At 61.7% G+C, this 56,362-nt stretch carries 56 protein-coding genes and 4 pseudogenes (1 of these 60 cut by a window edge); 40 read left to right on the top strand and 20 right to left on the bottom strand.

Annotated elements, in window-relative coordinates; translation table 11 throughout:
* Positions 1-139, bottom strand: the start of a protein-coding gene (locus ADT71_RS12440) for a hypothetical protein (protein ID WP_054437262.1). 275 nt of this gene lie to the left of the window's left edge; 139 of the gene's 414 nt are visible here — the first part of the coding sequence; its start codon is at positions 137-139; its stop codon lies beyond the left edge, outside the window.
* Positions 140-701: 562 nt separating this feature from the next.
* Here ADT71_RS12440 and ADT71_RS12435 point away from each other — a divergent pair.
* Both ADT71_RS12435 and ADT71_RS30305 read left to right on the top strand, forming a co-directional pair.
* Positions 702-1,901 (top strand): hypothetical protein, encoded by a 1,200-nt coding sequence (locus ADT71_RS12435; RefSeq protein ID WP_132469797.1) that lies wholly within the window; start codon positions 702-704, stop codon positions 1,899-1,901.
* A gap of 12 nt (positions 1,902-1,913) precedes the next feature.
* Complete coding sequence (locus ADT71_RS30305) at positions 1,914-2,219, top strand: excalibur calcium-binding domain-containing protein (protein WP_132469798.1); 306 nt, start codon at positions 1,914-1,916, stop codon at positions 2,217-2,219.
* Positions 2,220-2,318: 99 nt separating this feature from the next.
* Here ADT71_RS30305 and ADT71_RS12430 read toward each other — a convergent pair whose 3' ends face one another.
* Positions 2,319-2,789, bottom strand: a complete 471-nt coding sequence (locus ADT71_RS12430; RefSeq protein ID WP_132469799.1) for a hypothetical protein — start codon at positions 2,787-2,789, stop codon at positions 2,319-2,321.
* A 642-nt stretch (positions 2,790-3,431) separates the two neighbouring features.
* Between ADT71_RS12430 and ADT71_RS12425 the strand changes: the two genes are divergently transcribed.
* The gene (locus ADT71_RS12425; protein WP_054437258.1) at positions 3,432-4,364 is read left to right on the top strand and encodes a VacJ family lipoprotein; all 933 of its coding nucleotides are present in this window, start codon (positions 3,432-3,434) and stop codon (positions 4,362-4,364) included.
* A gap of 151 nt (positions 4,365-4,515) precedes the next feature.
* On the opposite strand, the gene ADT71_RS12420 is transcribed toward ADT71_RS12425, so the two are convergent.
* Positions 4,516-5,433, bottom strand: a complete 918-nt coding sequence (locus ADT71_RS12420; protein ID WP_054437257.1) for a LysR family transcriptional regulator — start codon at positions 5,431-5,433, stop codon at positions 4,516-4,518.
* A 284-nt stretch (positions 5,434-5,717) separates the two neighbouring features.
* Here ADT71_RS12420 and ADT71_RS12415 point away from each other — a divergent pair, with 284 nt between their 5' ends.
* From ADT71_RS12415 to ADT71_RS12390, 7 genes are all read left to right on the top strand, one after another.
* Complete coding sequence (locus ADT71_RS12415) at positions 5,718-6,299, top strand: flavin reductase family protein (RefSeq protein WP_165913325.1); 582 nt, start codon at positions 5,718-5,720, stop codon at positions 6,297-6,299.
* Positions 6,296-6,709 carry a nuclear transport factor 2 family protein gene (locus ADT71_RS12410; protein ID WP_054437255.1) on the top strand — a complete coding sequence of 138 codons (414 nt, stop codon included), beginning with the start codon at positions 6,296-6,298 and terminating at the stop codon, positions 6,707-6,709. Before ADT71_RS12415 ends, ADT71_RS12410 begins: the two co-directional genes overlap by 4 nt.
* A gap of 1 nt (position 6,710) precedes the next feature.
* Positions 6,711-8,306, top strand: coding sequence for a 4-hydroxyphenylacetate 3-hydroxylase family protein (locus ADT71_RS12405; protein WP_054437254.1), 1,596 nt, complete (start codon positions 6,711-6,713; stop codon positions 8,304-8,306).
* Positions 8,307-8,380: 74 nt separating this feature from the next.
* Complete coding sequence (locus tag ADT71_RS35680; protein ID WP_369818240.1) at positions 8,381-8,788, top strand: hypothetical protein; 408 nt, start codon at positions 8,381-8,383, stop codon at positions 8,786-8,788.
* Entirely contained in the window at positions 8,695-9,510 is an 816-nt protein-coding gene (locus ADT71_RS12400) for a maleylacetate reductase (RefSeq protein WP_369818241.1), read from the top strand. The genes ADT71_RS35680 and ADT71_RS12400 overlap by 94 nt, the downstream gene beginning before the upstream one ends.
* Before the next feature lie 10 nt (positions 9,511-9,520).
* Positions 9,521-10,429 (top strand): intradiol ring-cleavage dioxygenase, encoded by a 909-nt coding sequence (locus ADT71_RS12395; RefSeq protein ID WP_054437253.1) that lies wholly within the window; start codon positions 9,521-9,523, stop codon positions 10,427-10,429.
* A 1-nt stretch (position 10,430) separates the two neighbouring features.
* Positions 10,431-11,291: a hypothetical protein gene (locus ADT71_RS12390; protein ID WP_054437252.1), complete on the top strand. Its 861-nt coding sequence runs from the start codon at positions 10,431-10,433 to the stop codon at positions 11,289-11,291.
* 382 nt (positions 11,292-11,673) lie between these two features.
* Here the strand turns inward: ADT71_RS12390 and ADT71_RS12385 are convergent, their stop codons facing one another.
* Together ADT71_RS12385 and ADT71_RS12380 are read right to left on the bottom strand one after the other, a co-directional pair.
* A complete protein-coding gene (locus tag ADT71_RS12385; RefSeq protein WP_054437251.1) occupies positions 11,674-12,312 on the bottom strand; it encodes a 3-oxoacid CoA-transferase subunit B in 639 nt (212 codons plus the stop codon).
* Positions 12,312-13,031 carry a CoA transferase subunit A gene (locus ADT71_RS12380; RefSeq protein WP_082370316.1) on the bottom strand — a complete coding sequence of 240 codons (720 nt, stop codon included), beginning with the start codon at positions 13,029-13,031 and terminating at the stop codon, positions 12,312-12,314. Before ADT71_RS12380 ends, ADT71_RS12385 begins: the two co-directional genes overlap by 1 nt.
* 64 nt (positions 13,032-13,095) lie before the next feature.
* Here ADT71_RS12380 and ADT71_RS12375 point away from each other — a divergent pair, with 64 nt between their 5' ends.
* Together ADT71_RS12375 and ADT71_RS12370 are read left to right on the top strand one after the other, a co-directional pair.
* Entirely contained in the window at positions 13,096-13,878 is a 783-nt protein-coding gene (locus ADT71_RS12375; protein ID WP_197283001.1) for an IclR family transcriptional regulator C-terminal domain-containing protein, read from the top strand.
* A gap of 26 nt (positions 13,879-13,904) precedes the next feature.
* Complete coding sequence (locus ADT71_RS12370; RefSeq protein WP_054437250.1) at positions 13,905-15,113, top strand: acetyl-CoA C-acetyltransferase; 1,209 nt, start codon at positions 13,905-13,907, stop codon at positions 15,111-15,113.
* A 190-nt stretch (positions 15,114-15,303) separates the two neighbouring features.
* Here the strand turns inward: ADT71_RS12370 and ADT71_RS12365 are convergent, their stop codons facing one another.
* From ADT71_RS12365 to ADT71_RS12355, 4 genes are all read right to left on the bottom strand, one after another.
* Positions 15,304-15,771, bottom strand: a complete 468-nt coding sequence (locus ADT71_RS12365) for a LysR substrate-binding domain-containing protein (protein WP_054437249.1) — start codon at positions 15,769-15,771, stop codon at positions 15,304-15,306.
* Positions 15,717-16,199, bottom strand: a complete 483-nt coding sequence (locus tag ADT71_RS12360) for a LysR family transcriptional regulator (protein ID WP_054437248.1) — start codon at positions 16,197-16,199, stop codon at positions 15,717-15,719. Before ADT71_RS12360 ends, ADT71_RS12365 begins: the two co-directional genes overlap by 55 nt.
* A 111-nt stretch (positions 16,200-16,310) precedes the next feature.
* On the bottom strand, positions 16,311-16,490 hold the full coding sequence (locus ADT71_RS34985; RefSeq protein WP_197283000.1) for an SDR family oxidoreductase: 180 nt from the start codon (positions 16,488-16,490) through the stop codon (positions 16,311-16,313).
* Entirely contained in the window at positions 16,469-17,062 is a 594-nt protein-coding gene (locus tag ADT71_RS12355) for an SDR family NAD(P)-dependent oxidoreductase (RefSeq protein WP_255351636.1), read from the bottom strand. The genes ADT71_RS34985 and ADT71_RS12355 overlap by 22 nt, the downstream gene beginning before the upstream one ends.
* A gap of 291 nt (positions 17,063-17,353) precedes the next feature.
* Here ADT71_RS12355 and ADT71_RS12350 point away from each other — a divergent pair, with 291 nt between their 5' ends.
* The 5 genes and pseudogenes from ADT71_RS12350 to ADT71_RS12330 form a co-directional block, all read left to right on the top strand.
* On the top strand, positions 17,354-17,977 hold the full coding sequence (locus tag ADT71_RS12350) for a glutathione S-transferase N-terminal domain-containing protein (RefSeq protein ID WP_082370315.1): 624 nt from the start codon (positions 17,354-17,356) through the stop codon (positions 17,975-17,977).
* A gap of 82 nt (positions 17,978-18,059) precedes the next feature.
* A complete protein-coding gene (locus ADT71_RS32095; protein ID WP_165913326.1) occupies positions 18,060-18,380 on the top strand; it encodes a DUF423 domain-containing protein in 321 nt (106 codons plus the stop codon).
* Between the two features lie 82 nt (positions 18,381-18,462).
* Positions 18,463-18,732, top strand: a pseudogene (locus ADT71_RS35675) (alkene reductase); the annotation flags it as partial.
* Between the two features lie 116 nt (positions 18,733-18,848).
* A complete protein-coding gene (locus ADT71_RS12335; protein ID WP_054437244.1) occupies positions 18,849-19,598 on the top strand; it encodes a hypothetical protein in 750 nt (249 codons plus the stop codon).
* Between the two features lie 493 nt (positions 19,599-20,091).
* A pseudogene (locus tag ADT71_RS12330) lies at positions 20,092-20,289 on the top strand (cysteine--tRNA ligase); the annotation flags it as partial.
* 799 nt (positions 20,290-21,088) lie between these two features.
* On the opposite strand, the gene ADT71_RS33590 reads toward ADT71_RS12330, so the two are convergent.
* The 4 genes and pseudogenes from ADT71_RS33590 to ADT71_RS12305 form a co-directional block, all read right to left on the bottom strand.
* Positions 21,089-21,520: a DUF6438 domain-containing protein gene (locus ADT71_RS33590; protein WP_231635842.1), complete on the bottom strand. Its 432-nt coding sequence runs from the start codon at positions 21,518-21,520 to the stop codon at positions 21,089-21,091.
* 779 nt (positions 21,521-22,299) lie between these two features.
* On the bottom strand, positions 22,300-23,040 hold the full coding sequence (locus tag ADT71_RS12315; RefSeq protein WP_054437240.1) for an SDR family NAD(P)-dependent oxidoreductase: 741 nt from the start codon (positions 23,038-23,040) through the stop codon (positions 22,300-22,302).
* A 66-nt stretch (positions 23,041-23,106) separates the two neighbouring features.
* Positions 23,107-23,552: pseudogene (locus ADT71_RS30290) on the bottom strand (nuclear transport factor 2 family protein).
* A 21-nt stretch (positions 23,553-23,573) separates the two neighbouring features.
* On the bottom strand, positions 23,574-24,326 hold the full coding sequence (locus ADT71_RS12305; protein WP_054437238.1) for an SDR family NAD(P)-dependent oxidoreductase: 753 nt from the start codon (positions 24,324-24,326) through the stop codon (positions 23,574-23,576).
* 307 nt (positions 24,327-24,633) lie between these two features.
* Here ADT71_RS12305 and ADT71_RS12300 point away from each other — a divergent pair, with 307 nt between their 5' ends.
* The 9 genes from ADT71_RS12300 (at position 24,634) to ADT71_RS33585 (ending at position 33,271) form a co-directional block, all read left to right on the top strand.
* On the top strand, positions 24,634-27,126 hold the full coding sequence (locus ADT71_RS12300; protein ID WP_054437237.1) for a TonB-dependent receptor: 2,493 nt from the start codon (positions 24,634-24,636) through the stop codon (positions 27,124-27,126).
* Between the two features lie 150 nt (positions 27,127-27,276).
* Entirely contained in the window at positions 27,277-28,059 is a 783-nt protein-coding gene (locus ADT71_RS12295) for a coniferyl-alcohol dehydrogenase (RefSeq protein ID WP_054437236.1), read from the top strand.
* The gene (locus ADT71_RS12290) at positions 28,056-28,916 is read left to right on the top strand and encodes an MBL fold metallo-hydrolase (RefSeq protein WP_054437235.1); all 861 of its coding nucleotides are present in this window, start codon (positions 28,056-28,058) and stop codon (positions 28,914-28,916) included. The genes ADT71_RS12295 and ADT71_RS12290 overlap by 4 nt, the downstream gene beginning before the upstream one ends.
* A 10-nt stretch (positions 28,917-28,926) precedes the next feature.
* A complete protein-coding gene (locus ADT71_RS12285) occupies positions 28,927-29,670 on the top strand; it encodes a 2-oxo acid dehydrogenase subunit E2 (RefSeq protein ID WP_054437234.1) in 744 nt (247 codons plus the stop codon).
* A gap of 27 nt (positions 29,671-29,697) precedes the next feature.
* Positions 29,698-30,906: an NAD(P)/FAD-dependent oxidoreductase gene (locus ADT71_RS12280; RefSeq protein WP_054437233.1), complete on the top strand. Its 1,209-nt coding sequence runs from the start codon at positions 29,698-29,700 to the stop codon at positions 30,904-30,906.
* Positions 30,907-30,941: 35 nt separating this feature from the next.
* Positions 30,942-31,691 (top strand): SDR family NAD(P)-dependent oxidoreductase, encoded by a 750-nt coding sequence (locus tag ADT71_RS12275; RefSeq protein ID WP_082370310.1) that lies wholly within the window; start codon positions 30,942-30,944, stop codon positions 31,689-31,691.
* A 271-nt stretch (positions 31,692-31,962) separates the two neighbouring features.
* Entirely contained in the window at positions 31,963-32,091 is a 129-nt protein-coding gene (locus ADT71_RS34980) for a hypothetical protein (RefSeq protein WP_255351635.1), read from the top strand.
* A gap of 20 nt (positions 32,092-32,111) precedes the next feature.
* Entirely contained in the window at positions 32,112-32,975 is an 864-nt protein-coding gene (locus tag ADT71_RS12270) for an epoxide hydrolase family protein (RefSeq protein ID WP_231635841.1), read from the top strand.
* Positions 32,969-33,271 carry a hypothetical protein gene (locus ADT71_RS33585; RefSeq protein ID WP_231635840.1) on the top strand — a complete coding sequence of 101 codons (303 nt, stop codon included), beginning with the start codon at positions 32,969-32,971 and terminating at the stop codon, positions 33,269-33,271. Before ADT71_RS12270 ends, ADT71_RS33585 begins: the two co-directional genes overlap by 7 nt.
* 27 nt (positions 33,272-33,298) lie before the next feature.
* On the opposite strand, the gene ADT71_RS12265 is transcribed toward ADT71_RS33585, so the two are convergent.
* A complete protein-coding gene (locus ADT71_RS12265; protein WP_054437232.1) occupies positions 33,299-34,204 on the bottom strand; it encodes a LysR family transcriptional regulator in 906 nt (301 codons plus the stop codon).
* Between the two features lie 133 nt (positions 34,205-34,337).
* Here ADT71_RS12265 and ADT71_RS12260 point away from each other — a divergent pair, with 133 nt between their 5' ends.
* The 7 genes and pseudogenes from ADT71_RS12260 to ADT71_RS12225 all read left to right on the top strand — a co-directional run bounded on the left by ADT71_RS12260 (position 34,338) and on the right by ADT71_RS12225 (position 44,093).
* Positions 34,338-35,213, top strand: coding sequence for a sugar phosphate isomerase/epimerase (locus ADT71_RS12260; protein WP_054437230.1), 876 nt, complete (start codon positions 34,338-34,340; stop codon positions 35,211-35,213).
* A gap of 48 nt (positions 35,214-35,261) precedes the next feature.
* Positions 35,262-36,323: a maleylacetate reductase gene (locus ADT71_RS12255; protein WP_054437228.1), complete on the top strand. Its 1,062-nt coding sequence runs from the start codon at positions 35,262-35,264 to the stop codon at positions 36,321-36,323.
* 43 nt (positions 36,324-36,366) lie between these two features.
* Positions 36,367-37,248 carry a dioxygenase gene (locus tag ADT71_RS12250; RefSeq protein ID WP_054437227.1) on the top strand — a complete coding sequence of 294 codons (882 nt, stop codon included), beginning with the start codon at positions 36,367-36,369 and terminating at the stop codon, positions 37,246-37,248.
* Between the two features lie 75 nt (positions 37,249-37,323).
* A complete protein-coding gene (locus ADT71_RS12245; RefSeq protein ID WP_054437226.1) occupies positions 37,324-38,370 on the top strand; it encodes a helix-turn-helix domain-containing protein in 1,047 nt (348 codons plus the stop codon).
* A 424-nt stretch (positions 38,371-38,794) separates the two neighbouring features.
* On the top strand, positions 38,795-41,386 hold the full coding sequence (gluP, locus tag ADT71_RS31345; protein ID WP_132469811.1) for a glucose/galactose MFS transporter: 2,592 nt from the start codon (positions 38,795-38,797) through the stop codon (positions 41,384-41,386).
* Positions 41,387-41,426: 40 nt separating this feature from the next.
* Positions 41,427-42,388 (top strand): annotated as a pseudogene (locus ADT71_RS12230) (glucokinase); the annotation flags it as partial.
* A gap of 52 nt (positions 42,389-42,440) precedes the next feature.
* Complete coding sequence (locus ADT71_RS12225) at positions 42,441-44,093, top strand: FAD-dependent oxidoreductase (protein ID WP_082370309.1); 1,653 nt, start codon at positions 42,441-42,443, stop codon at positions 44,091-44,093.
* A 150-nt stretch (positions 44,094-44,243) separates the two neighbouring features.
* Here the strand turns inward: ADT71_RS12225 and ADT71_RS12220 are convergent, their stop codons facing one another.
* On the bottom strand, positions 44,244-45,524 hold the full coding sequence (locus ADT71_RS12220) for an MFS transporter (RefSeq protein WP_082370308.1): 1,281 nt from the start codon (positions 45,522-45,524) through the stop codon (positions 44,244-44,246).
* 92 nt (positions 45,525-45,616) lie between these two features.
* Here ADT71_RS12220 and ADT71_RS12215 point away from each other — a divergent pair, with 92 nt between their 5' ends.
* The 3 genes from ADT71_RS12215 to ADT71_RS12205 all read left to right on the top strand — a co-directional run bounded on the left by ADT71_RS12215 (position 45,617) and on the right by ADT71_RS12205 (position 47,837).
* Entirely contained in the window at positions 45,617-46,387 is a 771-nt protein-coding gene (locus tag ADT71_RS12215) for a helix-turn-helix domain-containing protein (RefSeq protein WP_054437223.1), read from the top strand.
* A 61-nt stretch (positions 46,388-46,448) separates the two neighbouring features.
* A complete protein-coding gene (locus ADT71_RS12210; protein ID WP_165913330.1) occupies positions 46,449-47,150 on the top strand; it encodes a DUF4190 domain-containing protein in 702 nt (233 codons plus the stop codon).
* 111 nt (positions 47,151-47,261) lie between these two features.
* Positions 47,262-47,837, top strand: a complete 576-nt coding sequence (locus tag ADT71_RS12205) for a hypothetical protein (protein ID WP_132469813.1) — start codon at positions 47,262-47,264, stop codon at positions 47,835-47,837.
* Between the two features lie 78 nt (positions 47,838-47,915).
* On the opposite strand, the gene ADT71_RS12200 is transcribed toward ADT71_RS12205, so the two are convergent.
* On the bottom strand, positions 47,916-48,137 hold the full coding sequence (locus tag ADT71_RS12200; RefSeq protein ID WP_132469814.1) for a hypothetical protein: 222 nt from the start codon (positions 48,135-48,137) through the stop codon (positions 47,916-47,918).
* A gap of 80 nt (positions 48,138-48,217) precedes the next feature.
* Here ADT71_RS12200 and ADT71_RS12195 point away from each other — a divergent pair, with 80 nt between their 5' ends.
* The 3 genes from ADT71_RS12195 (at position 48,218) to ADT71_RS31340 (ending at position 50,659) form a co-directional block, all read left to right on the top strand.
* Positions 48,218-49,636, top strand: coding sequence for a condensation domain-containing protein (locus ADT71_RS12195; protein ID WP_054437214.1), 1,419 nt, complete (start codon positions 48,218-48,220; stop codon positions 49,634-49,636).
* A 216-nt stretch (positions 49,637-49,852) separates the two neighbouring features.
* Positions 49,853-50,134 (top strand): hypothetical protein, encoded by a 282-nt coding sequence (locus tag ADT71_RS12190; RefSeq protein ID WP_082370307.1) that lies wholly within the window; start codon positions 49,853-49,855, stop codon positions 50,132-50,134.
* 192 nt (positions 50,135-50,326) lie between these two features.
* Positions 50,327-50,659 carry a hypothetical protein gene (locus ADT71_RS31340; RefSeq protein ID WP_132469816.1) on the top strand — a complete coding sequence of 111 codons (333 nt, stop codon included), beginning with the start codon at positions 50,327-50,329 and terminating at the stop codon, positions 50,657-50,659.
* Positions 50,660-51,378: 719 nt separating this feature from the next.
* Here ADT71_RS31340 and ADT71_RS12185 read toward each other — a convergent pair.
* The 4 genes from ADT71_RS12185 to ADT71_RS31335 all read right to left on the bottom strand — a co-directional run bounded on the left by ADT71_RS12185 (position 51,379) and on the right by ADT71_RS31335 (position 54,484).
* Positions 51,379-52,272 (bottom strand): NAD(+)/NADH kinase, encoded by an 894-nt coding sequence (locus ADT71_RS12185; protein WP_054437211.1) that lies wholly within the window; start codon positions 52,270-52,272, stop codon positions 51,379-51,381.
* Positions 52,226-53,269, bottom strand: a complete 1,044-nt coding sequence (locus ADT71_RS12180) for an SPFH domain-containing protein (protein ID WP_054437209.1) — start codon at positions 53,267-53,269, stop codon at positions 52,226-52,228. Before ADT71_RS12180 ends, ADT71_RS12185 begins: the two co-directional genes overlap by 47 nt.
* A gap of 11 nt (positions 53,270-53,280) precedes the next feature.
* Positions 53,281-54,006 carry an NUDIX domain-containing protein gene (locus tag ADT71_RS12175; protein ID WP_054437208.1) on the bottom strand — a complete coding sequence of 242 codons (726 nt, stop codon included), beginning with the start codon at positions 54,004-54,006 and terminating at the stop codon, positions 53,281-53,283.
* Between the two features lie 250 nt (positions 54,007-54,256).
* Complete coding sequence (locus ADT71_RS31335; RefSeq protein ID WP_156336572.1) at positions 54,257-54,484, bottom strand: hypothetical protein; 228 nt, start codon at positions 54,482-54,484, stop codon at positions 54,257-54,259.
* A gap of 711 nt (positions 54,485-55,195) precedes the next feature.
* Here ADT71_RS31335 and ADT71_RS12170 point away from each other — a divergent pair.
* Positions 55,196-55,486 carry a helix-turn-helix transcriptional regulator gene (locus ADT71_RS12170; RefSeq protein ID WP_054437206.1) on the top strand — a complete coding sequence of 97 codons (291 nt, stop codon included), beginning with the start codon at positions 55,196-55,198 and terminating at the stop codon, positions 55,484-55,486.
* Positions 55,487-56,362 lie beyond the last annotated feature (876 nt).

Raw genomic sequence — 56,362 nt, 5'->3', positions numbered from 1 at the left:
CGAGCGGCGTGAAGAGCCGGTGGAGCAGGGGTATGCATGTAAGACCCCGGCATTGCGCCCGGCTCCACCGGCATGTTGCGCGAATGATCAAATCGGCGGAAAGCTTTTCGGGCCAAGCTGCGAGCGTCGAGACGACCATCAGTTTGCGAGCGCGCCGCGGGTGCCAACGACGATATACCGGCCCGCAAGCAGTCGCGCGGCGGCGGCGGGCGGTGCTATCCAACCGGCTGTATGCGTTAGACAAATTGAAATTCTACCCAGCATCCGAAATCTCCAAGATGATCCGGAAACTGTAGTATCGCCCGATCATCGTCGCTACCGATCGCCGAGGCTAAACGGATATTCCCTTAGGATAGGTATGGGCAGCGAGGACTCGCGTGTCGGCTGGTTCTGCGACCGGTTGGTGACGCGGGCGAGGGGGAGGCGGGGCTGGCCAAGTCGCCAGGTTGCTGCTGTGGGCTCTGTGCGTCCGGCTGACCGTTTCGGTCCTTTGGTCAGCTGCGGCGCCTGTTCCTTCCCGCAAACCAGACTGGCGAGCACAATTTCTAGGGCGTAGGCGGTGGATCCCGAAAATATCGAGCCGTCGATCGACTGCGGTTTGCACCAAATCGGATCAATTGTCCGGTGGAACGGAGATTCGATTTAAGTTCCTGCTAACGACTTGAGAATATCAGCGCCCGACATTTTGTCGGGGGCGAACAATGAAACGGCTTGTATTTGCAGTAGTGACGCTTGGATTGTCGAGCGGTGCAGCACAAGATGTGAAGGCGAAAGAGAAGTTTCTCATTCAGCCTGTGCAGGTTGGTAGTGAAACCTTGCGCTACGATCAGGGCGTCGCGACGGTCGAACTGTTCAACCGGCAGGGATCGGTACAAATTCAGCCAATGCCGGTCGATCACGGGAGCTTGGCCTTCTTCGTCGGCGTCTACAACGCAGGGCAGTTGCCTGCCAACATCGATATCACAAACTTTTCCGTCCAGGCTGGCGAGCAAAGCCTGGCTGTATTTTCAAGGCACGATCTGGAGAAAAAGGCAAAGAACCGCGCGATGTGGACGCAGATCGGCATCGCCGCGCTCGGCGGCCTTGCGGCCGCCGGCGCCGCCAGCCAGCGAGACACATATCGCAGCAGTTTCTACACGCCGCGCGGATCCTTCCATGGCTATTATAGCGCGCCGAGTGCGATCGGCCAGATACAGGCCGCGGCCATTACTGCCGGCACCGGCTACGCCATCTACAATGTCCAGCAGCGTCTCGATCAGACGCGCCGCGACCTCGCTGACACGGTGGTGCAGCTTTCGACCGTCGACCCGGACCGGAGTTACGGCGGCAAGATCGTGCTTGCGAAAATCATGGACAAGAAGCTTCCCAAGATAGTGACGATCAATCTCGACTGGAACGGCGAGCGTTATCCCTTTTCCTTTCGCCTCGTAAAGCCTGGGACGCCGGCTCCGGTCTACACCAACCTTGCAGCCGTGACGCCGCAGACGCCGGATGCTGGAATGGTGGTCGGTGCTGCCGATGCCGCAGCAGCTGGTGCACCGGGTTCTCCGGCGTCTGCGACGGAAGCCGAATGGTCGCCGCAGGCTGTCCCTGTCGCGCTCGACGCAGAATTGGCGAGCGCGGCACAGAGCTTCAAGGCCCCGATGGCATTTATGGAAAAGACCACCGTTTCGAAGGTTCGCGCCGACGGCAAAAGTCTCGTCATGACGGCGCTGGTCGACCAGGAGGGCGCGGTCGTAACCGAAAACGGCCGCCGGCAGATCATCCGGAAGATTTGTGAAACGAACCCCGCCCTTCTCAAAGCTGGCGCTACGGTCCGCGTCGATCTGTTCGAAGGCGCCTCGGCGCGGGGACAGGCCTTCGATACCGTCGCGGCGACGCGCAAAGATTGCGCGATCTGACGGGGACGGTCCATGCGCGCTACGGCACTCATGATCGCGGCTCTTTTGCCGCTCACCGCCGCAGCGCACCCTGGTGGCCTTGCAGCCGATGGATGTCACAACGACCGCAAAAACGGTGGCCGGCATTGCCATCGGCCGCCGGGGGTCAGCGCGCCCCCCGCCGAACGCCCGCAACGCCAGCAACGTTTGTCCGGGGCGGGGTCCTATTTTGCAAATTGCTCCGCGGCGCGCGCGGCCGGGGCCGCACCGGTAAGGCGCGGTGACCCGGGCTATGCCCGCCATCTCGATCGTGATGGAGATGATGTGGGCTGCGAATAAGAGTCGGTCCCGAAATGCGGGCGATAAGGAGTAGGGGTTCCAGGAGCGCAATCTGAGCTTTCGCGGCAAAAGCGGGCCGCCGGCCGGCGCTGGCTGTTGTCATGCTCCGTGATATCCTCGCAATGCGTCGTCGAAATCATCGATCGACCCTACATGGTCGCGCGTCCGGTCGCCTGGAATGGAGGGAAAAGCTGCGTCAATCCGGCCACGCAACGTCTCGTCGAAATTGGACTGCCGGGCAACGCGTTCCCGCTTCCCGACTGTGAGCTCCGTGAAAATGGCATCTTTGATGCGGTCGAGCCCCTCCACGCCCAGAACGCCAGAATTCAGCAGCTCCTCGCATAGCTGAATAAGGCCAACGGTCGTTGCGTGTGCGCGCAGCCCGATGAGATCGAGCGTCTGATGACGGTCACGCGCCGCGGAGTCGGCTCTGGGGGGCATATTCGTCGGCATCCTTTTCCCTTTCCTGCGGTGCGATTTTCGCTTTTCCTCAAGGAGCATGCCGATGGGAGAGGGGATCGGCAAGTTGATGGCGCTGAAACCGGCGATCTCGCGCGATGAAACCGGCAATCGCGCGCTGTACGGAATGGTCTTGCCACCTTCGGCCGGTGTCGGCCAGGCTGCGTCGATCCTTCATAGGGGCCGCGTTGCTGCGGCTTGAACGACTTTCGTCCCCGGCCGCTGGATAGTCCGCCGGCAAATATTGACATGAACCTTGAGCTATCTTGCCATGTTCGATCGCCGCTATCGCGGCTCGAGACCAAGTCCCTAGTCGAGTGGCCGCGCGCTTTCGTCTTACTATAATGGAGCGGGCCCGTCATTGGCGACGAACCGCGACGAATGTCGACGATCTGAACCAGGAATTGGCAGCGACAGGTCGCGAAACGAGCGGGCGGCAACATTGCCCCGCATTTCGGTTCGGCGGGTGGGACGTGCGAAATCTGCCCGGTTCACCGGAGCGGGCGAGGGAGCGCTGGGAACCGCGTCCCTGATTTTTATTCGGGTCGAGCCCCGAAGGTGGAGTTTGAAAGATGCCGTTGATGCCGAAGAATGTCTCCATAACGGGACCAAGCGCAATATGAGCGTCTCAGCCCTCGCCGCGCTCCTTTTGCTGTCCGGATCGTCAGATACTCTTGCCGGCGCTTCGCCCGTACATTTCGCATTGTCTGAACCGCGAGGCGAGGCCGATCCGACGCCGCCCGCCGTGTGCCGATGATCATCGAGGTTCCTTCTGTCTCACCGGATGCGCTCGAAATGTCGAACGGCGGGCCGCCTTCGGACGTGGTGCCCTCGAACGTGGCGCCGTCTGACGTTGCGCCCTCGGACTTGGCCCCCGCGCCCGACGAGATTGTGGTGACGGCACGCGAGGCGCCGCCGCCGGGCGATCCGCTGCAAGAGGCCAACATCAAATCCTATCGCGTGATCCAGTCGGTCGACAAAGCGCTCGTGGCGCCGGTTGCCACAGGCTATCAGCGCGTCTTGCCGGAACCGGTTCGCGACGGGCTTGGCAATGCGCTGCGGAATATCAGCGAGCCCGTCAATTTCTTGAACTTCCTGTTACAGTTCAAGATCGGCAAGGCCGCCGAGACGCTCGGGCGTTTTGTCGTCAACACGACCTTCGGCGTTGGCGGACTGGTCGATGTCGCGAAGACGAAGCCTTTCAACCTGCCGTACCGGCGCAACGGATTTGCCAACACATTGGGCTTTTACGGCGTGGAGCCCGGCCCCTATTTTTACCTCCCGCTAGTCGGGCCGACGACGCTGCGAGACATGGCCGGCAACGGCATCGCTCTGCTCGTCCTGCCGACCACTGTCGGCGCGCCTTTCAACCGTCCCGCCTATGCGGTTCCGACAACGGTCATCAAGCAGCTTAACGATCGCATCGAAGGCGACGCAGAAATCACGCGCCTGCAAGAAGAAAGCCTCGATCCCTATGTCGAGACGCGCACCCTCTGTCTCGAAAAGCGCCAGCGCGAAATCGACGCGCTGAAGGGGAGGAGCAACGATGTCGCTGCGATCCCTGCTACGGAAACGGTTCGCGAAACCGGGACGTCCGTTAATTCCGAGGCTTCTGTTGGTGAAGAACTTCGTGCGAGCCCGCCGCCGTCGGCAGGCGATCCGCTCCCGTCCGGTGAGCACCCATGATACCGCGTCCGGTATGAGGTCCGAGCGGTATCTGGGCGGCATTCTATGGTCCGTTCGTTCTGTCTCGCGATGGGCGGACATTGGGGCGCGCCGCAGAGGCGGCTTTACTCCAGTAGCGGGCTTCGGCCGCTTCCACTCAACTCGACACGCGCTACGGATCGAGTTCCGCCGCAATCGCGATAAGTCGCTCGCGCAGCCAGCGATGGCCTGGGTCCGCGTCGTTGCGGTTGTGCCAGTACATCATCTCTTTAATATCCGGCAGCGGGTAGGGGGGCTGAACTGTACTGATCGCTGCATGACCAGCGAGCAGTTTGGCAGCCCGCTCGAGGACCAGGGTGGTAAGCCGCGTCCCTTGAATCAGGAACGGTACGAGCAGAAAGCTTTCGACGGTGACTTCGATCCGCCGCGTAACTCCAAGCTTCGCTAGATGGCGATCGGCGAGACTCAGCTGCCGATCTGCTCCGAGACCATATACGGCATGCGGCAAATCGAGGAACTCGCGCTTCGAGATCTTCTCCTGCGAGGCATGCGGACTTGCGGAATCGACGGCGCAAAGCCAGCGATCCGAAATCAAATGCTGTGACGGGAAATCGCCTTCACCGAACAAACCTTCGGGCTCAATGACAATATCTGCGCGATTGGTGGTGAGCATTTCTTTCGATGCCTTGGAGCGTGGCAGCAGGTGGACGGTCACGTTGGGCGCTTCCACCGAAAGCGCCCGCACGAATGGCGAAAGCAAAACCAGCACCGCATAGTCCGACGCGGCAATCGAAAATGTCATGGCATCTTGCGAGGGGTCGAAGCCGCGGTTCTGAGCAAGCGTATGTTCGACCGCCGCCAGCGCCTCCCGCAAAGGTAAGGCCAGAGCCTCGGCCTTACGCGTCAACTCCAGACCCCGCCCGACCCGAATCAAGAGCGGGTCATCGAACATCAATCTCAGCCTCCCCAGCGCCGCGCTCATTGCCGGTTGGGTCAATCCGATCTGTTCACCGGCGCGGCTCACGCTGCGTTCGCTCAGCAATGCCTCAAGGACGACAAGCAAGTTGAGGTCGATGTTGCGAAGATTCATTTTGCGTCTCTTTTCAATTGCGTTCGCTCAAACCTCGGGAAAATTCTCGATGGAGAACCATGATCCCGTCGCATCGATTCAAGCGTAGAACCTAGTTTTAAGCATCCATCAAATCAATATCTAATATATCTTATATCGATTAGACCGATGGATATCGGAGGCATAATCCCGCCCTATGACGGAAAGACAGACCGTCGAGAAAGAGCTCCAAGCCGCTCCCCGAGACGGGCCCTTACAACAGTTGGGCCGCTTCCCGAGGCGCGATGGGCCGAGAGGATTGCTACATGTCAAAAGACATTTCAAAAGCACAATTGCCCCTTAGCGGGGCGTCTGACCCAGTCAGCATCGATCCCGATGTCGACGGCTTTCGTGAAGCGATGCGCCGCGCCGTCACCGGCGTTACGATCATCACGACATATCATGAGGGTCGCCCTTGGGGCATGACCGTCAGCGCCTTCGCACCAGTGTGTATGAAGCCGCCAACCTTGCTGGTCTGCGTCAACGAAGCGACGGTCACCGCTGAACATATCCAACGCGACCGGCGCTTTTGCGTCAACCTCCTCAGCGAACGGCAGATCGCTGTGTCGCAGCTTTGCTCCCGCGGCAACGCCCCGAAATTCATCGACGAAGCGTTTCTCGAGCGCACGGCGCTTCCCGGCGGCGTCATCATGCCGGTGCTGCGGGAGTCGATCGCGAGCTTCGAGTGCCGGGCCGCGACGATCACCACGAGCGGAACGCACCTGATCGTCATCGGCGCGATCGAAGCGACGATCGCGTCGCCAACGCTCGAGCCGCTATTGTATGGCCAAGGCCGCTATCTTCAGGGCGTCGACATCGAGCCGGCGTTCGAAGGGGCAGGCTCGTGAACCTGACCGGAACCACGGGCGCGCTGCTGGACGCGTACAACCGCCACGATGTCGAGACGGTCGCGTCGCTCTACACCGCAGACGGAACGCACGAAGACATGGCCCCGAACAAGAGCAAGGTCGGCGCAGCCGCCATTGCCGCCGGGCTCAGCACCTTCTTCGGCTGGTTTCCCGACGCGCATTGGACGCCTCGAAAGCTGATCGACGGCAGGACCGCCTCGGCGCTGACCTATTTGCTCGAGGCCACCCTCACCACCGACATGTTCGGCGTGAAGGCCCATGGCCAAAAGATCCACCTCCAGGGAGCTCTCATCTTGCACTTTAGCGGCAAGCTGATCCGTCGCAGCGAAGACTATTGGGATGCTGCAACCTTCAAACGTCAAGTTGACGCAATTAGAGAGGATATTTGAAATGAGAACTGGCAAACAATATCTGGAATCTCTCCGGGACGGACGAAAGGTCTATGTCGGCGGCGAGATCATCGAGGACGTCACGACGCACCCGATGACCAAGGGTTACGCGAACGCCATCGCAGAATATTATGACCTTCACCTCAAGCCCGAGAATGAAGAGATCTGCACGTTCATCGACGACAAGGGCAACCGCCAGTCCATGCACTGGTTCATCCCGAAGTCGAAAGAAGACGTGATCAAGCGCCGGAAATATACCGAATTCCTGTGTCGGCACTTCAAAGGCGGCATCTTCACGCGTCCGCCTGCCGGCATGAACGTGGTGATGATCACCCAGGTCGACGACCAGGAACCCTGGGCGAAGAATTCACGCTTCAAAAACGGCGAGCGCGACCTGTCGGGCAACATCCAGCGGCAGTGGGAAGAAGTGACGACGAACGACTGGGCGATCACCCCCATGTTCCTCGACGTGCAATATGACCGCGGACGCACCGACGCGATGGCGGAAACGCCGATGCTCAGCATCACAGAAGAACGCGAAGACGGTATCGTTGTACGCGGATGGAAGGCAATCGGTACCGCCGTCCCCTTCGCGAACCATATTCTGGTCGGCAATCTGTGGCGCCCTGGGCAGACGCCCGATCAGACGATCTACGCGCTCGTTCCGATCGCCACTCCCGGCGTGACCGTCGTCGCGCGCAAGTCCAATGCTGAGCCCGACGCCGATCCTTATGACCGGCCGCTCGCCACGATCGGCGACGAACTCGATGCGATGGCCTATTTCGACGATGTGTTCATTCCCTGGGGCCAGGTCCAGCATGTCGGCAATCCCGATCATGCAAAATGGTATCCTCAGCGCCAGTTCGACTGGGTGCATCTCGAAACCCAGATCCGCCACTGCGTCCACGCCGAACTGATGGTCGGTCTCGGGCTTCTGCTCACGCAGGCGCTCGGCACCAGCACCAACCCGATCGTCCAGACGCAGCTTGCCGAACTCATCCGCTTCCGCGAGACCTGCCGCGCCTTCATGATCGCAGCTGAGGAAACGGGCTTCGCAACCCCGGGCGGGCTATTCAAGCCGAACAACATCTACATCGACTTCGGTCGTGCCCATTATCTCGAAAACCAGCACAAGATGGTGAACACGCTGATCGACTTCTGCGGTCGCGGCGCGGTGATCCAGCCCACCAAGCGCGAACTGGACGATCCTTATATCGGTCCGAAGCTCGCCGAGGCACTGCGCGGCTCCGAGATCAGCGCCCATGATCGCATCAAGATCTTCCGTCAAATCAGCGAGCGCTTCCTGACTCAGTGGGGCACCCGCCACGAGATGTTCGAAAAGTTCAACGGAACCCCGTTGTATCTTGTGAACATGCTCACCGTTCAGCGGACCGAATATCAGGTCGACGGCCCGCTCACTGAACTTGCCCGCGAAGTCCTCGGCTTCGGCGACACCGCCGACCTGGGCAAGCGCGCCAAAGAGGCCGAACAGGCATCGCATTATGCGAGCGTCCGGTTCCAGCCGGACTATGCCCGAGCTCAAGACGTGCGCGACGGTTATATCGGCGAAGACCGGGAAACCGAAGCGGCGGAGTAAGGCGAGGCCCCGGGGGCGTGACGCCCCCGGGGCCTCGCCGACCAGGCTCTCCCGCCTGACCCGGACCGATTTCCTTGCGCGCCTTCGGTCCGGGTCTTCTTTCTTCTGTTTTCTCGCAGCAGCGAAGTGAGGAGGCCGCCATGCGTCCCTTTGATTATATGATGCACCCCGCTCGCTACATCTTCGGATCGGGGACCCTTGGACGGCTCGGCGAAATCCTCGAAGAAAATGGCTGGACGCGCGCGCTCATCCTCTCCACGGCCGGCCAGGCCGAGACGGCTCTCGCCCTCCAGGCTCAGGTACCGCACCGCACCGCGGGAACCTTCGCGCACGCGGCGATGCATACGCCCGTCGAAGTGTCGGACCGCGCGGTTGCCTATGCGACGCGATCGAGGCCGACTGTCTCGTCGCGATCGGAGGCGGATCGACGACCGGGCTCGGCAAGGCGATTGCTCTTAGGACCGACCTGCCGCAAATCGTGATACCCACGACCTACGCCGGATCCGAGGCGACCCCGATCCTCGGCGAGACCGTCGAGGGACGAAAAACGACGCAACGTTCTCCCCGAATATTGCCGGAGATCGTTCTCTACGACATCGACCTCACGCTGACCCTCCCCGTCGAACTGTCGATCACATCCGGATTCAATGCGATCGCCCATGCCGCGGAAGCTCTGTATGCACCCAATGGCAATCCCCTGATCGACGGCCTCGCCGAACAGGGAATTACAGCAATGTGCCGCGCGCTGCCTCTTCTACGGAGGCAGCCGGTCGATGCTTCGGCGCGATCGGACGCGCTCTACGGCGCTTGGGCGTGCGGCATGTGTCTCGGTGCGACCGACATGGGTCTGCATCATAAACTTTGCCACACGCTCGGAGGAGCGTTCGACCTCCCGCACGCGGAGATGCACACCGTCCTGCTGCCGCATACTCTCGCCTATAATTCGTCGGCGGTGCCGGACGCCATGCGCCGCATCGCGGCCGCAGCCAGCGTAGCCGACGCTCCGCAAGGGCTGTTCGACCTTCAGCGAAAACTGGGGGCCCCGCAGTCGCTCGAGGCCCTCGGCATGCCCTTCGATGGCATCGCCGAGGCTGCGCGGCTTGCGACCGAGAATGCCTACCGCAACCCCCGCGAAATCACCTCGGCAGGAATTGAAAAACTGCTCTCCCGCGCCTTCGCGGGCAACCGGCCCCTCAGTGAATAAGGATTGAAAGATGCGAGATTTCGACGAACACACGATCACCGAAGCGGTCGTAAAAAGCTTTCAGTCGACCCCCGACCCACGGCTTCAGCAACTCTTGTCGAGCCTCACCCGGCACCTGCACGCCTATGTAAAGGAGGTCGAACCTACGATCGAGGAATGGGATTATGCGATCGATTATCTGACCCGCACGGGACAAATCTGCGACGACAAGAGGCAGGAATATATTCTGCTGTCGGATGTCCTCGGCGTCAGCATGCTCGTCGACTCGATCAACCACCGCATGCCCGAAGGCGTGACCGAGACGACCGTACTTGGGCCCTTCTTCGTCGCCGATGCGCCGGAGATGAAATCGGGCGCGAATATCACCAATGGTATGGAGGGCCAGCCGCTCTATGTCATGGGCAGGGTCATCGCCCCCACCGGTGAGCCGCTGGCCGATGCCCTTGTCGATGTATGGCAGTCCGACGGCGATGGCTATTACGACGTGCAAATGGCGGACCGCGACGATGCAGCGCTTCGTGCGAGGTTCCGGACCGACAAGGAAGGGCGCTTCAGCTTCTGGTCCGTCGTTCCGTCGGACTATCCCATCCCGGACGACGGCCCGGTGGGCGAGATGCTCGCGGCGACGAAACGGCACCCCTATCGTCCCGCGCATGTTCACTTCATGATCGCTAAGGAAGGCTTCGAAGGCCTGACCACCCATATCTTCTCGTCCGAAAGCCCCTATCTCGACGCCGACACCGTGTTCGGGGTGAAGGAATCGCTCATCGCCGATCTGACGCACGAGGAGCCGGGCATCGCGCCGGACGGCAGCCAGGTCGACGAAGAATGGCGCAAGCTCGTCTACGATTTCATGCTCAAGCCCACCAACAGTGCAGCCAAGCCGAACAGCTTGAGTCCGGTTAAGGCAAAGGACTGACATGCTGACGCAATTCCCGCTCGCACCATCGATGCGCGGCGCCGTCTTGGCGCTTGGGAATTTCGACGGTTTTCACGTCGGCCACCAGGCTGTCGTGAGCCACGCGTCGACCCTTGCGCGCCGCGAGGGTCGGCTCTTGCTGGTGGCAACCTTCGATCCGCATCCTGTGCGCTACTTCAATCCGGCGGCAGAGCCGTTTCTCCTTTCGAGCCTTGTCCAGCGGCACCGGCTTTTCCGGGAGTTCGGCGCCGACGACACGGTGGCAATCCCGTTTGACGCTGCGATCGCCGCACTCCCGGCGGACGCGTTTGTCGAGCAGTGGCTCGGCGACAAGCTTGGCATCAGCTGCGTCGTTACCGGCGCGGACTTCTGCTTCGGCAAGAGACGCAGCGGCGACGTCTCGGTCCTGGGACAGGCCGGTTCTCGTTTCGGAATTGAAGCTAGCCCGGTCGAGCTCATGATCAGCGATGGCGAAATTGCGTCATCTACTCGCATCAGGGCGCTTCTGCTCGCGGGAGACGTCGAGGGCGCCAGCGCGCTGTTGGGAAGGCCGTTCCGCGTCCAAGGTCCGCTTGAGCATCGCTGGGAGGCTGGACGCCTCGTGCCGGCGCTCGTGCTCCACGACCAGATATGCCCGCGTCCCGGCGGCTACCGGGTCCAGGTCGAATTTGACGGCGAGCCGCCTGTCGAGGGCTTCGCGCTCGTCCGGCTTGTCCGCGGCGTTGCAGCGATCGATCTCAGCGATATCGATGGTTTCACTCAGGTTCGGGCCAAGCACGCGAGCGTGGACATGCTCGCCCCCGCGCATGGCGTACCGATCGCCGACAGACCGGGGTTTGGCGAAGTTCCGACCTGGAATTGATGCAACCGGGATAAACTAATTCCGCGCAGTGCAAATTTCCCGCGGTGATGGGACAATTCGTCTCTCGCGAGGCCGCGTGATGGTGGCGGATGCCGAGCCGTGCACAAACTTCATTGTTTCCGGGGTGCCGAGCGTTCGCTGCCGGGAATTTAGGGATAACACCAGCAGCAAGGCCGAGGTGGTAAGCGAAGGCGGGGCGCGCCGCATCGGAGCGTAGCGCTCGCCCTCCTGCGTCTCCGGGGCGAATAAGCGAGCGGGCGGCCGTCATGCGGCCGCGATACGATGTCGAGACGCCCGGTTGGCCACTTGGCGCATGCTCGTCGGGCTGATGCGGAAAGGCAGCCGAAGGAGCGCCTCGGCTCGGCCGCGGGCTGTGGGGGGCTTACACGCTGACGACGGGGATCGCCGTCCTCGACCGGACGGTCTCAAGATCGATACCGTCGGCAATTTCCTGAACAATCAGGCGGCCCTTATCGCGATCGAGTAGAAAGCGGCCGAGGTCCGAGACGATCGCGTCGACGACCGCGGTCCCGGTCAGCGGCAGGCTGCAACGCTCGACGATTTTCGGGTTCCCAGCCTTGTCCGCATGGCTCATGACCACGACGACGCGCTTCACCCCGGCGACCAGGTCCATCGCGCCGCCCATGCCCTTGATCATCTTGCCGGGCACTGTCCAGTTCGCGAGATCGCCGTTGTCCGCGACTTCCATGGCACCCAGAATCGCCAAGTCGATATGGCCACCGCGGATCATCGCGAAGCTGTCCGCCGAACTGAAGAAGCTCGAGGAGGGCAGTGCGGTAACCGTCTGTTTGCCGGCGTTGATGAGGTCGGGGTCCGCTTCGCCCTCGTAAGGGAAGGGCCCGATCCCGAGCATGCCATTTTCCGACTGCAGGATAACCTCGATATCGGACGGCACGAAATTGGCGACGAGCGTCGGGATTCCTATCCCGAGATTGACATAAAAGCCGTCTTTCAGTTCGAGTGCGGCGCGGGCCGCCATCTCTTCGCGTGTCCAGGGCATCAGGCTTGTTCCTCCTCGCGCGGGCGTGTCGTCAGAAACTCGATGCGCTTCTCGTACGACGGCCCCTCGATAATCCGGTCCACATAGATGCCGGGGGTGTGAACATGGTCCGGATCGAAGCTGCCGGCAGGCACGATTTCCTCGACTTCCGCGATCGTGATCTTCCCTGCCGTCGCCATGTTCGGATTGAAGTTTCGGGCAGTCTTTCGATAGACGAGATTGCCTTCGGGGTCGGCCTTCCAGGCCTTGACGATCGAGATGTCCGATCGGAGCCACGTCTCGCGAACATAGAGTGCCCCGTCGAACTCCTCGACCGGCTTTCCGTCGGCGACCACCGTGCCGACGCCCGTCTTCGTATAAAAAGCGGGGATGCCTGCGCCGCCGGCGCGAATGCGCTCGGCCAAAGTGCCTTGGGGATTAAGCTCGAGCTCGAGCTTACCCGAGAGATAGAGGTCTGCGAACAGCTTGTTCTCACCGATATAGGAGGAGATCATCTTGCTGATCTGGCCGTTGTTGAGGAGCGTCCAAAGCCCGAATCCGTCGGCGCCGCAATTGTTCGAGATGATCGTCAGATCTTTTGTGCCCTTGCGGCGCAATCCCTCGATCAAATGCTCGGGGTTTCCCGACAGACCAAAACCGCCCGACATGATCGTCATGCCGTCGAACAGGATGCCGTCGAGCGCCGCATCGGCATCCGAAAATATCTTGCGCCCGGTCATAAAAGCTCCTATGTGTACGATTATCGTACTCATCTATTGATAATCGTACTTTTGATAAAGGTCAATGCCCGTGAGCGACGACACGCGAATTGCCGATCCCAATTATATGCAGTCGCTTGCCCGCGGCCTTGACGTACTGCGCGCCTTCGAGCGGCACGCGTCGCTTTCCGCCGCCGAAGCGGCGCGGCTCAGCGGCCTGAACCGCCCGAGTGCCAGCCGCTGTCTCCATACGCTGCAGTGCCTCGGCTATGTGAGCGAAGAAAACGGCCGCTATGCGCTGACCCCCAGGTTTCTGCCGCTCGCGTCGGGCTATCTTTCCTCCTCGCCGCTGGCCAGCGCGAGCCAGGCCATCGCCAACGCTTTGCGCGACCGGCTCGAGGAAACCATATCCATCGCAACGCTCGACCCGTCCGACCTTGGGCAGATCATCTATATTGCGCGTGCCGAGCGGAACCAGATCATCGCGGCGCCGCTGATGGTCGGCAGCACGCTTCCCAGCCACTGTACCTCGATGGGCCGCGTTTTGCTCGCGGCAGCGGACGCCGTGGAGCGCGAGACGTGGCTTGAGCAGGCGGTGCTCGAACGCCGTACGGACCGGACGATCGTCGATGCGTCCGCCTTGCGCGATGAAATCGGTGCGGTCGGCGAACAGCGCTGGAGCCTTGTTGAGGCCGAGCTCGAGCCTGGCCTCCGTTCGCTCGCGGTTCCGGTTCGAAGCCGAACCGGTGCTGTGGTCGCCGCGCTGAATGTCGCGACATTCTCGGCTGCCCATAGCCGCGACCATCTCGTTCAAAACTACCTGCCCGAATTGCGAGCGGCTGCAGCGCAGCTCGAACGGGCGATTTAGTCCTTATCGAAATCAGGAGAAGTGCTTTGAAATTGCGTCGCGTCGCGATCGTGTGTCCCGTCCGGACAGCTGTCGGTAAATTCGGCGGCGGGCTGTCGGCGTTGACCGCCGGTGAGCTTGGAGCTTTGATCCTCAGGGCCCTTGTCGAGCGCAGCGGCGTCGACCCCGAACGGGTCGACGATGTCGTTTTCGGGCAGGGCTATGCGAGCGGGGAAGCGCCGAGCATCGGGCGCTGGTCCTGGCTCGCGGCGGGTTTCCCTCAAACGGTGCCGGGCTTCCAGCTCGACCGCCGATGCGGTTCGGGACTGCAGGCGATCATCGAGGCCGCAATGATGGTGCAGACGGGCGCGGCGGACGTGGTGGTCGCGGGCGGCGCGGAAAGCATGTCGAACGTCGAATATTATTCCACGGCTGTTCGCAAGGGCGCGCGGTTCGGCAGCATCGAAATGCACGACCGTTTGACGCGGGCTCGGCTCATGTCGCAGCCGATCGAGCGCTATGGCGTCATCTCGGGAATGATCGAAACCGCTGAGAATGTGGCGCGCGATTTCGGAATTACGCGCGAGCAGTCTGACGCCTATGCCGTGCGGTCGCACCAGCGCGCCGCGGCGGCATGGCGCGAGGGGCGGTTCGACGATGAAGTCATCCCGATATCGATTACGCAAAAGCGTGGCGACCCAATCGTCTTCGACCATGATGAGGGATATCGCGCCGACGCCTCGATCGAGAGCCTCGCGGCACTCCGCCCGCTCGAAGGCGGCGTTGTCACTGTGGGCAACGCGAGCCAGCAGAATGACGGCGCAGCCGCATGCCTCTTGGTGGCAGAAGACCGGCTCGCCGAGCTGGGGTTGCAACCGTCGGGTTGGTTCGTGGGCTGGGCGGCCGCAGGCTGCGATCCATCGCGGATGGGGATCGGTCCGGTTCCCGCGGTCGAAAGGCTGTTCGCCCGGACGGGGCTCGACTGGCGCGACGTCGGACTGATCGAACTCAACGAGGCCTTCGCGCCCCAGGTTCTCGCCGTCCTCAAGGAGTGGGGCTGGAGCGAAGGCGACAGCCGGCTCGACATTCTGAACGTCAATGGCTCCGGCATTTCGCTCGGTCATCCGATCGGTGTGACGGGCGTGCGCATCGCTGCGACGATGCTCAACGAGATGCGCCGCCGCGATGTTCGTTATGGGCTCGAGACGATGTGCATCGGCGGCGGGCAGGGGCTCGCGGCGATCTTCGAGCGCTGATCGCGGAACGGCGGCGCTTGCGCAGACCGCAGTGCCCGCCGCCTCTCTGCTTTCGGCCGCCTGTGCTGGCACCGCGGGAGGGCAGCGTCGCAGCGCGGCAGCACAGTTGGGCAGCGTGGCGGCGTGGCAGGGCGGCGCGGTGCGATGCAGCGAACGCGGCGCTGCGGGAGGTCGGCGCGGCGTATCCGCGTCAGGCTGAAGCGGTGCGAGGCATCAGCAGGCTTTGGACGAATTTGGCAAACAGGCTGGCACGACGTGGCGGAAAGCGGCCGAAGCAATGTGACATGTGCAGCGCGACGGGCGCGAGCGGCGCGTGGGGCACGATCTCGACGAGGCGTCCGCTATGCAGATCCTCTTCTATGAGGATCCGAGGGATAGATGCGATGCCAAGACCCTTGACCGCGCCGATGCGCATGGCCTCAATCGAATCGGTGTCGAATATCCCGGCGGGGGTGAGCATGGATCCGTTTGCAAACAGGATGGGCCGCGGGCCGTCGGCATCGAGGTGGCGGATATGTGCCGCGCCGCCCAATTCCGCTGGCGAACGGGGATGGCCCTGCCGGGCGAGATAGGTGGGGGCGGCGGCGAGCGCGACGGGAAGATTTACGGAGAGGCAGGTGGTGGCGCCTTCTTTCCTCGTTTCGCCCAGTGCGAGCATGAAGTCGAACCATCGCGCGCCAAGTCGACGTGCCGGTCGGTGACCGAGATCCCTAAGGAAATCGCCGGGTGGCGCACGATGAACTCGGCGGTCAGCGCATTGACCAGCAAAGGCGCGATCGCGACGGGCAAACTGATGCGGAGCGTCCCCCTCGTTTCACTCTCGTCTTCGAAAATCTCGCCAGCGTCCTCGAGCGCGCGGAGCAGCGGCGCCACGCGCTCATAATATGCCGCGCCCTCTGCCGTCAGCGAGAGCGTTCGGGTGGTACGATGGAATAATTTGGTTTGCAGCTGCCGCTCGAGCCGATCGATGACCTTCGAAACGGCCGACGGTGTCGTCCCGCTGTATCGGGCCGCGGCGCTGAACGAGCCGGCCTCGACAGCGCGAACAAACGCGAAGATGCCGGTCGAGCGATACGCTTCCTTCATCGGCTCCCGGGCCTCGACGTGAGCAATTGCCTTCGCCTCGGCAGAGCGGCCCGGCCGAGGCCGGGTCGCTCCGGGAGCGACGCGCAACAATGTGCAGGACGCGGTAAGACCTCACGTGATCTGCAGACCCCCGTCGACCGCGATGATCTGACCCGTCATCCATCCGAGTTGAGGACGGGCGAGCGCTGCGATCCACTCGCCGACATCGGCCGGCACGCCGCGGCGCCCGAGCGGGATAGCCCCGCGCTCATGTTCCTTGATGGCCTCGATCACATCGTCGGGGAGACCCATCTGCTTTGCATAAACGTCGTCTCGACAGGACCCGAGGCGATTGCATTAACCCGGATTTTCTTCGGCGCGAATTCGAGCGCCCAGCAGCGTGTGAGATGCTCGACCGCGGCCTTGCTTGCGGCATAATAGGACAGCGGGGCGCCGGCCTTGCTGCCGTAGGTGCTCGACATGTTGACGATCAGGCCTTCGCTCGCCTCGAGGTGGGGGAGCGCCGCTGCGCACACCATGCTCGGATAGACCACATTGACTTTGAAAATGGCGGCGATCCGGTCGGCGTCTACCAGTTCCATCGGCCCGACGCTGCCGTCGCCCACATTGTTCACCACGACATCGAGGCGGCCCCACAATTTGACGGCGTGCTCGACAGCGGCGCCCGCGGACGCCGAGTCGGCCGCATCGGCCACAAAGCCCTGTATGGCGGGATTGGATGCGGTCACTTCCTCGAGTGCCGCCGCCCGTCGGCCCGTTATCAGAACGTTGGCGCCTTCGCGAGCGAACACCTCGGCGGCGGCGCGGCCGATCCCGTTACCGCCGCCGGTGATGAGGACGACCTTATTTTCCATGTACGACATTTCTGCTCCTTACAGTTGAGAGTTCGAAGGGGCGGTTCCGCGGGGAGAGCCGCGCCAGCCTGCGGCCGTCTTGTCAGCCTCCGGAGACGCCGCCAACCCGCGACCGACCCCCGTGCCGCCGCTGCGCAACGATTGCGCCGCAAGCGCAAAGACACCGGCGGCCGTCAGATGTCATCGCGGGACTATCGTTGATTTTTACAAATTGATCGGACCGCTGGAGTTGCGAATGGACATGGACATGATCGGGCCTGCACGGCCGTCCGGCCTGGCCGCTGCTGAACGGCGCTCGTTGTGATCCTCTATCACACGCCTGGGTCGTGCTCGTTGGCATCGCTTGTCGCGCTCGCGGAAAGCGGCCTTGAATATGAGGTCCGCACGGTCGACGCGAACAACCGGGACGAGATCGCGCGGATCAATCCGTGGGGACGCGTGCCGGCGCTGGTGCTGGGAAGCGGCACCGTGCTGACCGAAACAGTCGCCATTCTCTTCCATGTCGCGGATCGCGTTCCTGCCCGGCACCTTCTTCCGCCTTCCGGTTCGGAGGAGCGGGTTCAGGCTCTGTCGTTCTTGACGCTGCTTGCGAGTAGCGTCCACATCGCTTTCAGGCCGGTTTTGCGGCCGGACCGGCTGGCGACCACAATGCATGCGCAAGCGGATGTGCGCAGCACCGGGGTCCAGATGCTCGACAGCGTGCTGGGTCGGCTGGAGCGCGAAATTGCCGGAGAGGCGAGCGTGCTTGAGAGCGGTTTCTCGCTCTGTGACGCCTATGCTCTCGTCTTCGCGCAATGGTCCCGCCGTCCGCAGGTCCGTAACCTCATCGAGCCGACGCCGCGGCTGCACGCGGTGGCACGCGCGGTGCAAGCACGGCCCGCTGTGGCAGAAGCACTGGGAGCGATGCCGGACTATGGCGACTAAGCCGGCACCTTTGCCGGGAGCCGAGGGGCTTTGGACGCGGCGCCTCTGGATGCGGTGCGCCGCCGTCAGCGGCTGCCTCGCGATGATCATCTGGATCTGGGGCAATCTGAGCGGCAACGATCTCGAAACGCGGTATTTCCGGCTCGCCGCGCAAATCCAGTTCATCCATTCCATGACCTGTTTCGGCTGCGCAACCTTCATGAACCTCGGCGCGCGCAAGGCGCGGTTCGCCCCGGGGTTCTTCCTGATCGGCTCGTTCCTTCTTTGTGGCTCGCTCTATCTTGCGCCCTATTATCGCGGACCCGTCCAGTTTGCAGCCGGATGCATCGGATCGGCGGGGCTACTTGTCGGCTGGATCGTGCTGATCGCAGCGGCCGGCTCGATCGATCGCGGCGACCCCTGAATTCGAACAGAGGCAGGCCGGCACCGGGCCTGTCGGACAAGCAATCGGCCGCGTGCCCGGCATCAACATTAAGAGGACGACCATGGCACATGAGGAATCGAAACTTTTTTCACCGTTGAAGATTGGCGAAAAGACCGTGAAGAACCGGATGGTGGTCGCGCCGATGAGCCGCCATCGCGCCGCGCTTTCGGGCGTTCCGACCGAACTGAACGTGGAATATTACCGGCAGCGCGCCTCGGCGGGACTGATCGTCACCGAGGGAACCGCGCCAAGCGCGATGTCGCGCGGATATCTGTTCACGCCGGGCCTTTACGAGGACGCCCATGTCGAAGGCTGGCGGCGCGTGACGGACGCCGTGCATGGCGGAGGCGGGACGATCTTCGTCCAGCTCATGCATGCCGGCAGGATTTCCGATCCCCTGCTTCTGGACGGCGAGCCACCGGTCGCGCCGTCGCCGTCGCTCCGCCTTTGGCTGAACCTTATGACTCCCCTTGGCCGAAACCCAAGAAGCCTTATGTCGTACCGCGCGAACTGTCGCACGCGGACATCCTTGCGACGATCGACGATTTCGTCGCCAGTGCACGCCGGGCGCAGGACGCCGGGCTCGACGGCGTCGAGATTCACGCGGCGTCGGGCTATCTGCCAATGCAGTTTCTTTCGACAAACGCCAATCTGCGGACCGACCAATGGGGCGGCAGCATTGAGCGCCGATCGGCCTTCCTTCTGGCGATCGTGGACGCGATCGCAGCTGCGACTTCGCCCGGCTTCGTCTCGGTGAAACTGTCTCCCGGATGGGGTTTCAATCAGGTCGACGACACCGATCCCATCGCGACCTATCGCTATCTCGCAACCGAACTCGGGCGCCGTTCGATCGCCTATCTCCATGTCGGCAACTACGGCATCGAATGGGATGTCTTCGGAACGATCAGGCCGTTGTTCGACGGACCGATGATCTATAACGTCGGCTTCAATCGGGCTTCTGCGACAAGCGCCGTCGAGAAGAACGGCGCGGACATGGTGGCTCTTGGTCAGGCATTCATCGCCAATCCCGATCTGGTAGAACGCTACCGGAACGGTTGGACCGTGAACCGCCCGCGCGTGGCGACCTATTACAGCCAAGGTCCCGATGGCTATATTGATTATCCAGTCCATGCTGACCGCGATGCCGAGCAGCAGCAGAGCGCCGACGAAGCGCTGGTTCCGATCATGCCGCAATGAAGATATGGGGCTGGCGCTGCGCGCCAGCCCCCAGCTGCGCGACTGGACTATGCGCGCCACCGCTTCGCGCGGTGCAAATTGACCCCGCACTGAGGCGGTAATGGGATGCGCCACTCTTTCCCGCCTCGGCTGAAAGCAGTCACTGGATTGCCTCTCTCCGAGCAACCGTTTCGCTCGCGATGGGAGCCGTCCGACCGTGCGTGCCTCTCGATCTGGCGCATCGCGTGCGAAGGAGATTGCGGGTCGGGACTGACAGGGCATCTACGGGCGCGGCTCGCTCCATTCCCTGGCGGCGACCCGCCGCCGTGCCGTCACCAGCGTGCGGTCGAGAACTGAGAATGCGTGTGGCTGTGCTGCGCGGCGAAGCCATCCAGATCCGGAAACATGGTCTCTGGCGAAATGTCGAAGCAGCTTTTTAACTGATAGAGATAGGGTAATTTTTGCTCAGCCTCTATTCTGAAGACCATGAGATGAGCAATGCTCTCCAATGCCCGCCGACCTGCGCGTCCAGCCCAGGGCTGCAACAATCACCGAGGACGACATCGAAGCGACCCTTATCCGCCGCAAGGAAGCCCGCGCCGCCAAGGACTTCGCTGCATCCGACGCGCTCCGCGACGAGCTCGCCGCAGCCGGGGTCGAGGTGATGGATGGCAACTCGTTCGGCTGGGACTGGTGTTTGGCGGCTAACTAAGGACGGCCGAGATGCAGTCTGAAATCTCGGGTGACGTCGGTATCGGCCAGTTCCGGCGGTTGGCCCTCAACCTGCCTTTTGACTGCGAGAAAGACTGAATTGAGTTGGGATAGGGGAGATCGCAGCGGCGGCAGTCGAACGCGAAGCATTTGCTGCCGAGGAACGGTGCGCGGAAATTCTAGCCCGGAAGGCAGAAGGGTGCTCTTGCGTCCGGCTGCCAGTGGCTCTTGGCTTTAAGGCTGTCATGTTCCTTTACCTGTCGTCGCAATGGAGCGTCATCAGCGCCGGCTGGCGGTGCGAATTGAAGAAAGATTGGGCGAGCCTTCGTCGCGCGACGCCGCACAGTGATATCAGGCGCATGGCGAGATACGCCGATAGGGAGGCCACGGTTCGGTGGGCGGTGCGTCAGACTGGAAGAGGACGTCAATCGGGGTTCGGCAACGCAAATGCCAGCGTTCGCAACAAAGCCGCAAGGGCTTGCGCTAGCTGTCGTATGAAAGGAGTCCCGCTCCGATGGGTCCGGATAGCTTCGTCGGAACTGCGAATCTAGGGCAGTCGCCCGCGCGCTCGGCACGGCGCTCGAACCCTGTGCGACGACGTAAAGGGAGTTCGGAGCGGGTTGATCGGATCGGGTCAATATTGCCAGCGCGAGAGACGGCCCTCCGGTGCGGGAGCCCAGATGTCTCTCGCGCTGATCAATGCGATGGCTTAACCGCGCGAGACGCCCGGCCGCGTGGTCTGTTTCATCCAAGTTTGGATGCCCAGTCGCTCGGGCAGACCCCGCAGCACCGTATCGAGGTCATGGCCCGCGCCCTCGCGGCAACCGCCGCGGTGGGTCGCGACCGCCTTTTGCCCGTCGAGGCTGGTCCAGGTGATCGTATAAGTCGGCATGTCGGATATTCGGCGCGCACGGAACTTCCGTCGTGGCGCCAGCGGCGGGCCGGAATGAAGCGAGATCGGCTTCCAGCTTATGGTAGGTGTCGGGCGCAGCGCGGCGTTCGCGCGTGCCGAGGACCGTGGTATGGCGCGTGCCGGTAAAGGATACGATCCCGTCGGCAACAATTTTTGCGTCATAGACCGGGCAGAAGCCGAAGCACGGGCCTACCGAGATAGCGATCGACGCCGGCACGTTTGTGCCGTTCGCGGGCACTGCGCCTGGCGTGACCGCCGCGCAGCCGCCGAGTGCCGTCAGTACAACCGACGCGAGTACGGACTTAAACAGCATTCTCATTTCGTGGGTCCTTTCAAATTTTCCCGCAACATCGAGGCAGGGCAGTAGCGATAGGTTGTTCCTGGACCGCGCGTCTGGAGCGTGAAGGTGAGGGCATCCGACACCGTAACGGTCTGCCGCTGGCTCACCTGCTTCGCCGCCCCGGCACCGGCGCCGACGCATGACTGCATCACCGTGTAGCGGTCGCCCTTGCGATTGAGGACGCGGGCACGGCAGCCCCGCGAATGAGCGTCACTGATGGCTCGACCGTCATATCGCCGGATCGCGGCGTTGGGCGCGTGGGCACAGGCTACGTCCTTCTGAACGTACAGACCCGGCTTGAGCCGATAGACTCCGCCGGGCTTTGGCGAACTATCGACGCTTGCAGAGGCCGGCATGCCGACGGCGAGCGCGACAAGTGCAAGCCCCGAGAGAAATCGAATATGAGAAAGCAAATATCGTCTCCTTTTGATTGTCGAGCCGGAAGCTACCGTGACCAAGCTGAACGAAGACGAAGTGAACCGACTGATTCCTTGCCGATATTTCGGTGGACCGAGTGCAAATGGGATGAGCCGAGCGCTGGGTCGCTCGTCAGGCTCGCATCAAACCGATCGGAACGGTCGGCGTAAAGGAGAGGGGCTGCCTTTTCAGGCGGCCCTCCTCGCCCGGTGGGTGCATTTATTCCGAATGAGCAGCTAGCGGTGGCCAAACCGGGATGGGAAAGGGGGCTGGCGCGGCGCGCCAGCCCCCTCCCGGTTCCGCTTTTAGGGAGCGAACTGCGCTGCGGTTCGGTCAGGCGCTCACGACCATCCGCCGTCGACGACGAGTTCGGCGCCGGTGACATATTTGGCCTCGTCGGACAAAAGATAAGTCGCGCCATATGCGATGTCCTCGGGTTCTCCGAGATCGCCCATCGGGATCTTGGCGACCTGCTGCGCGAGGATATCGGGCGGCACATCGGCCGTGATTGGCGTTTTCATCGGGCCGGGAATGATCGTGTTCACGCGCACGCCCTTTTTGACATATTCCATCGCAGTGACCCGCGACATCACGCGCAGCGCACTTTTGCTCGCGCTGTAGCTGATCGCGGCGGGCGCCGCGATGAGGGCGATCAGGGAACTGACGTTCACGATCGCGCCATTGCCGCTCGCCACAAGCGCCGGCAGCGCGGCCTGCATGCCGAGAAGCACGCCGGTCTGGTTGATCGCAATGATCCGGTTCCACCCTTCGATCGTCTCGTCCTCGACGCCGGCGTAATGGATGATACCGGCAGTGTTCGAGAGCGAGGTGAGCGAACCGAAGGCGGCGAGGGTGGCGGCGACGGCCGCCTTCCAGCTTTCGCTGTCCGAAACGTCGAGCCGGACGAATTCCGCCTTGCCGCCATCGGCCTGGATCGCTGCGGCATTATCGGCGCCCCGGTCCGAAATGTCGGCGAGCATCACTTTTGCGCCTTCGCGCGCAAACACCCGGGCCTGCGCGGCGCCAAGGCCGCTCGCCGCGCCAGTGACAATAACCACCTTGTCCTTCAATCTGTCGGTCATTTTCCTCTCCTATTTGTTGATTTCATTCCGCCGACGCGTAGGCCGGCCGTGCGCTCATACAGGGTGTCAGGCGCCGGGGGGCGCGAGCACCTGCCCGGTCAAATGGCTGAAGACGCGCTGATTGACGAAGCGCCGGACGATCGCCCATTTGCCGCCCCGCCGTTCATAATCGTCATGGTAACTCGCCACGACATGGGCCGCCTGGCCGTCCGCGAGATTGCCGATACAATAGACGTCGCAGATCCCCTTCGCCCTGTCCGCGCCATCGAATGTGACCCGGTGGTTGGCGCAATAATGGGTCGTACTCTCCCACATCGGCCAGATAAGATCTTCGACGCGCCGACAATTTCGTCGAGCCCGCTGAATGCTTTCACGAACTCGATGTCCCAGACGGCGTCGTCCCACCAGATGTTGCGGAAGCGGTCGAGCTCATGCTTATCGACGCCGAGTGCATAGTCGGAGACAAGGTCGGCAAGAGCGAAGCGGCTGGTAAGCTGGTCTAGGTCTGTCACTTATTATCCTTTCTTGCGGGGTTATGCGCTCACCGACCAGCCGCCATCGATCACCAGTTCGGCGCCGGTGACATATTTGGCTTCGTCGGAAGAGAGATAGAGGGCGCCGAAGGCGATATCGTCGGGCTCGCCAAGGTCGCCCATGGGGATTTTCGAGCGCTGCCACGCATCGGCTTCTGCCGTGACATTGGCCTGGATCGGTGTTTGCATTGCGCCCGGCACGATCGTGTTCACGCGAATATTGTTGCTGACGCATTCCATCGCGACCGCCTTGGTCATCGTCCGGATCGCGCCCTTGCTTGCGCTGTAGGCGATCATTCCTGGAAACCCGAGGAGGCCGAGCAGCGAACTGATATTCACGATTGAACCGCCGCCGTTTGCCGCCATCACGGGCAGGGCGGCGCGCATCCCCAGGAACGTCCCTGTCTGGTTCACCGAGATAATCTTGTTCCAGCCTTCGAGGCTTTCTTCGGTGGCAGCGCCCGGGTGGATGACACCAGCGGTGTTGGAAAGGATCGAAAGCGGGCCGAATTGCTTGCGGGTCTCGTCCATCAGAACGCGCCAGCTCGCCTCGCTCGAGACATCATGCCGGACGGAGCAAGCCTGTCCGCCTGCATCGCGGATCGCGTCGGCAATGGCTTCGCCTTGATCCTCCTGAAGGTCGGCGATCACGACGCGGGCGCCTTCGCGCGCGAATAGTTTAGCCTGCGCGGCACCGAGGCCACTCGCGCCTCCGGTAATGACCGCGACTTTTCCCGCAAGTCGATTGCCCATTGATCCTCTCCTGTCTGACCCGCGCCCAATGTCTCGTTGGTGAGATCTCGGCCGGGCGGTGCGAGTGATAGAAGCCGTTGTTTGGGCAAGAACAAGCGCGAACGGGCCCGAAATTCCCTGAGCGCCGGGACCGCACATCTTTCCGGCCGTGGGTGCAAAGATCGCGCATCTGCCAGGGTTCAAACAGTGAGGGCGCCGAAACGTAACTCGGGAAGCGCAGCAAAGCGTAGCGGTAATTGGCCCTTGGACTGGCGCCGCGACGCTCGTTGATCAAACATCGTGCCACGGCATGAGAAGGGGATGAGAGATGAACTTGAAAGGCACGCGTCGCGCATTCGGCCTGCTGGCTTCTGTCAGCGTTGCGGGCATTGCACTCCCGGCAGCCGCGCAGGACGCGCCGGCAGTCGAGAACCAGGCACAGGACGAGACCGTACAGCAGGCCGAAGCGCCGCAAGAGGATACATCGGGACCGAGCATCGGTGATATCGTCGTCACCGCGACCAAGCGGTCGGAATCGATCAACCGCGTCGGTCTAGCGATCTCGGCCGTCAGCGGCGACGACCTCCGCGCCCAGGGCATTACGAACGTAGCGGATCTGACGAAGGTGGTCCCCGGACTCACATTTGCCCGGTCTGCATTCAACACGCCGGTCTTTACACTGCGCGGCGTTGGCTATTTCGATTCGGCGCTTTCTGGCGCGCCCGCGGTCAGCGTCTATATGGACCAGGTTCCCTACAGCTATACCGCGCTGACGTCGCTGGCAGTGGGCCTCGATGTCGAACGCGTCGAAGTGCTTAAGGGACCGCAAGGGATTCTGTTCGGCCAGAATTCGACCGGCGGCGCGATCAACTACATCGCGAACAAGCCGACCGACCGGCTCGAGACGGGGCTCGATTTCGAATATGGGCGCTTCAACCAGATCGAGGCGACCGCCTTCATCAGCGGACCAATCACGAGCACGCTGAAAGGCCGCGTGGCGGTCAAGGCCGCTTATATGGACGGCTGGCAGCTGTCCTATTATGCGCGTCCGGGCGACACGCTCGGCCGCCGCCGCGAATATGTCGGCCGCATTCTTCTCGACTGGGAGCCGACCGATCGGCTCAAAGTCCAGTTCAATGCGAATGGCTGGCTCGACCGCGGCCAACCGCAAGCAGGACAATTCATCTTCTTCCGTCCGAACCTCACCTCCGGCCCCGACGGCCTTGGCTTCACGCCCCCTGAACTGATCGCCACGCCGCTCGCGCCGAACAATGCGCGCGCTGCCGACTGGACATCGGTCATCGCCGATGGAAGCAATCAGAACATTACGCCGCGTAAACGCGACACGATGTGGCAGTCCTCGCTGCGCGCCGATTATAATCTCAGCGACGACCTCACGCTGACGTCGATCACGGCCTATGCGCATCTCAAGCGCAACGGGATCGCCGGCGATGACGGTGTCGCGATCAACAATTATGACATTGTCGCCAATATCGGCAAAATCCGCGACTGGAGCCAAGAAATGCGTCTCGCAAACGACGCGTCAAACACGCTCCGCTTCACCGTCGGCGGCAACTATCAGAACAGCAAGGTCGTCGAACGCAATCTCCTGGCCTATGGCGCCAGCACGGCATCGTTCGGCACCCATTTTTCGCGCGCGGGCGACTTCAGCGATCAGCGCGTCGAGAATTGGGCGCTTTTCGGCAATGTCGATTTCGACGTGACCGAAACGCTGACCCTCAAGGCCGGCGCGCGCTACACCAATTCGGACCGCCGCTTCATCGGCTGTACCTACGACAATAATTTTGATCCCGTCTGGGGCGACGATGCGCAGCGCGTGCTGTTCAACGGCATCATCGGCGCACTGCGCAGCTCGGCGGGCCTGCCCGCCGCTCCTCCGCTCGAACCCGGGGCCTGTACGCTGATCCAGGCACCAAAGACCGATGCGAGCGGCAATCCGATCATCACCCCCGACAGCTACTTGCCGGGGCTCCTGGATACACATTTGCGCGAAGACAATGTCTCTTGGAAAGCGGGCGTGGACTTCAAGCCCAATTCCGACACGCTCGTTTATGCCAATGTCACCAAGGGGTATAAATCGGGCGGCTATCCCTCGATTTCCGCCTCGAGCACCAACCAGATCCGTCCGGTCACGCAGGAATCGGTGTTGGCTTATGAAATCGGGTTCAAGCAGAAATTGTTCGATCGCTCGCTCAATCTGACCGGCGCCGCCTTCTACTACGACTATCGCGGGAAGCAGCTCAAAAGCGGTTTCGCCGAGCCGGTTTTCGGCACCGTCTTCGCGCTGACCAACATACCGAAATCGACGATCAAGGGCGCCGAGGCGACTTTGGCTTGGCAACCGGTCGACGGTCTTAATCTCAATGGCTCGCTCACCTATCTTGATGGCAAGATCAAACGTTTCACCGGGATAAACCTGTTTGGTGACGTCGGTGATTTTGCCGGCGACATGCTGCCCTACACGCCCAAATGGAATGCTTCGGCTGGCGCAAGCTACACCCGGCCGCTGACACCCGACGTCAATCTCGATCTGGGCGCGAGCATGGCATACAACAGCCGCGCGCAGGCTGTGATCGGTCATGACGCCGTCACGCTGTCGGTCGGGCGTCTGAAGCCCTTCACGACGGTCGATGCGCGAATTGGCCTCTCGTCGTCCGACGGCCAATGGTCGGTCCAAGCGTGGGTCAAGAACCTGACCAACGAATTCTACTGGACCAACGTCGCGCTGCTTTACGACACGACGGTTCGCTACGCGGCCATGCCGCGGACCTACGGCGTCCGGACGAGCTTTCGCTTCTGACCTCCCGGCCCCTCGGGGCTGCCACGCCGCCGGATATCCGGATTCCGGCGGCGTGGCCATCTGCCGGAAAAGACAAGATTTGCCGCCGCCTGCGCAAAGACAGCGAAGGGTAAGCGACGCAAACTGATCGTCCAACCAACAGGGGATTTTATGTTCGATCTCAAGGGAAAAGCCCTGGCAGTAACCGGAAGCGCATCGGGTATCGGGGCCGCGACGGTCGACTATCTGCGGGCGCACGGCGCCCATGTTATCGGGCTCGACATCCGCCCGTCCGATAATGCGCACGAGCATGTTTCGATCGATCTGTCGTCGCGCAAGTCCATTGACGAGGCGGTGGCCCGTCTCCCCACAAAACTCGATGGCCTCGCCAATGTTGCAGGCCTCGCGCCGACGGTGCCTGCCGCGCAGGTCATCCGAGTCAATCTCGTGGGTACGATGGCCTTCACCAACGCGGTGCTCCCGCGGCTCTCCAATGGATCGGCGATCGTCAACATGTCGTCGATCGCAGCGTTTCACTGGCAGCAATCGGTAGCGCAAATCACCGAAGCGCTCGATTTGAGTTTCGGCAAGGTCGATGCCTTCGTCGAGAAGCACCGGATCGACGAGCAGCCGGGACGCTCCTATTTTCTCACCAAGGAAACGCTACTTGCCTGGACCCTAAGGCAACGCCGGGCTTGGGTCGACCGCAGCATCCGCATGAACTGCGTCTCGCCCGCCGCCGTCTCGACGCCGCTCCTCGATGCCTTCGCGGGTGTCATGGGCGAGCGGACGCAAAAGGATGCCGACATCGTCGAGCGCTCTGGCACGCCCGCCGACATCGCGCCTGTGATCGCCTTCCTGCTTTCCGGTGCTTCCGCCTGGGTCCGCGGTGCAAACATAGCCGCCGACGGAGGCGTTGCCGCTCACTATCTCGCTCAGGAGAATGGACTATGACCAATAACGCCCCGAATATCGTTACGCGCCTGGGCACTAATCTCGAGATCGAGATCGTCACCACCCGCGCGAGCAGCCTCCATACCAACCATGCGCTCATCAAGGGCGAGCGGTCGATGATCCTCGTCGATGCGCCCTTTTCGCGCGCCGACACGCATCGGTTGATCGGGGACATCCTGGAGACCGGCAAAGATCTGGAAAAGATCATCATCACCCACGATCATCCCGATCATTTCTTCGGCCTCGACCTGCTGCTCGATACATTTCCCAACGCGGTCGCGATCGCCCATCCATCGGTCGTCGAGGACATCCTCGTCGACGCGCCGCGGGGTCTTGACCGGTGGCAGGAAAAGATCGGGAAGCTCGCACCGCGCTACGTCGCCATCCCGAAACCCTGGGACCTCGACCATGTCATGCTCGAGGACGAGCGTATCGAACTGGTCGGGCCCGTCCCGGGCGATGCCAACCGCATCACGATGATCTGGGTCCCCCAGCTCAAGACGCTGGTTGCGAGCGACGTCCTGTTCAACGAAGTGCATCTCTGGTTCGGCGAGCATTTTGAGGAACATCGCGGTGCCTGGCTGAAGGCGCTCGACCAGATCAAATCGCTCGACCCCGAAGTCATCGTTGCGGGCCACAAGCGGCCGCATCTGCCCGACGACATTACCTCGTGGAACTACACCCGCGACTATATTCTCGGTTTCGAGAAGCATCTCGCCGAAGCGACAGATTCTGCCGATCTCGCGAAGCGTATCGAGCGTGACTATCCTGAAACCGTCGATGTGCTCGACGGCTTCCTGCTCGGCAATTCGACCAAAGTGGCCATGCGGGAAATTCCGCCGGTCAACGCACCCTGAGGCGCGGGCGATGACGAAAGACAGCGCGCCGACGGCGACAAGCATGCACGAGATCACCGGGCTCCAGAAGGTGGTCGGCGATGTGTTCGAAGCCAACTGGCGCGAAACGCCCGTCGTCCACGTCGGGATCGGCATCGACATGGCGCCGTCCGAACGATTTCGCCAGGACTATGCGCGAAAACACGATGTTCCCGTATCGGCAATGAACATCATCCAGAAGGCTGTCGCGCAGGCCGCGCGCGATCACCCGATGATGGCGGCGATGTTCGCGGAAGGCGGGCGCAACCGGTTGATCGTGCCCAATCCGGACGCGATCGCGGTCCAAGGTCCCGTCATGGTCGACGGTTCGGCCTTTCCGCTTCTGATCCGGAAGGCGAGCGCCAAATCGCTCGCAGAAATCGCCGCGGAAATGCAGGCCGAGGTCGCGCGTGTCCGCTCGGGTGGGGTGGACGAGAAGGACTCGCTCGCTACCTTCAAGATCATGTCGCAGACGCCCAATATCGGTATCTCGAATATTGGGATGATCGCGCCGGTCAACTTCTTCTCCGCGATGAGCATCCTGCCTGCCGTGGCCCATTTTTTCGTGGCGGCCGCGATCGAGACGCCGATCGTCGATTCCAATGGCATCATCCGGTCGACACCAATGGCCAATTTCTGCCTGGCGTTCGATCATCGCGCGCTCTCCGCGGGACCAGTCGCGGCCTATCTGGGACATTTTAAGAATCTCATGGAGAAGCCCGAATTCCTGGGCTGAACCTTTGGCATGCGAGACGAACTAAATATGCAGAACAAGAAGCGAGTCTATATCAGTGGGGCAGGGCCGGTCGGCCTGATCACGGCGCTCGGCCTCTGCCGCCGCGGAATTCCCGTTACGATTCTGGAAGCCGGTTCCACCGTCTGCCAGGACCTTCGCGCAACCTATTATCATCCCCCCTCGGTCGAGATGCTCGAGAGTATCGGGTTTATCGATAAGCTGCTCGAGGGCGGCACACGCGATCGCACTTTTCGCTTCACCGATGCAGGTCTGGGACGGTCGGTGACGATCGATCTCGATGTGATGGCCCGGCGCTACGGCCATGGATACTCGATTTCCGCAGCGCAAAACTGGTTCACCCATGCCGGCTACGAGCTCCTAAAAGACCAGGACTGCGAGTTTCTATTCAACCACCGGGTCACTGGGGTCACGCAGGTTCAAAATGGAGTCGACATCGCGGTCGAGATCGGCGGCATGGCCACATCGATCCGCACGGACTGGCTTCTGGGATGCGACGGCGGGAGCAGTCCGACGCGCATCAGCCAGGACATCGGGTTCGGCGGCTATACCTTTCCCGACCGCTTCCTCATGATTACGACCCGGCACGATTTCGAGCCCGAGCACGGCCGGCTCGATTATCGGGCCAACGGTCCCGACTGGCGGCTGGTGATCCGCGTGCCATACGGGCCGGGCAAGGACGACTGGCTTTACCGGATCGTCAGCCGGGTTGATCCGGGCGATGATCCCGAGACTGTGATGACGCCCGCCTCGCTGCAGGCCCGTCTGCAGTCGGTTCGGCCGTCAGATGTGCCCTACGCGATCGAAACTGCGACAATCTACAATGTTCACCAGCGCGTCGCGGACACCTACCGGAAGGGACGTGTCGTTCTGGCGGGCGATGCTGCGCACCTGAACAATCCGATTGGCGGGCAGGGGCTGAACTGCGGGGTTCACGACGCCTTTAATTTGATCGAGAAATTCGCTTCGGTCTGGCTCGATGGGGCGGACGATGCCATTCTAGACCAGTACGACCGTCAACGCCGCAAGACCAATTGGGAATGGGTTCAGCGCGTGTCGGTAGAGAACAAGGAGCGAAACGAGGAAACCGATCTCGGCAAGCGCTCGGCGGCGATGGATCATCTCGAACAGGTCGCTGGCGACGACGATATGCGCGCCGCTTTCCTCTACCGCTGGAGCATGGGAGAAAGCCTTACCTACGCCGCGGCAATCGATTGATCGACCGATAACAAGATAATGAAGAGGAGAGTGTGATGGGCAGGATGACAGGCAAGGTGGCTTTGATCTCGGGGGCCGCCACGGGACTAGGCGCTGCGCAGGCGACACGCTTCTGCCAGGAAGGCGCCAAGGTCGTCATCGGCGATATCGATGAGCCCCTGGCGGAGGAAACGCTCGCCGAAATCAGAGCGTTCGGCGGCGATGTCCGCTTCGTCAGGCTCGACGCTACGAGCGCGGAGAGCTGGGCGAATGCGGTTGCCGCGACCGTCGCCGCCTTCGGATCGCTGACGACGCTGTGCAACAATGTCGGGGTCACGCCGCTTGCCACGATCGAGGAGCAGGGGCTGGAAGGCTGGAACAAGGTCATCGCGGTCAACCAGACAAGCGTCTTCCTCGGCATGCAGGCGGCCCGGGCGGAGCTCGTCAAAAGCGGCAACGGCGCGGTGGTGAACGTCGGCTCCCTCACGGCGCTGCGAGGCATGCCGGGGAGCCTTGGCTATTCGGCGACGAAGGGCGCGATCGGCGCGATGACGCGCGTGGCGGCAATGGAATGGGTGAAGGATAGCGTTCGCGTCAACACGATCATCCCGGGGCCCATGCGGACACGAACGCAGGCCGGGATCACCGAAGAACAGGAGCAGCTGCAACGCGCCCGCATTCCGATGGGCGATCTTGGCCGTCCGGTCGATGTCGCCAATGGCGCCTTGTTCCTCGCTTCCGACGAGGCGAGCTACATCACTGGCGTCGAACTCGTCATCGACGGCGGTTGGGCCGCCTCCGCCTGATCGCGGACAGCTTCTTAATCAAAAAGGTGAACACCATGGCTATCGACCCTACTGACGCTGCCGTTCAGGCGCTTGCCGACATCGATCACGACGGCCCCATCTACATGCTAAACCTGCTTCGTTTTCGCGAGGGCGGAATGGAAGAATATGAAGCCTATGTCCGGCACTGCAAGCTTCACGGTCCGCGGCATGGCGCCGAGTTCATGTATCTCGCAAGGGCGGACATGTTCTCGTCGGTGATCCGGACCAGACTTGGGACGCGGTCTGGCTCGTGCGCTATCCAAGCAAGGCGGGATTCTTCGCGATCCTGCACGATCCTGAATTCAAGGCCGGCTTCCATCTGCGAAGCGACACTCTGGTGGAAGCGGTCCTGCAAGTCACGACGCCCTGGGAAATCTGACGGTCGGCAAGGAGCTGGATATGGACGTCACGCCATTCGAATTTCGGGCAAGCGACGACGCGCTTGCGGACCTGCGTGCCAGGCTCGAACGGACGCGCTTCGCTGCCGATTTCGCCAACGAAGACTGGCGCTACGGATTCAACGGCGACTATCTGCGCGAGCTCGTAGCATATTGGCTCGACGGCTATGATTGGCGAACCCAGGAAAATGCTATCAATGCCTGGCCGCAGTTCAAGACCGAGATGGACGGCGTCCCCATCCACTTCATCCATGTGAAGGGGAAGGGCCCCAATCCGACGCCGCTCATTCTCACGCACGGCTGGCCCTGGACCTTCTGGGATTATCGCGAACTCATCGGGCCGCTCACCGACCCCGCGGCCTATGGCGGCGATCCTGCCGATGCGTTCCACCTCGTGATCCCGTCGCTCCCGGGCTATGTCTTCTCCACGCCGCTGACGACACCGGGGCACAATTTCTGGACCACCGCGGACCTCTGGGTGAAGCTCATGGACGGGTTGGGCTATCCGCGCTTCGCCTCGCACGGAGAGGATTGGGGCGCGTTTCTGACCGCCCAGCTCGGCCACAAATATCCAGACCGCATGATCGGCGTGCATTTTACAACCATGTTTCCGCTCGACATGTTCGGCGGCGGCAGGTCGAGCCGCTTTGGGGCGAGGGCGAAGAGAGCTGGGAACAGAAGAATATCGACTTCTTCGCAAAGGAGTCGGGATATTATGCGCTGCAGGCAACCAAGCCCCAGACGCTCGCATTCGCGATGCAGGACTCGCCGGCGGGACTCTGCGCCTGGCTCGTCGAGAAGCGCCGGACATGGGGCCATACACGCGGCGATATCGAAAGCCGCTTTTCCAAGGACGATATGCTGACGACGGTCATGCTTTATTGGCTCACCGACAGTTTCGGCACCTCGGCGCGCTACTATTATGAGGCCACGCATAAACTTTGGCAGCCTTCGCACGGCAATTTGCCTGTCGTTGCGGCGCCAACCGGCATTGCCGTTTTCCTGAACGAGCTGGTCCTGCAGCCCAAGAAATGGGCCGAGAAATATTATAATCTCAAGCATTGGACGCAATATCCTGAGGGCGGCCATTTCGCCGCGGCCGAAGAACCCCAGTTGGTGACGGAGGATATTCGGCGCTTCTTCAGGGGATTGCGCGACTGAACGCGCTCGGCGCGCCGGCCGTTCAGCCTAGTCGGCCGCGCGCGCCGCGTTGACCAACGCGTCGACGACAAAGCGAATCTTGGGCATAAGACTACGCGTCGTCGGCCATACCGCAAAGAGCGATCCGCGGGCCGGCGTCAGATGCTGGAGCAACGGGACCAGCTCGCCCGATTCAAGGCTGGGACGCACGAGGGCCTCGGGCATGTGAAGAATCCCGCAACCTGCAACCGCCGCGGCGAGCATCGCGTCGCCATCGCCCATCTCATGCGTCGGCGGCGGAATGAAGCGGATGGTCTCACCCGTCTCGTTAACGGCAACCCAACTATGCGGCGCGCCGTTCCGATAGCTCACCACACATTCGTGATCTTTAATTTCTTCCCAAGTCCCTGGCTCGCCGCGCCGGGCGATATAGTCTGGGGACGCGCAGAAGTAGAAGCGTTGCTCGATCAATTTGCGCGAAATGAGACCGGTCGTATCCTTGAGGTCGCCGAAGCGGATCACCAGATCGACCCCTTCTTCGACGGGGTTGATCACCCAGTCCCGGAATGTCGTAGAGAGATGCAAATCCGGGTGCGACTTGGCCACCTCGAGCAGTAAGGGCAAGATGATCTTGCGCCCATACATCGCCGGCATGTCGATGCGAAGGCGGCCGCGCGGACCGATCTTCAGTTCGGACAAATTCGTCTCGGCGTCGGCGATCTCGTCAAGTGCGACCGAGCAGCGGGCGAAGAAGGCCTCTCCATCGGACGTGAGGCTGAGCGTGCGGGTGCTCCGGTAAATCAACTTGACCCCGAGGCGGTCCTCGAGACGCCCCACGCTCTTGCTGACGGCCGACTTGGTCAGGCCGATCTTATCGGCGGCGGTTGTGAAGCTTCCGCTTCGCGCCACCTCGATAAAAACTGCGATACTGCTGAGGCGATCACCGAGCGACATTGTTGAACCTGAGGACACTCTTTGCGGAACAAAAGCATAATTGGCGACCTCACTTCTACCCATTACCTCCAGTCGAGACAAATAAATTCAGCTGCGAGTAATGGACTCGGCGGCATTTTAGGAGAGGTTTTTCATGTCCCAACCCGAGCTGCTTGCTGCCTATTTTACCTTGGCCGGCGACGTTTATCCCTATGGCCCCGATCATGTGAGCCCTTTCAGCTTCCAGGAGCGGGTCGAGGCGGCCGCAAAGGCCGGCTACACGGGGATCGGCTTCTTCACCGACGATGTTTACGCGAACGTCGAACGGCTCGGCTTCCCCGAAATGCGGCGCATTCTGGAGGTCAACGGAATCCGGCACATTGAGCTCGAATTTCTGATCGACTGGTTCCTTGACGGCGAGCGCCGGACCGCATCGGACGGGGTTCGGAAATTGATGCTCGACGCAGCCGAAGGGCTCGGCGCGCGCGCAATCAAGATCGGTCCGGGGGTGGGTGCGGATATCAACAATCCCACCGAAGCCGAGATGACTCCCAACATCCCCCTGATGCAGGACGCTTTTGCGATCCTGTGCCAGGACGCGGCCAAGGTCGGGACGTCGATCGCGATGGAATTGATGCCCTTCGGCAATGTCCGCACCGTCGACGTCGGCCTTGCGATCGTCGAAGGCGCGAACCAGCCGAACGGCGGCCTTGATATCGACGTCTGGCACGTCACCCGCGGCGGCAACGACTATGCGGACCTCGCCAGGATCCCGGGGAAATATATGATCTGCGTCGAACTCAACGATGCCAACGCTGACGTTAACGGGACCTTGTGGAATGATACCGCGCATCATCGCCAGCTGTGCGGCGAAGGCGACTGGAACCTCAAGAGCTTCGTCGAAAATGTGCGCAACACCGGGTTCCAGGGGCCTTGGGGCGTGGAGATCATCTCGGCCGTTCACCGCAAATTGCCGCTTGGCGAGGCGGCGGATCGCTCGTTCCAGACCGCGCGCGCGCTACTGGACTGATCCCGTCGAACCGCTTTGTTTCTGCGGCGAGCCCAGTGGGAGACTGTAATGCAATCGTTCATATATAAGAGCGCCCCGACAAGGGTGATCTTCGGTTCGGGCACAGTCTCGCAGCTCGCCGCCGAAATGGAGCTTCTGTCGGTCGGACGGGCGCTGTTTCTGTCGACGCCCGAGCAGGCGGGCGATGCCGAAGCGATCGCCGCAACGCTCGGTGATCGGGGCGTCGGGCTTTACGCCAATGCCACCATGCATACGCCTGTTGATGTGACCGACCATGCCATGACGAAGGTCGCCGCCTGCGATGCGGATGTGATCGTGGCGATTGGCGGGGGATCGACGATCGGCCTCTCGAAAGCGATCGCGCTTCGCACCGACCTGCCGCAGATTGTGCTTCCGACAAGCTATGCCGGTTCAGAAATGACAGCGATCATCGGGCAGACCGAAGGAGGACGGAAAACCACGCAGACGACCCCGCGTGTCCAGCCCGAAGTGGTCATCTACGACGTCGATCTCACCATGTCGCTGCCGCCCGCGATGGCCGGAACATCGGGCATCAATGCCATCGCGCATGCGGTCGAGGCGCTTTATGCGCAGGATCGCAACCCGGTCATTTCCTTGATGGCTGAAGAAGCGGTGCGTGCCCTGGCCGATGCGCTACCGAAAATTGTCACGGATCCCAATGCGGTGGATCCCCGCCGCGGTGCACTGTACGGCGCCTGGCTCTGCGGCACATGTCTCGGATCGACGGGCGCGGCGCTCCACCACAAGATTTGCCATGTGCTCGGCGGGACCTTCGGCATGCCGCACGCCGAAACGCACACCGTCATGCTGCCGCATGTCACTGCCTATAATGCGCCCGCCGCATCGGAGGCCATGGCGAGCCTCTCGCGGGCGCTGGGGTCTCCCGATCCCTCCCGCGCTCTCTTCGACCTCTCCGGCGCAGTCGGCGCGCGGCGCGCGCTTCGCGACCTTGGATTAACGCTGGATGAGGCGGTGCAGACAGCCCGGCTGACGTTCGAGAATGCCTATTGGAACCCCCGCCCGCTCGAAGTCGAAGCGCTTGAAAGCATGATGCGCCGAGCATGGGCCGGAGAACCGCCCAAACCGTAACCGCGCCGAGAAACCGGCGACGCGAAATCTGATGGAGTGACAAATGCTGGACGTGAATGAGGAAACGATCACCAAGGCGGTGATGGGCGCGGTCGGCGATACGCCGGACGAGCGGACCCGGCAGATCATGCTGTCGCTGGTGAGCCATCTGCACGCGTTCGTGCGCGATATCGAGCCGAGTGATGCCGAGTGGTTCTCAGCCATCGAGTTTCTGACGCGTACCGGGCAGATGTGTTCGGACGTCCGGCAGGAGTTCATCCTGCTGTCCGATACGCTCGGCGTCACCACCCTCGTCGATGCGATCAACCATCGCTACCCCTCGGGAGCGACCGTCAATTCGGTTCTCGGCCCGTTCTACTATGAGGGCCGGCCGACGCTGCCGCTCGGTTCCGACATATCGGGCAAGGCCGAGGGAACCCCGCTCATCTTCACGGGGCATGTGCGTGACACGCAAGGCAAGCCGGTAGCGGGCGCGATCGTCGAAGTGTGGCATTCCGACGCCGACGGACATTATGATATGATGCTTCCTGATTTCGGTCCGGACGAGACGGCGATGCGTGCCTCGTTGCGGACCGGCGCGGACGGTCAGTTCTGGTTTCGGTCAGTGATGCCCGCGTCCTATCCCATTCCCGACGATGGCCCGGTGGGCGCGATGATGCGCGCCACGCACCGGTCGAACATGCGGCCCGGCCACATCCACGTCATGATCGAAACGCCGGACTCCGAAAAGCTGACGACCATGGTGTTCGTGGGGGGAGATCCGTACCTGGAAGCCGATCCGGTTTTCGGGGTCAAGCGCGAGCTCATCCAGGAATTTCAGCAGCGGGACGGCGGCGTGCTGCCGGACGGTACCCGGACCAACGAGCGGCACGTGGCGGTCGAATATGACTTCACCGTCGCCCCAGCGATGTCGGCTGCCGCCTGACAATGATGATCTGACGTCCCGGTCAAACAGGTGGAAAAAGCCGGGTCGGGGACGCCCAAGGAGAGGAAATATCAGATGGCCAATGCCGCTGCCCGACGCGCATCCATTGCCGATCCGGACCTGTCGATCGATGAGGTCGGCTTCGCCGATCCGCAATCGGCCCGGATCACGAGGATGCCGCGTTTCGTCCCGTCGACGATGTCCGAGATTTTTTACGAACTCGAGCAGGTCGGAAGCAAGGATTACGGCGGCGTGTTCCTCCGGGCCGAACTTGGCGATACCGATCTCGTCTATTCGTCGAGTTGGGGAAGCCCCGCGCGCATCGCGCGCACGGCGTACACGCTCAAAGCCTCGAAGGTCGACATGTTCCTTGTCGTGCTCGGGATCGCGGGTGAGGCGACTCTGCGGCAGGAGGGCCGGGTTGCCCGGATCAAGCGCGGTTCGCTCGCGCTTATCGACAGCAGCAAGATTTACGAAGTCGAAGTCTCGAGCGCCTGGAAAGCTATCTGGCTGAAGGTGCCCCGTTCCGCACTCGAGACGCGGCTTTTCACTTACCGGGACTGGCTCGGGCGCGCGCTCCCCACCGATACGGGTCTGGGCTTCGCGGCGAATCGCATGATCCACGCTTGCCTGCACGCCAGCAAGGCATTGCGCGACGACGAGGCACGCGTACTCGCCAGCAATGTCCTCGACATCGTGACGGCCACTTTTACCCACGCCGAAGACGACGACGGCATCGGGCGTAGCCGCCATACCGAAATCATGTTCAACAGGGTCAATCGCTTTGTCGACCAGCATCTTCGCGATTCCAGTCTCGGACCTGCTGCGATTTCGGCCGCATGCGGGATCAGCGAACGCTATTTACGCCAGCTGTTCGCGAGTCACGGAACGACGATGACCGCGGCCATCCGATCGAAGCGGCTCGAAGAATGCCGCCGTTTATTGAACGGCTATGGTCGCCACGCGCCATCGGTGACGCAGGTCGCCTTCAGCATGGGTTTCGAAAATATCAGCAGTTTCAATCGGGCGTTCAAAGCCTATTTCGGCCTCACGCCGAGCCAGACCCGTTCGACTTGCCTGTCGGCCGGTGCCGAGCATGCTGCGGCGCGGGCCGCCGGATAGGCGCTCCGGTCTTTCGCGCGGCGAGCAATAGTCCCAGACCCGCAAAGTCGGCGCGACTTGGATGCTCGCCACCGTTGCCTCGGCCATCGCTTTTTTGGAAGCCGGGTGCCTGCCCGAGCGCAACGAGCGCGCGGGCACGGGGCGCAATTTAGCGCCGCTCCGACCCCCACATTTTGGAGCCGATTGCAACCGAACCGCCGGTCGGTTCTATGAGGCCGTCATAGCCTAAGGTGGTGGGTTGCGGTGACGGTATGTCGCTAAGTGTCTGCTTTCCTGTACCTTGATATGATTAAACCCAGCGAGAATTTCGCCTCGGGTCAGCGCTCCTGAGACATCCCCGCCGCGTCCAACGGTCGCGGGCGGGCACGATGCCTCGTCTTATCGGAGCGCATGATACGAAACTCAAACACAAGCGGACACAGCCGTGTCGTCGATCGGCATGCGGTCGCTGGTATGGCTGGTTTTCGGACTATTCTTCATCTGGGGCGGCGCCACGAGCCTCAACGATGTCCTGATCCCGAAGCTGAAAGGGCTTTTCGCGCTCAGCTACGCCGAGGTGATGCTCACCCAGTTCGCCTCTTCATGGCCTATTTTCTGGTCTCGATCCCCGCAGGCAATGCTCGTGTCCCGCGTCGGCTATGTCCGCGGGCTCGTTGCCGGGCTGGCGCTGATGGCTTTCGGTGCCCTCCTGTTCTGGCCCGCGTCGGGTTCGGGCAGCTATTGGCCCTTTCTCGAAGCGCTGTTCATTCTGGCAAGCGGCATCACGATCCTGCAGGTCGCGTCGAACCCGCTGATCACGACGCTCGGAGATCCTGCGGGCGCCAGCAGCCGCTTGACCCTTGCGCAGGCCTTCAACTCGCTCGGCACCACGATCTGGCCGTACATCGGGGCGCAGATGATATTGGGCACGGCTATTCCGGTGGATCAGGCGGCCCTTTCGCCGTCCGAACTCGCCGCGCACCGCGCAGCCGAGACCGCTATTATCAGCCAAATCTATGTAGCCATCGCGATCGTCCTCATCCTGGTTGCCCTGGTGTTCTCGTCGCGCCGCAGCCAGCTTACGACCGAGAAGCCCGACAAGGTCGGCCTTCTCGACACGCTCTCGCTGCTTCGGCAGCGGCGCATAGCCTTCGGCGCAAGCGCGCTGTTCATTTATGTCGGGGCCGAGGTCGCGATCGGCAGTCTCCTCGTCAGCTATCTCGAACAGTCCGATACGTTTGGCCTCACCGCGCAAAGTGCCGGCGAACGGCTATCGCTCTACTGGGGCGGTGCCATCGTCGGCCGGTTTGCGGGTGCCTGGCTCCTCAAGCGCGTCGTTCCCGGCAAACTTCTTGCGATCGCTGCGCTGTGCGCCGGAACGCTCGTCCTTATCTCGATGGCGACGAGCGGACCGCTTGCCGGATGGTCGATTATCGCGGTCGGGCTGTTCAACTCGATCATGTTCCCGACCATCTTTTCGCTCGCGGTCGAAGGGCAGGGAAACAAGACGCCCGAGGCATCGGGTCTGCTATGCATGGCGATCGTCGGCGGCGCGTCGTGCCGCTCGTCACCGGAAGCTTGGCCGACGCGCTCAGTGTCTCCGCCGCCCTCATTGTCCCGGTCGCCTGTTACGCGCTCATCGCAGCGTTCGGCCGATCGGCCGCAAAGCCTCTGGAGACTTAAGATGCGCTCTTTGTTCGTGCCCACCGGGCTCGGCATCGGCCTGCTGGCGGCTGTCCCTGCCTTTGCCCAGGCCGGCCCTGCCGAGACTGCCGATACCACCGACAGGGTCCAGCCTGCCGAGCCCGCTGTTCCGGCCGCGGCCTCAGATGCCCCCCAGACCCTGAGCGGTGAATGGGGCGGCCTGCGGACCCGGATGCGCGACGAGGGGGTCGATCTCAGCGCCTCCTATGTTTCCGAAACAGCGTGGAATGCATCGGGCGGCGAGCGCGAACGCGTTCGCGAAACCGGCCAGTTCGCCCTTGGGGTGACGCTCGATTTCGAGAAACTCGTCGGGCTCGCCGGCGGCACGTTCAAGGCAACGATTACCTATCGGCGCGGCAAGGACCTTGGTGCGGCGGCGGGCCTTGGCGTGTTGCAGCAGGTGCAGGAAGTCTACGGACGCGGCCAGACCTGGCGCCTGACCCAATTCTGGTATCAGCAAAGCTTTCTGGACGGGCATGCCGACATCAAACTCGGCCGTCTCACGCAGGGCGAGGACTTTGCCGCCTTTTCGTGCCAGCTCCAGAATCTGAGCTTCTGCGGTTCGCCGCCCGGAAACCTGGCCGGCGATTATTGGTACAACTGGCCGATCAGCCAATGGGGCGCGCGCCTGCGCGTACGCAGCGACCGCTTCTATGCGATGGCCGGCGCCTATGAGGTCAATCCGCGCAATCTCGAGAAGGACTTCTCGATCGGGCATTTCCATGGTGCCACGGGCATGCTCGTGCCGATCGAAGTGGGCTATACGCCAAGGCGCGGCCGGTCGGGCTTGCCCGGCGCTTATCGCGTCGGCGGTTGGTACAATACAGCCGATGCCGACGATGTGGCGCGGCGCATCGATCCAGACCAGCGGCCGGTCACAGGCCTGGATCCGCTGCGACGCGATGGACGCTATGGTGTCTACGCACAATTCCAGCAGCAACTGACCGGGGCCGCGCGCGAGAGGGCCAGCGGCCCGCAGACGACGACGGGCCTGGTGGCTTTTCTCAACGTCACCCAGGCCGATCGGCGAACCACCGTTACCGACAATCAGGTCGCAGCCGGGCTGTTCTACACGGGCCTCATCCCGGGGCGCCCGCACGACGACATCGCATTTGCGGTTGCCCGCGCGAATGTGAACGGCCGCGCGGTCATCGGGCTCGTGCCCGGCGAGCCGAAGCCCGATGCGGAATACGCCGCCGAACTTTCCTACACGCTGCGGCGGTTCGCCGGCGTCACCCTGCGGCCGAACCTCCAATATGTGATGGTCCCGGGCGGTTACGATGCCGCGAACGACGTAGTCGTCGTCGGCCTCAAGGCGTCGCTGGCCCTGTGAAACGCAGCCTCATCTTCCATCTACAAAGGGCCACCACCCAATGAAACGGATTGTGACGATCGACGTCGGCGGCACCCATGTCCCCCTCGCCCTTGCCGAAATAGAAGCGGGAAGGGTTGGTAACCTCGGCGAGGCGACCACCTTCCTGACAGGCGATTTTCCCAGCCTCGAAAGGGCGTGGTCGGCGTTTGCCGGAAAGCTCGGCCAAGCTCTGCCGAACGCCGTCGCCATCGCCTTTGCCGGTCCCGTCCACGGCGATGTGCTGAAGCTCACCAACAGCAGCTGGATCATTCGCCCGGCCGCCGCGGGCGCGTCGCTCGGCGTCGACAGCGCGACCGTTGTAAACGACTTCGCGGCGATCGGATATGCGATCGCAGTGATGGGACCCGGCGAGCTTCAACATGTTTGCGGCCCCGACGTCGACTTGCCCGGGCGGGGGACGATCAGCATTGTCGGCCCCGGAACGGGACCGGGGGTCGCGCATGTCCTTCGAACCGCTACCGGCCCCTATGTCAGCGAAACCGAAGGCGGGCATATGGACTTTGCGCCGCTCGATCCGATCGAGGACCGGCTGGCCACGGCGCTGCGCGCCCGGTTCCGGCGGGTGTCGGCCGAACGGATCCTTTCGGGCCCGGGACTGAAAAACATCTATGAGGTGATGGCGGAAGGCGACGTCACTCACGGATCCTACGACATTGAAGACTTGTGGACGGTCGCGCTCGCGGCTCGGACCCGATGGCAGAAGCCGCACTGGAGCGCTTCTGCCTCTGCCTCGGTGGGTTCGGAGGGGATTTGGCACTTGCGCAAGATGAATCGGGCCTCGTTATCGCGGGCGGGCTCGGCCTGCGTCTTGCGGACCGGCTCTCCCACTCGGGCTTTCCGCTGAGGTTCGCCGCCAAGGGTCGGTTCGAAGCCTATATGTCTGGGATCCCGGTCAAGGTTCTGACCCATCCGAACCCCGGCCTGCTCGGTGCCGCCGCTGCCTATGCAATCGAACATTCTGCGGGCGCCAGCCGCCCGCCGTGCCCGCGCTCGTGGACGATCGGAACGGCCGATGATGCTCGATCTCGACACCGTTGACGGCACCATCCGGCGCCGGACCGAGGTCTGCGTGGTCGGCGCCGGCGTGGCGGGTATCGCACTGACCCGGCGGCTTCTCGCTGCAGGACATGAGGTGCTGCTTCTCGAAAGCGGCGGCACGGATTTCGAGGCAGCGACGGCCGACCTCAATGCCGGAACGAGCAGCGGCGAAGACTATTACCCTCTCGACCACGCGCGAATGCGTTTCTTTGGCGGCACCACCGCGATTTGGGGCGGGCGCTGCGCCGAACTGGATGCGATCGATTTCGAGCGCCGAGACTGGGTGCCACATTCCGGCTGGCCCATCGATCTGGACGATCTGGCCTCCTATTATGCTGAAGCACGGCCGATGTTCGCCCTTCCCAAGCGGCGGATCGAACTGGCGGAGGTAGGTTCTGCCCGCGCGCCCGTTCCGGCTTTCGATGCGCAACTGCTCAAAACGCCAGTCTGGACATTCGACCCTGCGGTCAACCGTTTTACCTTCGGGGCCTGCGCCGACTTGGTTGCGCATCCGCGCTGCGAGGTCGCCTGTCACGCGAGCGTCTCCGGTATCGAAGAGCGCGCGGGCGTTGTGCAGCGAGTCGAAGCGCGCTCTTTAAAGGGCGGGCGGCTAATGGTCGTCGCCGACGCGGTCGTGCTCGCAGCGGGTGGAATCGAAAATGCCCGGCTGCTTCTCGCCTCCGACATCGGTAACGACTATGATCAAGTGGGGCGCTATTTCATGGAACATCCCCATGCGCGCGGGGGCCGCATCATTGGGGGAGACAGTTGGAATCTCCTGAAATGCTTTGCGCGGCGCCATCGGATCGCAGGACACGACGTCGCCGGCCTGATCACGCCGGCCGCGGCTCTTCAGCGGCGCGCAGGCATTTTGAACAGCTCGCTAACGATCGTCGCTCGTCAGCCAGTCCAGGCTGCGCAATTCGTCGGCATGCGGGTATACGGTAGTCTCAAGCATGACCTTGCTCCGACAAAACAAGGCCGCGCTCTCTGGATGGTGACGAAGAAGGCAGCGAACTGGGCCCAGCGTCATATCGATCCGGCTCGGCCTTGGCTGCTGCACAAAGCGGGCTTTGCCGACGTCGCGCTCCTTATCCGCGCCGAGCAATCTCCCAATCCGGACAGCCGCGTCACCCTTGGCTCCCAGATCGATCCGCTCGGGGTCCGGCGGGTCAACCTCGACTGGCGACTGTCGCCGCTCGACAAGCGTAGCGTGGCGGGCTTGGTGCTGGCGCTCGGCGACGAACTCGCGCGCCTCGGAAAAGGGCATGTCGAAGCAGCAGACTGGCTGGCCGAAGATGGTCCGGCGTGGCAGAGCGATCGTCTCGTCTCTTCGCATCCGATCGGCGGTTATCATCATATGGGGACGACGCGAATGTCGGCCACTTCGCGAACCGGCGTGGTCGACGCTAACGGACGCGTGCACGGCCTTCGTAATCTTTACGTCGTCGGCTCGTCGACCTTTCCCACGGCGGGGTGGGCAAACCCCACGCTGACGATCGTAGCTCTCGCATTACGCACAGGCGACCGTATCTCCTCGATGCTGGCCAATCTCCACAGGCCGTGCGGCGCTTCGGCGAGGCCGGTGACCGACTTCAGCAATATCTTCAGACTGAGAGCTTCTTGAGCAGGCAATAGGCAACGGGCTAGGAGTGCCTCTTCCTATGCACCCTTTGGCACCTGCGGTAGTCAGTATTGCCAATAGCTTTTGCCCTGCAGAGAGCACGTCGCCCTTATTAGCGACGTGATCAATGCACCGGGAACGGCTTGTCTGATTTCAGTCCTCAATGTTTGATGGGTGATGGTGGATGTCATCAGGGCCGATTGCGACGAGCGGCCCCCCCGGCGCGGGAAGCATACAGGTCGCAACCCCTAGAAGCGGCAGATAGGCGCAGTATTTGAACACCCAGACGATGCCATGGAAATCCGCGAGCTGGCCAAGGCCGGCAGCCCCGATCCCACTAATCCCGAACATCAGGCCGAACATCAGTCCCGAGACGAGGCCGACACGGCCGGGAACGAGCTCCTGCGCATAGACGACGAGCGCGGCGAATGCGGACGACATGATCAAGCCGATCGACACAGCAAGGATCGCGGTCCACGCCAGATTGGCGTGCGGCAGGATCATCGCAAAAGGGGCGACACCCAGGAAGGATACCCAGATGACCGCTTTTCTCCCGATCCGGTCTCCCACCGGGCCGCCCGCGAATGTTCCCGCGGCAACCGCGGCAAGAAAGCAGAAGAGATAGAATTGCGAGTCTCGGACTCCGAGGTCGAAGCGCTCGATGAGATAGAATGTGAAGTAGTTCGTGAAGGCGCCGATGTAGATAAATTTCGCGAACATAAGCACCCCGATCACCGAAAGCGCGCGGATGATCTCGCGGCGGCTGTACGGCGACGCTGGCGACGGACCGGCCGCGACCGGCTGCGCGGCTGCCGCCCGCAAACGCCAACGTGTCACAATGAAAAGCACCCAGATCGCGGCAATGGCGGCAAAGGCAAGCCAGCCGACGGCCGTCTGGCCGAACGGGAGAATGACGATGGACGCCACAATGGGGCCGAGGGCCGAGCCTGTGTTGCCGCCGACCTGAAATGCCGATTGCGCCGTTCCGAACCGGCCGCCCGACGCCATTCGCGCGACGCGCGAAGCTTCGGGATGGAAGGTCGCCGACCCGACCCCGATGACGGCCGAGGCCATGATCAGGGCGGAATAGCTTCCCGCTGCTGCGAGCGCCCCTACGCCTGCGAGCGTGACCACCATCCCGAGCGGCAGCAGATAGGGCAGAGGGCGCTTGTCGGTATAAAAGCCGACCCACGGCTGGAGCAGCGAAGCGGTGACCTGATAGACGAGCGTAATCCAGCCGATCTCGGCGAAGCTGAGATGATATTTATCCTTGAGCATTGGATAAATGGCGGGAAGCACGGCTTGGATCAGATCGTTCAGTAGATGGGCGAGAGCGACCGCACCGACGATTTCCAGCACGAATTTTGGAGGATGCTGGCGCGGGGCTGGCGTCGGGATATGGTGAGCGGGCAGGCTGGCAGTCGTGTCGTTCATAGGGGCGTCTTTCGAAATGCCGACCGCCTGTAACAAGGGTTCGTCGTTCCCGCTTTCTTGTGCGAGCCAAAATTTTCTGAGAGTGAGACAATATGGATATTGATGCCGAACCTGATGAGATAGTCGACCGTCCAGCGATCGCCGTCGGGCATGATTTTCCCGACTCGCACGAGCTTGCTGAACATCGCCACCAGCGCAGTCAGTTTCTATATGCCGCCACCGGGGTGATGGCCGTAAGCACGCCCAATGGGGCATGGGTCGCCCCGCCCGAACGTGCCGTCTGGATCCCCGCCGGCACCCCGCATTCGGTCCGCATGGTTGGCGCCGTCCAAACTCGCAGCGTTCTTATCGAACCCGCCGCATGCCCGGGGCGGGACGTTAAGTGCGAGGTCGTCGGGGTCTCTCCGCTTCTTCGCCACTTGCTCGCCGCGGCGGCGGATGTCCCATCGGAATATAATTTGGCTGGCCGCGACGGAATGGTCATGAATTTACTGCTGGCGGAGATTAGCATCGCCCCCCTCATACCGTTGGCCGTGCCATTTCCCGCACACAATGCGCTTGCGCAGCTTTGCCACGCCTTTCTCAGACGTCCCGACGCGACATCGACGATCGATGGCTGGGCAGACTTGATGGGAATGAACAGGCGCACTTTCACACGTCTCTTTCGGGGGCAGACTGGGATGAGCTTTGCGGAATGGCGTCAGCAGGCCTGTATCTCGGTCGCGCTGCCGAAATTAGCCGCGGGGGCGTCGGTAACCTCGATCGCCTATGATCTCGGATATGACGGGCCGGGCAATTTCTCGACTATGTTTAAGCGCGTGCTCGGCGTCACGCCGAGCAGTTACGGGAAACTGTGCAATTAGCACGCGTTCGCTAGGTGCGGGCCTTCCCAACCCATTTCCGCGTATAGAGGTAGCGGGGATCTTGCGACTGGATAATCAACGATATAACGCAGGCGTCGATGATATTTATACAGGGGGCGATATGACTACAGATGCTGCAAGTAGACCTGACCACAATGCGCTAGGAAAAGCGGCATTCATTGTCGGACTAATCGGTCTGATACTCTCATTCATTCCGCTAATCGGCTTCGTATCGTGGATTTTAGGGCCGTTAGCGATCCTCTTTGGTCTAATCGCCCTTCTCCGGAAGTCGAGATCGCTCGCAATCGCTGGAATCGTGACGGGCGTCCTGACGCTCTACGTCTGTTACGGCTGGATTAAGGGCACCCAGTCTTTAGGTGAAGCGATGAACAAAGATGCCTTCAACACGTCAGGCGAAACATTCGATATGGCCAACGCCCCCATCATAGACGCTACCATCAAAGGCATATGGAAGGACGTTGAGGGCAATAAAATTGCCGCAGGCGAGAAGTACGGAAAGCACCGCCTTCGCTTCACGAAAGAGGTCATCCAGGAGTTCGGGGGTGATGCCAGCGCCCCGGTGGTCTCATTCACTGGCAAGACGGAGGATTATCTTACGCATTTTGTCAGCGCATCCTTTGCAGCGAAGGACGGCAAGGAAATTGGGTCGCTGAAGAAAGGCGCCAGGATTTCCTTCATATGCGAAGACATCCGCGAAACGTTTGGCGATGGCTACTCTTTGGGCGGTTGCTCGCTCAAATGAATCGATGAGCCAGTGAGCTCAGTTCGGGCGTCTCACCTTGCTAAAGCCCAGTCCGTCCAGTGAACAAATGGGAATGTTCTGCTAGCAGCCATTTTACTATCGATGTCCAGCGTGGCCGTGAATGCCGCACCAAGCGTGTTCGTAAAAAAAGAGCCCAACAGCATGTGGTGGGACGGCGCGATGAACGCGCGCATTCTCGGACAAGCCGCAGGCCCGGTTACGGTCAAGAAGCTTTCAGACTTTATCGGCGAAACGATGATCTATTACAGCTACACCGTTTGCTCGCTCGAGCCAGTGGGACCCGACACGTTCGGGGGAATTGATCGCGACACGCAAACCGAAATCGATGGCTATAAGGCGCAATCCTCCTGGCGTGCCGAAAGCGTCGCACCCGGCGGGCGCCGCATCCTTGGGCAGAGCGTCGTGTTCGAAGGCTGCGACGATGGGCCGCGTGGCGCGGCGCTGCTTGTAACGGATACGATGACGGGCGAGATACTGCGGTGGCAGCCGATGGGAAATTACACCGACAACGCCGGGCGAGAGGTTCCAATTTGGGTGATGTTCCTCGATCCGAAACAGGGGGAGGAGCTTTTTTCCACCTCGCTGTGCCGTGAATGCGGCGACCGAACCCACATCTATTATGACATTACGCGGAAGCACGTTTACGCCGAGCACAATGGCCATTGAGGGCTTCAGATTAGGCTTTGGATCTAAGGCCTCGCGGCCACCTAAAGTCTCCCTAGAAGATAAGTTCGGGCGGTCCTGCTACATCTCAACAAGCAGATGCCAGAGTCCCATCGGAGTGTTGCTCACCCGCGCATGGGATGATCTTGAAAAGAGACAGCGGCCGTCGGCGTCGTACTTCTCGAGCATGAGCGCGTCGGATGGCGTCCAAGTACCAATTGACCAGCGGCCGAGCGCAGCGACCCAGTGGTTTAGTGTCCTCAGCCAGTCCATGGCATTTCGGTTCTGCACGAAGCCGATCATCGCTGCGACTTCGTGGTCGGACCCATGGTGGCCCGCCATAAAGCGTTGCACACCGCCAGCCGTCTTTTTCCGGGTATGCGGTGGCCGTCGGCGAGGAGGCAGATCCCGCGATGCTGCGCGATCATCTGCGGCAGAGCCTGCCCGATTATATGGTCCCTTCGGCGATCGTCATGCTCGATGCGCTGCCGCTGACGCCGAACGGCAAGGTGGACCGGCGCGGACTCCCCGCACCTGACGCTTCGCGGGAAGAGCGGGGTTATGTCGCGCCGCGCACGCCCGTTGAGGCGATCCTCGCCGGTATCTGGGCCGACGTCCTCAAGCTCGACCGGGTCGGTGTCTTCGACAACTTTTTCGAGCTCGGCGGCGACTCCATCCAGTCGATCCAGGTGGTCGCCCGCGCCGGGCGCGCTGGCCTCAAGATCCCCGTCCGACAACTCTTCGAACATCAGTCGGTGGCGGCTCTCGCCACGGTCGCCAGCACAGCCGCCGCGCCAGATGGGGCCGAACAGGGCATGGTCGACGGCGAGGTGGCGCTCACGCCGATCCAGAGCTGGTTCTTCGCACAGGAGCCCGGCACACCGGATCACTTCAACCAGGCCTTCTGGCTGATGCCGCGCTCGCGGCTCGATCCTGCCCGCCTGGGAACCGTCCTCGCCCGGCTGGTGGAACATCATGACGCCCTACGGCTGCGGTATCGCCGCGAGCCATCGGGCTGGGTCCAGTTCCATGGTGAGGCGGCGGGCAGCTTCGCGCTTGAGGTTGCCGATCTCTCGGCCCTGTCACCGGACGCCGTGACGGCAGCGCTCGCCGGCGCGGCCGAGGAGTTCCAGCGTGGCCTCGACCTTGCCGGCGGCCCTCTCGTTCGGGTCGGACTGTTCGAGCTTGCCAGCGGCGCTCAGCGCCTCCTCCTCGTCATCCACCATCTCGTTGTCGATGGCGTATCGTGGCGCATCCTGATGGAGGATCTGGAAGCGCTCTATGCAGACGATAGCGCCGCGCTCGCACCGAAGACCACATCGTTCAAGGCCTGGTCCGGGAAGCTCCATGACTATGCTGCAACCGAAGCGGCGCGGGCGGAGCAGGACGGTTGGCGCGAGCAGATCGAGCAACCGGTCGCGCCCCTCCCCATTGACCTGTCATCCGGCCCCAATGACGTGGCTTCCGTCGACATCGACACGGTCGAGCTCTCCGCCGATGAGACAGATCGTCTGCTGAAGGACGTTCCCAACCTCTATCGCACCCGGATCAACGATGTGCTGCTTACCGCGCTGGCGCAGGCTCTCGCCGGCTGGACCGGCCAAGGCATTAGCCTGATCCATCTGGAAGGGCATGGCCGCGAGGCGGTGGTCGAGGGCATCGACCTGTCCCGCACCGTCGGCTGGTTCACCAGCCTCTACCCGGTTCGCCTCGCCGTCGATCCCGAGGCCGGACCCGGCCGGCAGCGAGTTGATGATCGGCGCGTTTTGAGCGGCATCGCCTTCGTCAATCGTACGGGCTGAGGTGGCGGGATGCGCCGAGGGAAGGCGTTTCTCACAGCCATCGCTCTCACCGCCACTGCCATCTTTCTGGCGGTGATCCTCAATGTTTCCTGACCCTAAGCCGTTGTGTCGATTCCGGCCGTGATGAGCGGATGAATTCAGCGATTTCTTACCGTGGGCTGGCGCAGTTCCCTTGGGCACCGGCCAGGTTAATAACCTTATCTCGGTAAGGACGCGCTGGGGAAACTCGACGAGCTATTTGGCGGTCCAGTGCGGACACGCATGTCGGCAATTGCTAGCGTCGAAGACGAGTTGGTCGCGGCGGATGTCGTCATCGGCGCTGTCCTCGTGCCCGGTGCGAGCGCACCCAAGCTTGTGTCGCGCGCGATGCTGGCGCGGATGGCCTCGGACCGAATCCCTTCCGCCAGCAGGTGGGGTCGACATAATGCTGTCCCGCGCGCCGCACCTCTCTTCGACCATATCCTGCGCAGCGGGGTCGCCCCGATTCTGGCCATTTGATCAAGCGCACGCCCCACATTGTCTCGGCGGGAGCGGCGGTATAGAGGCAGGCGGGTCTCGAAATTGCCTTCGACGATTTATCGCCCGCGTACGTTGCTTGGACGGTTCCCAACCATCTTTTGGGATGCGGTCGGAGAAAGGCTGCTGTCGAGTGTCCACAGCGATTCTACGCCGTGATCGGGAGACCCATGCATGAGCTTTTCTGGCCTCAATCTAACCGATCTCACGCAGGGGGAGGAGACGGCTCTCCGTGCCTATAAAACAGCACAAGAAACATCTGCCAAATCACATTGTTTCGACATGAACAGTGAACTTCGGGCCGGATTGCGCGTAGATGAGATGACGCCGGCGCTCGCCAGTACCGTTCGTGCGCTCGATTCGGTCTTCAACAGATGCCCCAAGTCATCAAGCCCCCTAACTGTCTTTAGCGGTACCGGTAGTCGCGCCTTTCTGCCGATCCTCGATATCGGCTTTCGTTTCCGCTCACGAGTTTTGGTCGACGTCGAGGGACGAAGGGAGGACTGAGCGTTTCGTTGGTCTCGGTGGAGCAGAGCTGGAGCTCGCGTTGGACGTCGGCTTGCCGGCCTATGATATGGAAACGCTGGAGGGTGCAGGCGGCGGAGAAGCGGAAATACTTCTGCCCAGAGGCATTTAACGGGAGGTTGTCTCAGCGGAAAAAGCGCAATCGCCGCTCATTCTCGCGTCCAAGCGTCAATGCATTCATGACGAAGTCGCACGAGTCAGGCTGAAGTTGCGGGATATTGGCCAGCTGGCGACTGACCGTCCGAGCAGGTCGGGGCATCTGCCTTGCGCTCCGGACGCAGTAATCTCTACTGCTGAAAACAGCCGAGATATCGGCCAAATGATCGGCCAAAATCAGTCGTGAATTCCTAAGGCGCTTGAGAAAACAGAGTGTTTTCTATGGCGTTCGCCCAGTGCTCCACCATCGTAAGATCGGCCAATATTTTGTCACAATGAGGCTCGTAGTTGCTCCATGCCCGCTCGACAGCGAGCGAGAGACAGGCTGACCAAAACCTCTTTTTTGCTCTGGTAGGACCCCATTGCCCCTTTTGAACTATCGACCAGAGTCAGTGTCGAGCGGGTCAGGGTAGCCTGAGGGGGCGCGATCTGAGCGGCGCACTGCAAAACGCACGCCCATTCGTTTCGCAATCCGACGCAGCGAAGTATAGGCGGTTTTCCGTCGGCGGGGCGGTATTTTCACCTAATACTCCCCTAAAAGGCAATTACGTGGAAACCAGACGAAGCACTCGTTCAGAGGGAGCGAGTGACACCTGCCTGCCCCAATCGAAAGGGAGAAAATCCTGCTCGATTCCGTCTGCAAAAATGACTCCACCATCGTTCATTCGCGATGTGACATGGAGTGCTGTCTGATCCAGCTTCCCAGCCCGAAGAGAAGTACCAGTCGCGATACTCGGGAACGGTTCGCGCACGAAATAGCCAACCGCTCGTTCCTGCGGGGCCAGCGCCAGCTGCTGTCCGGTGGCCTCCATGATCGAGCGGGCCCAGCCGGTGGCCCCTGTACCGGTCGCGACGATGAGGCCGCTTGAGGAATGGTCTTCGGCGGTATCGCCAAGTGCTAGCCGGTATCTGGCCGATTGGTGGCTGCGATGGCCCACGAACAGCTCATTGAGCGCCACCAGTTTCTCGCCGGTGTCTAGTCTGCCTTCAACCATCGTTCGGTGGTCGACCGCGACATCGTCATGGAGACTGGCTGGCAAGGCGGCGCCGAGCCGATCCAGAGCGACCCGGACTAAGACGCCGTCGTAAAGGTCGGGCGCGGGATTAACCCCGAGCACGGGCTGGCCGTCCAGATATTTGGCGACATTAGCGACCAGCCCATCCTGCCCGACCGCCACAATCACGTCTTCGGGCGCGAAAAGGAACCGATCGAGATCGGCACGGCGAACATGCGTTTGCCGCCAATCGGTTGGGACGGCGGCTCGTGCTTGGCGCAATACTGCCTGAAACCGTTCATGCCGCGTCTCGAGCTCGCTGAATTTTTGCCCGCGCGTCTCAAGATAGAAACGTGCCTGTTCGCGCGTCGCGTGGCGCGCGAGGAGCAATTGATAATCACTCTCGCGCGTCACAAACACGGCGCGGGGGGCAGTAGAGGTCATGGCGCCTATCCTTACTGCCGGCGATTGCACCGGCGGCGGCGGGTCTGAACTCACGCATGACCGCTGCGAGCAGATCGGGCGTGACGTTCAGATGCTCGACGGTGTCGAGATTGCCGGCAAGCTCACGAGCCGCCAATCCTAGGAGTACCGCTGGCGGCAGATCGCGATAAACTGCGATATGGGCCTGCTCCGCCTCGGCCTTGGCGCTTTCCACAATACGGATACGACCCGCTTCGGCTTCGGCCTCGACCTGCTGCGCCTCGGCAAGACCGGTGGCGCGATTTCGAGCGTTCTCCGCCTCCTCGGCGATCAGCTGCTTCTCGCGGCGTGCGAGTTCGGTTTTGTTGCCGAGCTCATTCTCCGCAATCGCGCGCTCCTTGTCGACCGCCAGCGCGCGGCGTTCGAACATTGCCTCGTCGGCTTTTTGCTGGAGCGCCTCGAAGGTTGGCGTTTGCAGTGCGCGTTCGAGTTCGCTGCTGGGTGCCAGGTTGTTCAGGCGTACCGCGACGATCGCGAGACCGATTTCCGTTAGGGCCGGATCGTTTGCGAGAGCGGCTTCCAGTCGCTGGCGCAGGGGTTCCACGCCGGCATCGAGCAGCGCACGCACGGGAGCTTCGGCAAGATATTGCAGCGTTGCTTGGTTGACGAGGCCGGCAAGCCGCGTCTCGATCCGCTCGATCGGCTCGCGAATATATTGGCCATTCGCGAGGCCGATAGTGAAATCGATCCGCTCGGCTACGCGGTCGGGCTCGGCCACCCGCCAGCCGAGAATGCCCTGAACATTGACTTGCTGGAAGTCGGCGCTGCGTCCTTTGACGAAAAGCGTCATCTCGCGGTCGTCCATTGGGACCTCGGCGACGCTTGCCGTTTCAGGACGGAACCAAAAGACGATCCCGCGCCCGCTCTGGCGTATGCGGCCGTTGCGATAGCGGATGACGTGATGGCTAGCATCGCTACGCAGCCGCGCAATGAAAGCGAAATTCGTAATTTGTGCCATGTTGGCCTCCCTCAATGCTGACATTTGAAACGATAAAGTTCTGCGGGTCTGAACGACGCGCCAGTCTCGCGTTCGCCGGTGCCCTCGATCCAGCCTTTGTCCAGCATCCGGCGCCGGAAGGCCGGCTTGTTGAGCGACGTTCCGAGGATAGCTTCATGGACATCTTGCAGCTGGCGAAGCGTGAAATTCTCCGGGAGCCACGCGAAGCCGACATCAGAATAGTCTAGCTTTCCGCGCAGTCGCAGGATCGCCATGGCCAAAATCTCGGCATGGTCGAATGCCAGGAAAAGCGGTTTGCCGTCGAGCGATTGCACCTCGACCGGACCCCCTTTTTCTCCCGTCCACGGCACACCGATACCGGCGGCTAGAAGAGATGGCGTCCCTTTAAGGGCGCTCGCAAAAGAGTCTTCTGCGAGCAGCCCGAGATAGGCCACACTGATGATGCGCATGCGCGGATCACGCTTCACTGAGCCAAAGGTGTAAAGCTGCTCCAGATGAGCCGACTGAATGCCGGCCTTGTCGTGCAATATGCGTTTCGCCGCATCGTCGACCGCTTCATCGATCCGGACGAAGCCGCCCGGGAGCGCCCATTGACCAGCGAATGGATTTTGCTGTCGTTTGACAAGAAGCGCTGTGGGACTGCCTTGGCGTAATCCCAGAAGCACCAAATCCACGGTCACCGAGGGCCGTTCAAAAGCCGTCGGATCATAGTCATCCAGGAAATCTGTTTCCGTCATATACCACCTTATAATCAAGACGCATATTACATAAATGCATAATATATATAAGTCAATGAGCATGATCGGCGCCGGCTTGCCCGCGGATAGTTAGGCTGATATATCCCTTGTCGAACGAGAGCAGAGTTTGCGATCAGAGGAAAACATGGTGCTGACCGAAGACGTTCCTGGCGGCTGACCGCACATGAAACGGGGGTGACCGAAATGGTTGGCCCTGAGCCTTTGGCGATCGCTTTCCGCTCGCATAACACTAAGATGCGAAACGTTGTTCGATATGGAAATCCAAACCTTCGGCTAGCGAAGAGGTCGGATCTTCCGCCGCGAGCATCAGAAGATGCGCCATCGCTTGGGAAACCATCGCGCACGCTAGAGGCTCACTCCAATCGAAGCCGAGTCGCACGATTGCTTGATCCTCCAGCAACGGCCCGAACCTCTGCCGAATGCGAAATCGAACTTCACTGGCGCTGCGGGCGATCATCGCCCCAAACACATGAATATGCCCGCGATCCAGCTCCGCGCTTATGATGCATGAGTAAAGGGCGGCGCGCCGTGGCGTTTTCGGCTCGGCTCTTCGCGAATCCGTGGTGGCGACGCTCCGAAGTAGCTGTTTGCGCTGTCGCTGAGGAAAGCTGCGACAGGAATGCCGGAGACAATGGCGGGCGATGAGTCCAAGCCAAGACCAAGACCGTGCAGCGCTACGGCACGTTCAAAGCCAATAGCATGCCGACACGCATTTATCGCCGACTCTCCATCGAAGAGCTGACAGGGTCTGTGCAGCCAGTCGATCGGTTCGATCTGGATCCTGTCACGTATAAATCGCGCTCCCGTCTCCGCGGCAACATATGCGAGGCGCTTTGCTGCCAGCAATCCTATGTCTGCCCTTGATCGCGCTCCCGAAGTGTCAGATCGCCGCAACGTCGCTCTGACCTGCGGTGGGGAGTACTCGCCACCTCTACCTTCCAACTTCATCGTTTCTGTCCTATCATCGCCAGGTTCACTGATGACCATTATGAAATCAGACAAGGGTAAATGTTCGGTATATCCCGAAATAACGAAATGTTATTGGTGATTCCGCGGCCTTATTCGGTCCGGCTGCACGCTGGCGTGTGCGTCGTAGATCAAGGGCGAGCATCCTTTCTGGAGACAAAAAAGTTCCAGAAAGATCTAGAAAATCCCGGGAACGCTTAGGATGGAGAACGCATCAGCAATCGCGGCGCTTGCGTCTCTTTCCTACGATACCCGTCTGGCCGCGATTCAACTTCTCGCCTCGGCCGGCGAAGAGGGACTCGCCGCGGGTGAAATAGCCCGCAGGCTCGGTGTTCAACAAAGCACGCTCAGCGACCATCTCCGGGCTTTGGCGGCCGCGGGAGTCGTAATATTTGATCGAAAGGGGCGCTCGATCATTTACCGGGCGAATTCGAAGACCATGCTCGATCTCATAGAATTCATGCGATCGACCTGCGTCGCATCGGCCACTTAGCCCAAAAAGTGCGCGGGATTACGAGTACAGCTGAGGCTGCATCCTAAAGGTGAACGAGAAACGGTTTTCCGACTTCAGGTTTTTCCTGGAGAAAGAAATTGATAGATAATATTCTGATCGACGACCTTGCCGTGTCGCCCCCTTCTGCTTGGGCGAAAAGGATCGAACAGGCCGTCGTCATTGGCCCCCTGGCAAGGGCAGTGGCTGTTACGGCCGCCGATCAAGAGGACGCAAGTGCTCGTCTTGGAGTGGGCCGCCGTCAGTTTTACAATCTTCTCGCGTCATATCGCGAAAGGCTGAAAGGTGCCTCGCGCACGGGCATCGGAACGGGGCACGGCGCCGGATTGATGAGCGGAAGGAAACGGTAATTGCTCAGGCGATCGAAGTTGCCGGTGCAGCGGCGCGGATGCGGGATGTGCAAGCTCTTGCGGCGCAGCTGAGCGCCGAACGAGGCGTTGAACGACCCTCGCAAACTCGATTCGAACGAGGTTTGGAAGACGACCTACCGAAGTCGACATCGTTAACCGTCTCAAGCTCGATTGCGATCTCGTGATCGACTTGTGCCCACTCGCAATCTCAGTAATCGATGATGATGACAATGTAGCAATGGCTTGGCTCTTGATATCAATCGAGCCTCAGACCCGACGGGTGTGGGCTCACCAAATCTTTGCCGGGCAACCCCGCGAACGTCAGGTCCGACAATTCCTGTCAGATTCGCGATCCGCCGGTAATTGTAAATGGTCAGGCCGGAAGATCGGGTTTACGGATCATGAGCTATGAGGTGGTGCCGGTTTTCTGGACAGGGTGTTAAGCTACTCCCGACCAAATAGATTGGTACGGGAATGAAGACGACGAGGAAGCGCTACAGCGCGGATT

Source organism: Novosphingobium sp. ST904 (assembly GCF_001298105.1).
Classification (GTDB): domain Bacteria; phylum Pseudomonadota; class Alphaproteobacteria; order Sphingomonadales; family Sphingomonadaceae; genus Novosphingobium.
The sequence above is the reverse complement of the archived record's forward strand: the minus strand, read 5'-3'. Positions and strand labels throughout refer to the sequence as shown.

Bases quoted from the DNA above. Each gene is read 5' to 3' on its own strand.
- ADT71_RS12270 (WP_231635841.1), top strand. From the start codon at position 32,112: ATGGACGTCACGCCATTCGAATTTCGGGCAAGCGACGACGCGCTTGCG.
- ADT71_RS12380 (WP_082370316.1), bottom strand. From the start codon at position 13,031: ATGACCGGGCGCAAGATATTTTCGGATGCCGATGCGGCGCTCGACGGC.
- ADT71_RS12420 (WP_054437257.1), bottom strand. From the start codon at position 5,433: ATGAATCTTCGCAACATCGACCTCAACTTGCTTGTCGTCCTTGAGGCA.
- ADT71_RS12175 (WP_054437208.1), bottom strand. From the start codon at position 54,006: ATGACGGAAACAGATTTCCTGGATGACTATGATCCGACGGCTTTTGAA.
- ADT71_RS12375 (WP_197283001.1), top strand. From the start codon at position 13,096: ATGCCCGTGAGCGACGACACGCGAATTGCCGATCCCAATTATATGCAG.
- ADT71_RS12170 (WP_054437206.1), top strand. From the start codon at position 55,196: ATGGAGAACGCATCAGCAATCGCGGCGCTTGCGTCTCTTTCCTACGAT.
- ADT71_RS34985 (WP_197283000.1), bottom strand. From the start codon at position 16,490: ATGGGTCTCCCCGACGATGTGATCGAGGCCATCAAGGAACATGAGCGC.
- ADT71_RS12305 (WP_054437238.1), bottom strand. From the start codon at position 24,326: ATGGGCAATCGACTTGCGGGAAAAGTCGCGGTCATTACCGGAGGCGCG.
- ADT71_RS12425 (WP_054437258.1), top strand. From the start codon at position 3,432: ATGATCATCGAGGTTCCTTCTGTCTCACCGGATGCGCTCGAAATGTCG.
- ADT71_RS12180 (WP_054437209.1), bottom strand. From the start codon at position 53,269: ATGGCACAAATTACGAATTTCGCTTTCATTGCGCGGCTGCGTAGCGAT.
- ADT71_RS12220 (WP_082370308.1), bottom strand. From the start codon at position 45,524: ATGAACGACACGACTGCCAGCCTGCCCGCTCACCATATCCCGACGCCA.
- ADT71_RS12295 (WP_054437236.1), top strand. From the start codon at position 27,277: ATGTTCGATCTCAAGGGAAAAGCCCTGGCAGTAACCGGAAGCGCATCG.
- ADT71_RS12255 (WP_054437228.1), top strand. From the start codon at position 35,262: ATGCAATCGTTCATATATAAGAGCGCCCCGACAAGGGTGATCTTCGGT.
- ADT71_RS12385 (WP_054437251.1), bottom strand. From the start codon at position 12,312: ATGCCCTGGACACGCGAAGAGATGGCGGCCCGCGCCGCACTCGAACTG.
- ADT71_RS12315 (WP_054437240.1), bottom strand. From the start codon at position 23,040: ATGACCGACAGATTGAAGGACAAGGTGGTTATTGTCACTGGCGCGGCG.
- ADT71_RS12390 (WP_054437252.1), top strand. From the start codon at position 10,431: ATGCTGACGCAATTCCCGCTCGCACCATCGATGCGCGGCGCCGTCTTG.
- ADT71_RS12280 (WP_054437233.1), top strand. From the start codon at position 29,698: ATGCAGAACAAGAAGCGAGTCTATATCAGTGGGGCAGGGCCGGTCGGC.
- ADT71_RS12215 (WP_054437223.1), top strand. From the start codon at position 45,617: ATGGATATTGATGCCGAACCTGATGAGATAGTCGACCGTCCAGCGATC.
- ADT71_RS33585 (WP_231635840.1), top strand. From the start codon at position 32,969: ATGCTGACGACGGTCATGCTTTATTGGCTCACCGACAGTTTCGGCACC.
- ADT71_RS12265 (WP_054437232.1), bottom strand. From the start codon at position 34,204: ATGTCGCTCGGTGATCGCCTCAGCAGTATCGCAGTTTTTATCGAGGTG.
- ADT71_RS32095 (WP_165913326.1), top strand. From the start codon at position 18,060: ATGATCATCTGGATCTGGGGCAATCTGAGCGGCAACGATCTCGAAACG.
- ADT71_RS12285 (WP_054437234.1), top strand. From the start codon at position 28,927: ATGACGAAAGACAGCGCGCCGACGGCGACAAGCATGCACGAGATCACC.
- ADT71_RS12185 (WP_054437211.1), bottom strand. From the start codon at position 52,272: ATGACCTCTACTGCCCCCCGCGCCGTGTTTGTGACGCGCGAGAGTGAT.
- ADT71_RS12355 (WP_255351636.1), bottom strand. From the start codon at position 17,062: ATGTCGTACATGGAAAATAAGGTCGTCCTCATCACCGGCGGCGGTAAC.
- ADT71_RS12275 (WP_082370310.1), top strand. From the start codon at position 30,942: ATGGGCAGGATGACAGGCAAGGTGGCTTTGATCTCGGGGGCCGCCACG.
- ADT71_RS12250 (WP_054437227.1), top strand. From the start codon at position 36,367: ATGCTGGACGTGAATGAGGAAACGATCACCAAGGCGGTGATGGGCGCG.
- ADT71_RS12360 (WP_054437248.1), bottom strand. From the start codon at position 16,199: ATGAAGGAAGCGTATCGCTCGACCGGCATCTTCGCGTTTGTTCGCGCT.
- ADT71_RS12200 (WP_132469814.1), bottom strand. From the start codon at position 48,137: ATGATCGGCTTCGTGCAGAACCGAAATGCCATGGACTGGCTGAGGACA.
- ADT71_RS30305 (WP_132469798.1), top strand. From the start codon at position 1,914: ATGCGCGCTACGGCACTCATGATCGCGGCTCTTTTGCCGCTCACCGCC.
- ADT71_RS12365 (WP_054437249.1), bottom strand. From the start codon at position 15,771: ATGCTCGCACTGGGCGAAACGAGGAAAGAAGGCGCCACCACCTGCCTC.
- ADT71_RS12260 (WP_054437230.1), top strand. From the start codon at position 34,338: ATGTCCCAACCCGAGCTGCTTGCTGCCTATTTTACCTTGGCCGGCGAC.
- ADT71_RS12300 (WP_054437237.1), top strand. From the start codon at position 24,634: ATGAACTTGAAAGGCACGCGTCGCGCATTCGGCCTGCTGGCTTCTGTC.
- ADT71_RS31335 (WP_156336572.1), bottom strand. From the start codon at position 54,484: ATGATCGCCCGCAGCGCCAGTGAAGTTCGATTTCGCATTCGGCAGAGG.
- ADT71_RS12290 (WP_054437235.1), top strand. From the start codon at position 28,056: ATGACCAATAACGCCCCGAATATCGTTACGCGCCTGGGCACTAATCTC.
- ADT71_RS12415 (WP_165913325.1), top strand. From the start codon at position 5,718: ATGTCAAAAGACATTTCAAAAGCACAATTGCCCCTTAGCGGGGCGTCT.
- ADT71_RS12395 (WP_054437253.1), top strand. From the start codon at position 9,521: ATGCGAGATTTCGACGAACACACGATCACCGAAGCGGTCGTAAAAAGC.
- ADT71_RS31340 (WP_132469816.1), top strand. From the start codon at position 50,327: ATGAGCTTTTCTGGCCTCAATCTAACCGATCTCACGCAGGGGGAGGAG.
- ADT71_RS12245 (WP_054437226.1), top strand. From the start codon at position 37,324: ATGGCCAATGCCGCTGCCCGACGCGCATCCATTGCCGATCCGGACCTG.
- ADT71_RS12435 (WP_132469797.1), top strand. From the start codon at position 702: ATGAAACGGCTTGTATTTGCAGTAGTGACGCTTGGATTGTCGAGCGGT.
- ADT71_RS12405 (WP_054437254.1), top strand. From the start codon at position 6,711: ATGAGAACTGGCAAACAATATCTGGAATCTCTCCGGGACGGACGAAAG.
- ADT71_RS33590 (WP_231635842.1), bottom strand. From the start codon at position 21,520: ATGAGAATGCTGTTTAAGTCCGTACTCGCGTCGGTTGTACTGACGGCA.
- ADT71_RS12225 (WP_082370309.1), top strand. From the start codon at position 42,441: ATGATGCTCGATCTCGACACCGTTGACGGCACCATCCGGCGCCGGACC.